General features: G+C 70.6%; 55 protein-coding genes, 1 tRNA gene and 1 pseudogene (1 of these 57 cut by a window edge). 23 read left to right on the top strand and 34 right to left on the bottom strand.

What is annotated here, in order from left to right; all coding sequences use genetic code 11:
• The 5 genes from ubiB to QMK61_RS08515 form a co-directional block, all read left to right on the top strand.
• Nucleotides 1-336: the final stretch of a ubiquinone biosynthesis regulatory protein kinase UbiB gene (gene ubiB / locus QMK61_RS08535; protein WP_302071767.1), read on the top strand. It extends 1,314 nt beyond the left edge of the window; only the last 336 of its 1,650 coding nucleotides appear in the window; its start codon lies off the left edge, out of view; its stop codon occupies nt 334-336.
• A 126-nt stretch (nt 337-462) separates the two neighbouring features.
• Nucleotides 463-1,188, top strand: coding sequence for a pseudouridine synthase (locus QMK61_RS08530; RefSeq protein WP_302071766.1), 726 nt, complete (start codon nt 463-465; stop codon nt 1,186-1,188).
• A 334-nt stretch (nt 1,189-1,522) separates the two neighbouring features.
• The gene (gene arfB, locus QMK61_RS08525) at nt 1,523-1,945 is read left to right on the top strand and encodes an alternative ribosome rescue aminoacyl-tRNA hydrolase ArfB (protein ID WP_302071765.1); all 423 of its coding nucleotides are present in this window, start codon (nt 1,523-1,525) and stop codon (nt 1,943-1,945) included.
• Entirely contained in the window at nt 1,942-2,538 is a 597-nt protein-coding gene (locus QMK61_RS08520; protein ID WP_302071764.1) for a lysophospholipid acyltransferase family protein, read from the top strand. Before arfB ends, QMK61_RS08520 begins: the two co-directional genes overlap by 4 nt.
• Before the next feature lie 3 nt (nt 2,539-2,541).
• Nucleotides 2,542-3,171, top strand: a complete 630-nt coding sequence (locus QMK61_RS08515; RefSeq protein WP_302071763.1) for a LysE family translocator — start codon at nt 2,542-2,544, stop codon at nt 3,169-3,171.
• An 11-nt stretch (nt 3,172-3,182) separates the two neighbouring features.
• Here the strand turns inward: QMK61_RS08515 and QMK61_RS08510 are convergent, their stop codons facing one another.
• A complete protein-coding gene (locus tag QMK61_RS08510) occupies nt 3,183-4,223 on the bottom strand; it encodes a LysR family transcriptional regulator (protein ID WP_302071762.1) in 1,041 nt (346 codons plus the stop codon).
• A gap of 122 nt (nt 4,224-4,345) precedes the next feature.
• Here QMK61_RS08510 and aceB point away from each other — a divergent pair, with 122 nt between their 5' ends.
• Together aceB and aceA are read left to right on the top strand one after the other, a co-directional pair.
• Complete coding sequence (gene aceB / locus QMK61_RS08505; RefSeq protein WP_302071761.1) at nt 4,346-5,971, top strand: malate synthase A; 1,626 nt, start codon at nt 4,346-4,348, stop codon at nt 5,969-5,971.
• A 141-nt stretch (nt 5,972-6,112) separates the two neighbouring features.
• The gene (aceA, locus tag QMK61_RS08500; protein ID WP_302071760.1) at nt 6,113-7,408 is read left to right on the top strand and encodes an isocitrate lyase; all 1,296 of its coding nucleotides are present in this window, start codon (nt 6,113-6,115) and stop codon (nt 7,406-7,408) included.
• A 34-nt stretch (nt 7,409-7,442) separates the two neighbouring features.
• On the opposite strand, the gene QMK61_RS08495 is transcribed toward aceA, so the two are convergent.
• From QMK61_RS08495 to QMK61_RS08485, 3 genes are all read right to left on the bottom strand, one after another.
• Entirely contained in the window at nt 7,443-9,242 is a 1,800-nt protein-coding gene (locus QMK61_RS08495) for a sodium:proton antiporter (protein WP_302071759.1), read from the bottom strand.
• 571 nt (nt 9,243-9,813) lie between these two features.
• A complete protein-coding gene (locus tag QMK61_RS08490; RefSeq protein WP_302071758.1) occupies nt 9,814-11,307 on the bottom strand; it encodes a YifB family Mg chelatase-like AAA ATPase in 1,494 nt (497 codons plus the stop codon).
• Nucleotides 11,308-11,448: 141 nt separating this feature from the next.
• The gene (locus QMK61_RS08485; RefSeq protein ID WP_302071757.1) at nt 11,449-11,706 is read right to left on the bottom strand and encodes an accessory factor UbiK family protein; all 258 of its coding nucleotides are present in this window, start codon (nt 11,704-11,706) and stop codon (nt 11,449-11,451) included.
• 174 nt (nt 11,707-11,880) lie between these two features.
• Between QMK61_RS08485 and glnK the strand changes: the two genes are divergently transcribed.
• On the top strand, nt 11,881-12,219 hold the full coding sequence (gene glnK, locus QMK61_RS08480) for a P-II family nitrogen regulator (protein ID WP_302071756.1): 339 nt from the start codon (nt 11,881-11,883) through the stop codon (nt 12,217-12,219).
• Between the two features lie 193 nt (nt 12,220-12,412).
• Here glnK and QMK61_RS08475 read toward each other — a convergent pair whose 3' ends face one another.
• Nucleotides 12,413-12,988: a DUF1453 domain-containing protein gene (locus QMK61_RS08475; RefSeq protein ID WP_302071755.1), complete on the bottom strand. Its 576-nt coding sequence runs from the start codon at nt 12,986-12,988 to the stop codon at nt 12,413-12,415.
• A 112-nt stretch (nt 12,989-13,100) separates the two neighbouring features.
• The gene (gpmA, locus tag QMK61_RS08470) at nt 13,101-13,844 is read right to left on the bottom strand and encodes a 2,3-diphosphoglycerate-dependent phosphoglycerate mutase (protein WP_302071754.1); all 744 of its coding nucleotides are present in this window, start codon (nt 13,842-13,844) and stop codon (nt 13,101-13,103) included.
• A 147-nt stretch (nt 13,845-13,991) separates the two neighbouring features.
• Here gpmA and QMK61_RS08465 point away from each other — a divergent pair, with 147 nt between their 5' ends.
• Nucleotides 13,992-14,651, top strand: a complete 660-nt coding sequence (locus QMK61_RS08465; protein ID WP_302071753.1) for a hypothetical protein — start codon at nt 13,992-13,994, stop codon at nt 14,649-14,651.
• A gap of 155 nt (nt 14,652-14,806) precedes the next feature.
• Here the strand turns inward: QMK61_RS08465 and hemF are convergent, their stop codons facing one another.
• The gene (gene hemF, locus QMK61_RS08460; protein WP_302071752.1) at nt 14,807-15,730 is read right to left on the bottom strand and encodes an oxygen-dependent coproporphyrinogen oxidase; all 924 of its coding nucleotides are present in this window, start codon (nt 15,728-15,730) and stop codon (nt 14,807-14,809) included.
• A gap of 159 nt (nt 15,731-15,889) precedes the next feature.
• Between hemF and QMK61_RS08455 the strand changes: the two genes are divergently transcribed.
• From QMK61_RS08455 to QMK61_RS08445, 3 genes are read left to right on the top strand one after another with little or no spacing between them, the layout of a single operon-like run.
• Nucleotides 15,890-17,080 (top strand): beta-ketoacyl-[acyl-carrier-protein] synthase family protein, encoded by a 1,191-nt coding sequence (locus QMK61_RS08455; RefSeq protein WP_302071751.1) that lies wholly within the window; start codon nt 15,890-15,892, stop codon nt 17,078-17,080.
• Entirely contained in the window at nt 17,077-17,874 is a 798-nt protein-coding gene (locus QMK61_RS08450; RefSeq protein ID WP_302071750.1) for a beta-ketoacyl synthase chain length factor, read from the top strand. Before QMK61_RS08455 ends, QMK61_RS08450 begins: the two co-directional genes overlap by 4 nt.
• Nucleotides 17,871-18,632, top strand: a complete 762-nt coding sequence (locus QMK61_RS08445) for a glycosyltransferase family 2 protein (protein WP_302071749.1) — start codon at nt 17,871-17,873, stop codon at nt 18,630-18,632. The genes QMK61_RS08450 and QMK61_RS08445 overlap by 4 nt, the downstream gene beginning before the upstream one ends.
• Nucleotides 18,633-18,868: 236 nt before the next feature.
• Here the strand turns inward: QMK61_RS08445 and QMK61_RS08440 are convergent, their stop codons facing one another.
• Nucleotides 18,869-19,792 carry an acyltransferase gene (locus QMK61_RS08440; protein ID WP_302071748.1) on the bottom strand — a complete coding sequence of 308 codons (924 nt, stop codon included), beginning with the start codon at nt 19,790-19,792 and terminating at the stop codon, nt 18,869-18,871.
• Between the two features lie 90 nt (nt 19,793-19,882).
• On the bottom strand, nt 19,883-20,152 hold the full coding sequence (locus QMK61_RS08435; protein WP_302071747.1) for a phosphopantetheine-binding protein: 270 nt from the start codon (nt 20,150-20,152) through the stop codon (nt 19,883-19,885).
• A 91-nt stretch (nt 20,153-20,243) separates the two neighbouring features.
• Between QMK61_RS08435 and QMK61_RS08430 the strand changes: the two genes are divergently transcribed.
• On the top strand, nt 20,244-21,239 hold the full coding sequence (locus QMK61_RS08430; protein WP_302071746.1) for a pteridine-dependent deoxygenase: 996 nt from the start codon (nt 20,244-20,246) through the stop codon (nt 21,237-21,239).
• 12 nt (nt 21,240-21,251) lie between these two features.
• On the opposite strand, the gene glmU is transcribed toward QMK61_RS08430, so the two are convergent.
• From glmU to QMK61_RS08315, 22 genes are all read right to left on the bottom strand, one after another.
• Nucleotides 21,252-22,628: a bifunctional UDP-N-acetylglucosamine diphosphorylase/glucosamine-1-phosphate N-acetyltransferase GlmU gene (gene glmU, locus QMK61_RS08425; RefSeq protein ID WP_302071745.1), complete on the bottom strand. Its 1,377-nt coding sequence runs from the start codon at nt 22,626-22,628 to the stop codon at nt 21,252-21,254.
• A gap of 85 nt (nt 22,629-22,713) precedes the next feature.
• Nucleotides 22,714-23,244, bottom strand: a complete 531-nt coding sequence (locus QMK61_RS08420; protein WP_302071744.1) for a hypothetical protein — start codon at nt 23,242-23,244, stop codon at nt 22,714-22,716.
• 122 nt (nt 23,245-23,366) lie between these two features.
• Nucleotides 23,367-23,792, bottom strand: a complete 426-nt coding sequence (locus QMK61_RS08415) for a F0F1 ATP synthase subunit epsilon (RefSeq protein ID WP_302071743.1) — start codon at nt 23,790-23,792, stop codon at nt 23,367-23,369.
• A gap of 39 nt (nt 23,793-23,831) precedes the next feature.
• Nucleotides 23,832-25,265 (bottom strand): F0F1 ATP synthase subunit beta, encoded by a 1,434-nt coding sequence (atpD, locus tag QMK61_RS08410; RefSeq protein WP_302071742.1) that lies wholly within the window; start codon nt 25,263-25,265, stop codon nt 23,832-23,834.
• A 141-nt stretch (nt 25,266-25,406) separates the two neighbouring features.
• Complete coding sequence (gene atpG / locus QMK61_RS08405; RefSeq protein WP_302071741.1) at nt 25,407-26,324, bottom strand: F0F1 ATP synthase subunit gamma; 918 nt, start codon at nt 26,322-26,324, stop codon at nt 25,407-25,409.
• Between the two features lie 122 nt (nt 26,325-26,446).
• Entirely contained in the window at nt 26,447-27,997 is a 1,551-nt protein-coding gene (gene atpA / locus QMK61_RS08400; protein ID WP_302071740.1) for a F0F1 ATP synthase subunit alpha, read from the bottom strand.
• Nucleotides 27,998-28,126: 129 nt separating this feature from the next.
• Nucleotides 28,127-28,660, bottom strand: a complete 534-nt coding sequence (locus QMK61_RS08395) for a F0F1 ATP synthase subunit delta (RefSeq protein WP_302071739.1) — start codon at nt 28,658-28,660, stop codon at nt 28,127-28,129.
• A 3-nt stretch (nt 28,661-28,663) separates the two neighbouring features.
• Nucleotides 28,664-29,134: a F0F1 ATP synthase subunit B gene (locus QMK61_RS08390; protein WP_302071738.1), complete on the bottom strand. Its 471-nt coding sequence runs from the start codon at nt 29,132-29,134 to the stop codon at nt 28,664-28,666.
• Nucleotides 29,135-29,210: 76 nt separating this feature from the next.
• The gene (atpE, locus tag QMK61_RS08385) at nt 29,211-29,510 is read right to left on the bottom strand and encodes a F0F1 ATP synthase subunit C (protein WP_302071737.1); all 300 of its coding nucleotides are present in this window, start codon (nt 29,508-29,510) and stop codon (nt 29,211-29,213) included.
• Between the two features lie 48 nt (nt 29,511-29,558).
• A complete protein-coding gene (atpB, locus tag QMK61_RS08380; protein ID WP_302071736.1) occupies nt 29,559-30,362 on the bottom strand; it encodes a F0F1 ATP synthase subunit A in 804 nt (267 codons plus the stop codon).
• Nucleotides 30,363-30,365: 3 nt separating this feature from the next.
• The gene (locus tag QMK61_RS08375; protein ID WP_302071735.1) at nt 30,366-30,731 is read right to left on the bottom strand and encodes a hypothetical protein; all 366 of its coding nucleotides are present in this window, start codon (nt 30,729-30,731) and stop codon (nt 30,366-30,368) included.
• Nucleotides 30,732-30,943: 212 nt separating this feature from the next.
• Nucleotides 30,944-31,333 (bottom strand): phasin family protein, encoded by a 390-nt coding sequence (locus QMK61_RS08370; protein WP_302071734.1) that lies wholly within the window; start codon nt 31,331-31,333, stop codon nt 30,944-30,946.
• Between the two features lie 155 nt (nt 31,334-31,488).
• Entirely contained in the window at nt 31,489-31,851 is a 363-nt protein-coding gene (queD, locus tag QMK61_RS08365; RefSeq protein ID WP_302071733.1) for a 6-carboxytetrahydropterin synthase QueD, read from the bottom strand.
• 34 nt (nt 31,852-31,885) lie between these two features.
• Nucleotides 31,886-33,130, bottom strand: a complete 1,245-nt coding sequence (locus tag QMK61_RS08360) for a glycoside hydrolase family 57 protein (protein ID WP_302071732.1) — start codon at nt 33,128-33,130, stop codon at nt 31,886-31,888.
• On the bottom strand, nt 33,127-34,416 hold the full coding sequence (locus QMK61_RS08355; RefSeq protein ID WP_302071731.1) for a glycosyltransferase family 4 protein: 1,290 nt from the start codon (nt 34,414-34,416) through the stop codon (nt 33,127-33,129). Before QMK61_RS08355 ends, QMK61_RS08360 begins: the two co-directional genes overlap by 4 nt.
• A gap of 262 nt (nt 34,417-34,678) precedes the next feature.
• Entirely contained in the window at nt 34,679-35,431 is a 753-nt protein-coding gene (gene pgl / locus QMK61_RS08350; protein WP_302071730.1) for a 6-phosphogluconolactonase, read from the bottom strand.
• A gap of 33 nt (nt 35,432-35,464) precedes the next feature.
• Complete coding sequence (locus QMK61_RS08345; protein WP_302071729.1) at nt 35,465-37,780, bottom strand: glycoside hydrolase family 15 protein; 2,316 nt, start codon at nt 37,778-37,780, stop codon at nt 35,465-35,467.
• Nucleotides 37,777-39,222 (bottom strand): glucose-6-phosphate dehydrogenase, encoded by a 1,446-nt coding sequence (gene zwf / locus QMK61_RS08340; protein ID WP_302071728.1) that lies wholly within the window; start codon nt 39,220-39,222, stop codon nt 37,777-37,779. Before zwf ends, QMK61_RS08345 begins: the two co-directional genes overlap by 4 nt.
• 122 nt (nt 39,223-39,344) lie before the next feature.
• Nucleotides 39,345-40,367, bottom strand: a complete 1,023-nt coding sequence (gnd, locus tag QMK61_RS08335; RefSeq protein WP_302071912.1) for a phosphogluconate dehydrogenase (NAD(+)-dependent, decarboxylating) — start codon at nt 40,365-40,367, stop codon at nt 39,345-39,347.
• Nucleotides 40,368-40,384: 17 nt separating this feature from the next.
• Nucleotides 40,385-42,688 (bottom strand): glucose-6-phosphate isomerase, encoded by a 2,304-nt coding sequence (gene pgi / locus QMK61_RS08325; protein WP_345783625.1) that lies wholly within the window; start codon nt 42,686-42,688, stop codon nt 40,385-40,387.
• Nucleotides 42,685-43,758, bottom strand: a complete 1,074-nt coding sequence (gene tal, locus QMK61_RS08320) for a transaldolase (RefSeq protein WP_302071727.1) — start codon at nt 43,756-43,758, stop codon at nt 42,685-42,687. Before tal ends, pgi begins: the two co-directional genes overlap by 4 nt.
• A gap of 398 nt (nt 43,759-44,156) precedes the next feature.
• Nucleotides 44,157-44,233: transfer RNA gene (locus QMK61_RS08315), tRNA-Met, on the bottom strand.
• Nucleotides 44,234-44,440: 207 nt separating this feature from the next.
• Here QMK61_RS08315 and QMK61_RS08310 point away from each other — a divergent pair.
• The 9 genes from QMK61_RS08310 (at nt 44,441) to QMK61_RS08270 (ending at nt 50,414) form a co-directional block, all read left to right on the top strand.
• Nucleotides 44,441-44,983: an RNA pyrophosphohydrolase gene (locus QMK61_RS08310; protein WP_302071910.1), complete on the top strand. Its 543-nt coding sequence runs from the start codon at nt 44,441-44,443 to the stop codon at nt 44,981-44,983.
• Between the two features lie 68 nt (nt 44,984-45,051).
• Complete coding sequence (locus QMK61_RS08305; RefSeq protein ID WP_302071726.1) at nt 45,052-45,261, top strand: (2Fe-2S)-binding protein; 210 nt, start codon at nt 45,052-45,054, stop codon at nt 45,259-45,261.
• A 122-nt stretch (nt 45,262-45,383) separates the two neighbouring features.
• On the top strand, nt 45,384-45,854 hold the full coding sequence (bfr, locus tag QMK61_RS08300; RefSeq protein WP_302071725.1) for a bacterioferritin: 471 nt from the start codon (nt 45,384-45,386) through the stop codon (nt 45,852-45,854).
• A 122-nt stretch (nt 45,855-45,976) separates the two neighbouring features.
• Nucleotides 45,977-46,732, top strand: a complete 756-nt coding sequence (locus tag QMK61_RS08295) for a DUF6776 family protein (protein ID WP_302071724.1) — start codon at nt 45,977-45,979, stop codon at nt 46,730-46,732.
• Nucleotides 46,719-47,162 (top strand): polymer-forming cytoskeletal protein, encoded by a 444-nt coding sequence (locus tag QMK61_RS08290; protein ID WP_302071723.1) that lies wholly within the window; start codon nt 46,719-46,721, stop codon nt 47,160-47,162. Before QMK61_RS08295 ends, QMK61_RS08290 begins: the two co-directional genes overlap by 14 nt.
• 92 nt (nt 47,163-47,254) lie before the next feature.
• Entirely contained in the window at nt 47,255-47,623 is a 369-nt protein-coding gene (gene erpA / locus QMK61_RS08285; RefSeq protein WP_302071722.1) for an iron-sulfur cluster insertion protein ErpA, read from the top strand.
• Between the two features lie 3 nt (nt 47,624-47,626).
• Nucleotides 47,627-48,595, top strand: a complete 969-nt coding sequence (gene nudC / locus QMK61_RS08280; protein ID WP_302071721.1) for an NAD(+) diphosphatase — start codon at nt 47,627-47,629, stop codon at nt 48,593-48,595.
• A 124-nt stretch (nt 48,596-48,719) separates the two neighbouring features.
• Nucleotides 48,720-49,466, top strand: coding sequence for a hypothetical protein (locus QMK61_RS08275; RefSeq protein ID WP_302071720.1), 747 nt, complete (start codon nt 48,720-48,722; stop codon nt 49,464-49,466).
• A gap of 78 nt (nt 49,467-49,544) precedes the next feature.
• Complete coding sequence (locus QMK61_RS08270) at nt 49,545-50,414, top strand: beta-lactamase induction protein (protein ID WP_302071909.1); 870 nt, start codon at nt 49,545-49,547, stop codon at nt 50,412-50,414.
• Between the two features lie 15 nt (nt 50,415-50,429).
• Here QMK61_RS08270 and QMK61_RS08265 read toward each other — a convergent pair whose 3' ends face one another.
• The 3 genes from QMK61_RS08265 to QMK61_RS08255 are packed head-to-tail and all read right to left on the bottom strand — an operon-like array spanning nt 50,430 to nt 53,924.
• Nucleotides 50,430-52,304, bottom strand: a complete 1,875-nt coding sequence (locus QMK61_RS08265; protein ID WP_302071719.1) for an MFS transporter — start codon at nt 52,302-52,304, stop codon at nt 50,430-50,432.
• Between the two features lie 55 nt (nt 52,305-52,359).
• Complete coding sequence (locus QMK61_RS08260; protein WP_302071908.1) at nt 52,360-53,307, bottom strand: phosphatidate cytidylyltransferase; 948 nt, start codon at nt 53,305-53,307, stop codon at nt 52,360-52,362.
• On the bottom strand, nt 53,307-53,924 hold the full coding sequence (locus QMK61_RS08255) for a lysophospholipid acyltransferase family protein (protein ID WP_302071718.1): 618 nt from the start codon (nt 53,922-53,924) through the stop codon (nt 53,307-53,309). The genes QMK61_RS08260 and QMK61_RS08255 overlap by 1 nt, the downstream gene beginning before the upstream one ends.
• 124 nt (nt 53,925-54,048) lie before the next feature.
• Between QMK61_RS08255 and QMK61_RS08250 the strand changes: the two are divergent.
• Nucleotides 54,049-54,751, top strand: a pseudogene (locus tag QMK61_RS08250) (transposase); the annotation flags it as partial.

Here is a 54,751-nt window from a genome sequence, read left to right as displayed (position 1 = left end):
CGCTACAGCCCGCTGCGCACGCTGGGCGAGGTGCGCAAGCGCCTGCCCGAGTGGTTCCACATCGCACCGCAGTTGCCCGAACTGGTGCACGGCGCGCTGCAGCGCGTGGCGCTGGGCGAGCAACGTCTGCTCGCCGACGCCGACGCGCTGAGCCACCAGACCCGGCTGGTGCGACGCCTGCTGCACATGATGGGCAGCGGCCTGCTCGGCGCCGCGCTGCTGGTCAGCGCCACCCTGCTGTGGGCGCTGGCGCCGCAGCACGGTGCGTGGCCGCCGCTGGGCCTGGGTGCGGCCGGCCTGCTGGCGTTCGCCTGGGGCTGGTCGCGACGCGCCTGACTTCTCTTCTCCTCTCCCTGCTTGCAGGGGAGGCCGGGAGGGGGGCTCTTGCCAGTCGCCCCCAGACAAAAGCCCCCCTCCCCAACCCTCCCCTGCACGCAGGGGAGGGAGCCCATACGGTGACGCATGACGCCCATCGACATCCTCTACCAGGACGATGCCCTCGTTGCGGTGAACAAGCCCGCGGGCCTGCCCGTGCACCGCTCGAAGATGGTGAACGACGCCGAGGCCTACCTCGTGGACGCGCTGCGCGAACAGCTCGGCGGCCACGTCTACCTGGCGCACCGGCTCGACCGCGCCACCAGCGGCGTGCTGCTGGTGGCGCGCTCCAGCGAGGTCGCTGCGGCGCTGGGCGAGCAGTTCATGGGCCGCGACGTGCGCAAGCAGTACCTCGTGGTGGTGCGCGGCTGGCCGGAGCCGGCCGAGGGCGCGGTCGACCATCCGCTGCCCGGCGCGCGCGAGACCGGTCCGCGCCGCGAGGCGCGCACGCGCTACCGGCGCCTCGCCACGGTAGAGGTGCCGATCGCGCTGGGCCGCTATCCGCAGCAACGCTACGCCCTGCTGCTGGCCGAGCCGGAGAGCGGCCGCTTCCGCCAGATCCGCAAGCACCTGGCGCACATCCATCACCCGGTGATCGGCGATTGCCAGCACGGCCGCGGCGACCACAACCGACTGTACAAGCAGCACTTCGGCTGCCACCGCATGCTGCTGCATGCGTGGCGGCTGGATTTCCGCCACCCGCTGAGCGGCGCGGCGATGACGCTGGAGGCGCCGCTGGACCACGCCTACGCAGCCCTGCTGGAACGCTTTGGCTGGATCGAAGCCATGCTCTGCCAAACTCGTTCCTCCTGAGCGTAGCGCCGCAGGCGCGAAGTCGAAGGACAACCGGCCCCGTACGAAAAGCCCCTCTCCCCTCGGGAGAGGGGTTGGGTGAGAGTTCGGCCGCAGGGCGATGGCCACGTTCCCGCCGACGGGCAAGCTTCCGCTTCGCCCGCACCCTCATCCGTCGCTGCGCGCCACCTTCTCCCGGAGGGAGAAGGAAAAGCCACGTCTCGCCGGGCACAGATGCTCGCGCAAGGCTTCGACTCCGCCGCTGCGCGGCTACGCTCAGCCCGAACGGCATCGGGGAATCGAACGGACGTGCGCGCACCTCGCCCGTCGACGCGCTTCCCCCTAAACTTCCCCCATGCTGAGCATCAGCCGCACCCTCTCCCTGCCCGAGTCCGAGCTGGTCGTGCGCTTCCTGCGCGCCGACGGCCCCGGCGGCCAGCACGTCAACCGCACCGAGAGCGCGGTGGAACTGCGCTTCGACGTGGCGCGCTCGCCTTCGTTGCCGGACGCGGTGCGCGAACGGCTGCTGGCGCGGCGCGACCGCCGCCTCACCGACGACGGCGTGCTGGTGATCCAGGCCCGCCGCTTCCGCGACCAGGGCCGCAACCGCGAGGACGCACGCGCGCGACTGGTGGAAATCGTCCGCGCCGTGCTGGTGCCGCCGAAGCAGCGCGTGGCGACGAAGCCCACCCGCGCCTCGAAGGAACGCCGCCTCGCCGGCAAGCAGCAGCGCGGCAAGCTGAAGCAATTGCGCTCGACGAAGCCGGGACTGGAATGAAGGGCGGCGTCCCGACGCCCGCGCAACTGCCTCCGCGCATGCCGCGGCTGCGCGACAACTGGCGCCGCCGGCTGTGCCGCGGCGTGTTGCACCTGTGCGGCTGGAGCCTGGTCGGCGAATTCCCCGACACGCCGAAGCTGGTGCTGATCGCGGTGCCGCACTCCTCGTGGTGGGACGGCGTCTGGGGCCTGCTGATGAAGGCCGCGATCGGCGCCGACGTGAACTTCATGGCCAAGCGCGAGCTGTTCCGCGGCCCGCTGGGCGCGCTGCTGCGCAAGCTCGGCGGCATTCCCATCGACCGCGGCGCGGCGATGGGCGTGGTGGAACAGATGACCGAACGCTTTCGCCGCCAGCAGGCGTTGTGGCTGGGCATCGCGCCGGAAGGCACGCGCCGCCACGTGCCGCAATGGAAGAGCGGTTTCTGGCGCATCGCCCGCGACGCCGGCGTGCCGGTGTTCCCGGTCGCCTTCCACTACCCGGACAAGACCATCCACCTCGGCCCGCCGCTGGACACCACCGGCGACATGGCCGCCGACACCGCACGGCTGCGCGCGTTCTACGCACCGTTCCAGGGCAAATACCACGGCCTGTGACCCATGACCGGCATCCAGCACTACGACGCCTTCCTGCTCGCCTGCATCGCGCTCAACCTCACGCCCGGGCTGGACACGTTCTACATCCTTGCGCGCAGCGGGCGCGAGGGACACGCCGTGGGCCTGGGCGCCGCGCTGGGCATCAACGCCGGCTGCGTGGTGCACACGCTGGCCGCGGTGCTGGGGCTGTCGGCGATCCTGATGACCTCGGCGCTGGCGTTCTCGGTGCTGAAGTACCTGGGCGCGGCCTACCTGGTGTGGATCGGCCTGCGCATGCTGCTCGCGCGGCAAGCGGTGCGCGCGCCCACCGAGACGCGCGGCCGCGGCTTCGCCGCCGCCTTCCGCCAGGGCATGCTCACCAACGTGCTGAACCCCAAGGTGGCGCTGTTCTACCTGGCCTTCCTGCCGCAGTTCATCGTCCCGCATGCCGCCCATCCGCAGCTCGGCCTGTTGCTGCTGGGGCTGAGCTTCATCGCCACCGGCCTCACCTGGTCGCTGGTGCTGGCCATGGCCGGCAGCCGCATCCATCGCCTGCTGCAACGGCGGCCGCGGATCGGCACGTGGATGGACCGGGTGTGCGGCGGCGTGCTGCTGGCGTTCGGGCTGCGCCTGGCCTTGCAGCCGCGCGGCTGATTGGCACCGGCCTACCGCCCGGAGTGCCCCGGCTCGTCGTAGTCGCGATGGGTCAACAGCCCCGGCCGGATCAGGTCGATGAAGGCGCGCGCCTCGGCGCTGAGGAACTTGCCCTTGCGCATCACCACGCCGTAGCTGCGCTGCGGGAAGTACTGCTTCATGTTGTGCACGGCCAGCCGCGCCCGGTCGGCCCCGGTGATGCAGATGCCGGTGACGATGGATATCCCCAGGCCCATCGCCACGTATTCCTTGATCACGTCCCAGCCGCCCACCTCGATCGCCACCTGGTACGGCACCTGGTTCTGCTGGAACACCAGGTCCACCAGCCGGTAGGTGGACAGCCGCTGCGGCGGCAGGATCAGGCCGTAGGGCGACAGGTCGCGCAGCGCCACCGATTCCTTCCCCGCCAGCGGATGATCCAGCGGCGCGATCAGCATGGGATCGTACTGGCGCACCGGCGCCCAGGCGATGTCGTTGGGCACGTCCAGCATCGAGCCGACGGCGAAGTCGGCCTTGTCCTCGCGCAGCATCGCCAGGCCGTCCTTGCCGGTGACGTTGGCCAGCTGCAGTTGCACGGCGGGGAAGCGCTCGCGGTAGCGGCGCACCAGCTCCGGCAGCAGGTACTGGATGGTGGAGGTGCCCGCGGCGATGACCAGCTTGCCGGCCTGCAGGCCCCTGGCGCGGGCCTGGAAGTCGCGGTCGAGGTTGTCCCAGCCCTCCACCAGCGGGCGCGCCAGCTCGTACAGCGCCTCGCCCGCGTCGGTGAGATTGACGCGCCGGCGCCGACGCTCCAGCAGGACGGCGCCCAGTTCCCGCTCCAGCGCCTGCAGCTGCAGGCTGACCGTGGGCTGGGACAGGTACAGCGCCTCGGCGGCGCGGCTCAGCGTGCCCAGCTTCACCGTGGCGACGAAGGCGCGCAGCTGCTTGTGGCGGTTGCCCTTGTAGTAGAAGCGGCTGCCGGAGTCCGGGGAGGCCTCCGGCCGGCCACGCTTTTTCGCCGCCTCGCGGGGCGGCTTCCTCGGCTTGTTCGGCGTCTCGGGCAGCCTTTTCATCGCTTTTATTCAACAACTTGCAATCTGCATTTGCAATGTCAATGCCATGAATTGAAATATTCTCTTTGTCAAATCCTGTCCCGACGTCCTAGCTTCGAGCCACACCCGCAGTGGAGAAGCCCATGGCCGTGCCCCAGGAACGACTCGCCCCCGCCACCGCCCGGCTGGACGCCGGCGCCCGCGGCTACGGGGACATCCTCACTCCCGCGGCGCTGGCCTTCCTCGGTCGCCTGCACCGCCGCTTCGACGCCCGCCGGCGCGAACTGCTGGCCGCCCGCCGCGAGCGCCAGGCCCGCTGGGACGCCGGCGAACTGCCGGATTTCCGCGCCGACACCGCCGCGATCCGCGATTGCGAGTGGACGGTGGCGCCGATCCCGCCCGCGCTGCGGGACCGGCGCGTGGAGATCACCGGCCCGGTCGAGCGCAAGATGGTCATCAATGCGCTGAACTCCGGCGCCAAGGTGTTCATGGCCGACTTCGAGGATTCCTCGGCGCCCAGCTTCGCCAACCAGATGGACGGCCAGGTGAACCTGCGCGACGCGGTGGCCGGCACGCTGGCATACACCTCGCCCGAGGGCAGGCACTACCGCGTGAACCCGGACCCGGCGGTGCTGGTGGTGCGTCCGCGCGGCTGGCACCTGCCCGAGCGTCACCTCGCCGTCGACGGCGAGACCATGGCCGGCGCGCTGGTGGACTTCGGCCTGTTCGCGTTCCACAACGCCCGCGCCCTGCACGCGCGCGACCGCGGCCCCTACTTCTACCTGCCCAAGCTGGAGGCGATGGAGGAAGCCGCGCTTTGGGACGAGGCGATGGCCTTCGCCGAGGACGAACTCGGCCTGCCCACCGGCTGCATGAAGGCCACCGTGCTGATCGAGACCCTGCCCGCCGCGTTCCAGATGGACGAGATCCTGCACGCGCTGCGCGGGCGCGCGGTCGGCCTCAACTGCGGGCGCTGGGACTACATCTTCTCCTACCTCAAGACCCTGCGCGGCCACCGCGACCGCCTGCTGCCCGAGCGCGGCCAGGTGCAGATGACGGTGCCGTTCCTGAAGGCCTATTCGGAACTGCTGATCCAGACCTGCCACAAGCGCGGCGCCTTCGCCATGGGCGGCATGGCGGCGCAGATCCCGATCAAGGGCGACGAGGCCGCCAACGAAGCCGCGCTGGCCAAGGTGCGCGCCGACAAGCTGCGCGAGGTGAAGGCCGGCCACGACGGCACCTGGGTGGCGCACCCCGCGCTGGTGCCGGTGGCGCGGGCCGTCTTCGACGAATACATGCCCGAGCCCAACCAGCGCGACGTGGAACGCGAGGACGTGCGCGTCACCCGCGAGCAGTTGCTGGCGCCCTGCGCCGGCACCATCACCCGCGCCGGCTTCGACAACAACGTGGAGGTGGCGCTGCGCTACACCGCCGCGTGGCTGGACGGGCTGGGCTGCGTGCCGATCCACCACCTGATGGAGGACGCCGCCACCGCCGAGATCGCCCGCGCACAGTTGTGGCAATGGCTGCACCACGCCGACGCTTCGGCCGGCGGGGCGCCGGCCGGGGGCGGGCTGGCCTTCTCCGACGGCGCGCCGATCGACTTCGCGCTGTTCGACCAGACGCTGGCCGCGCACGTCCATCGCCTGCGCGACAGCGACGTGCCCGGCGCCGGCCGCGTGGACGAGGCCGCCAAACTGCTCGCCACGCTGACCCACGCCGACACGCTCGGCGATTTCCTCACCCTGCCGGCCTACGACCGGCTTTGACGCCATTCCTTCCCCTCCGGGGAAGGTGCCCGAAGGGCGGATGAGGGTTCGGCCAGCACCGAGCATTTCGCTTGAACCGCGCCCTCTCCCCAACCCCTTTCCCGCAAGCGGGAAAGGGGCTCGAAACCACGGAGCCATGCCATGAAGACCTCGCTGCCGACTGCCGAACAGATCACCCTGGACTGGGCCAACAACCCGCGCTGGACCGGCATCCGCCGCCATTACACCGCCGAGGACGTGGTGCGCCTGCGCGGCACCGTCGCGGTGGAGCACTCGCTGGCCCGCCGCGGCGCCGAGCGGCTGTGGAAGTCGCTGCACACGGAAGACTTCGTCAACGCGCTGGGCGCGCTCACCGGCAACCAGGCCATGCAACAGGTGAAGGCCGGCCTGCAGGCGATCTACCTCAGCGGCTGGCAGGTCGCCGCCGACGCCAACCTGGCCGGCGAGATGTATCCCGACCAGTCGCTCTACCCCGCCAACTCGGTGCCGCAGGTGGTCAGGCGCATCAACAACACCCTGCTGCGCGCCGACCAGCTGCACCACGCCGAGGGCGACGACGCGATCGACTGGCTGGTGCCGATCGTGGCCGACGCCGAGGCCGGCTTCGGCGGCGTGCTCAACGCCTTCGAGCTGATGAAGGCGATGATCGAGGCCGGCGCCGCCGGCGTGCACTTCGAGGACCAGCTCGCCAGCGTGAAGAAGTGCGGCCACATGGGCGGCAAGGTGCTGGTGCCCACCCGCGAGGCGGTCGACAAGCTCAACGCCGCGCGCCTGGCCGCCGACGTGGCCGGCGTGCCCACCCTGATCGTGGCGCGCACTGATGCTGACGCGGCCGACCTACTCACTTCCGACATCGACGCCAACGACCGGCCCTTCCTCACCGGCGAGCGCACCGTCGAAGGCTTCTTCCGGGTCAAGGCCGGCCTCGACCAGGCGATCAGCCGCGGCCTGGCCTACGCGCCCTACGCCGACCTGGTGTGGTGCGAGACCAGCAAGCCGAACCTGGACGACGCGCGCCGTTTCGCCGAGGCGATCCACGCCAGGTTCCCGGGCAAGCTGCTGGCCTACAACTGCTCGCCCAGCTTCAACTGGAAGAAGCACCTGGACGACGCCACCATCGCCCGCTTCCAGCGCGAACTGGGTGCGATGGGCTACAAGTTCCAGTTCATCACCCTGGCAGGCTTCCACAGCCTGAACTACGGCATGTTCGAGCTGGCGCACGGCTACGCGCGCCGCCAGATGAGCGCCTTCGTGGAACTGCAGGAAAAGGAATTCGCCGCCGCCGGACGCGGCTTCACCGCGGTGAAGCACCAGCGCGAGGTGGGCACCGGCTATTTTGACGCGGTGACGCAGGCGATCCAGCAGGGCCAGTCCTCGACCACCGCGCTGAAGGGCTCGACCGAGGAGGCGCAGTTCCAGCGCATCGCCGCGGCGTGACCACTGCCCCTCCCCCTGCGCGCAGGGGGAGGGGTCATGCCTGGCCGCCGGAGCGGGCCGGCGGCACCAGCACAATCACCGTCCAGCCCGGCCGCGGCTCCAGCTCGCGCTTGGCCAGGGCCACCCGCAGCGCGCCCTTCTCCTCCACGCCAAACAGCAGCACGCTGTCCGAGCCGTACTGCTCCACGAAGTGCGGCCAGTCGAAGGTGGCGCTGAGCCGGGTGGACTTGATCCGCCAGCCTCGCGCCAGTAGCTCGGCGAAGCGCGCGTGGGTCATCGCCTCGTCGAACAGCGGCGGCGCCAGCAGGTTGTCGGCCAGCGCGGCGCGCTCGGTACTCTCCTGCGGCGCGAGGTTGCGCAGGCGGTACACCTTCTCGCGGCCGAACTCCTGCCGGTAGTGCACACAGGCCAGGGTATTGCGCTCGCGGTGGGTGGACATCGCCAGCAGACGCCCGATGCCGGCCAGGTCCAGGTGGCGCTCCGCATGCGGCGAGGCCGGGTTGCCGAAGAAAGTGGCCAGCCCTTCCATGCGCGCACGGCGGATGCCGTCCCAGTCGTCGTCGGCCAGCACCACCCGAACGCCCTCGTCCTTCAGCGCGCGGCCCACCGCGCGCGCCACCGCGTCGGAGCCGAAGATCAGCACGCCGCGCGGCTCCGGCTCGGCCACCTTCAGCCACTTCGCCAGCGGCCGCGCGGTGGCGCTTTGCAGCACCACCGTGCCGATGATCAGGATGAACACCAGCGGCACCAGCGCATCGGCGCCTTCCACGCCCAGCTTGCCGAGGCGCAGCGCGAACAGCGCCGACACCGAGGCCGCCACGATGCCGCGCGGCGCCACCCAGGCGATCAGCGCGCGCTCGCGCCAGTTCAGCCCGCCGCCGATCGTGGCCAGCACCGCGGTCAGCGGCCGCACCACGAACTGCGCTGCGAGGAACACCGCGATGCCGGCCCACAGCATGCCGTCGGGCAGCGGCCAGTGCAGCCGCGCCGCCAGCAGGATGAACAGCAGCGACACCAGCAGCGTGGTGAGGCTTTCCTTGAAATCCAGGATGTCGTCGATGTGCACGCTGCGCATGTTGCCCAGCGCGATGCCCATCACCGTCACCGCGAGCAGGCCGGACTCGTGGGCCAGCGCGTTCGACGCGCCGAACGCCAGCAGCACCCCCGCCAGCGTGGCGTAGTTCTGCAAGTACTCGGGCACCAGTTGGCGGCGCAGCAGGAAGCCCAGCAGCAGCGCGCCCAGCGCCCCGATCAGCGCGCCGCAGGCCACCGTGCCCAGGAACACGCCGATGGTATGGCCCTGTTGGCGCGACACGATCGCCTCGAAGATCAGCACCGCGAACAGCGCGCCCAGCGGATCGATCACGATGCCTTCCCAGCGCAGCGTGTTGGCGATGCGCGCCGCCGGGCGCAGCGTGCGCAGCAGCGGGGCGATCACCGTGGGGCCGGTGACGCAGGTCAGCGCGCCGAACAGCCAGGCGATCTCCCAGCGCACCCCGGCGATCCAGTGCGCGCAGGCCGCCAGCAGCAGCAGCGCCGCGACGGCGCCGTAGCTGACCAGCCCGCGCACCGCGCCGCCGATGCCGCGCAGCTCGTGGAAGCGCAGCGTGAGGCTGCCCTCGAACAGGATCACCGCCACCGCCAGCGAGACCAGCGGGAACAGCAGATCGCCCAGCAGCTTGTCCGGCCGCAGCAGGCCGGTGACCGGACCCAGCACGATGCCGGCCAGCAGCAGGAACAGGATCGCCGGCAGCTTCACCCGCCAGGCCAGCCACTGGCACAGGAAGCCCACCACCAGCATGCCGGTCAGCACCAGGCCGGTTTCCAGAGTCATGCGCGATCCTTGTCGATGGCCGACGGAGGTCTATCGGAGCATGCGCGACACGGCGCGTCCAGCCATCGAAGAGGGAGCCGGTCCATGTTCCGGCGCCATGCGGGGGGCGCGAGGAACATGGCCGGCTCCAGGGCCATGTCCGGTATCGACACGGGGGGGAGGGGATCCGATACCGGGTGGCAGGGCGGGTTCATAAAATGAACTGGCCGGTGCAGATAATACCGGGTGCGACGCCGCTGTCAATACTCCACGGTTCAATAATGTGGCATGGCCTGCGCGGGGCTCAGAGCCTGTTCAAGATCTCCCCGTGGCCCGCGCCGGGAGCTGTTTGCGCGCAGACCAAGGAAGAGCGAAGGAGTGGACGTCCACGACGGAGCGATGATGCAGGAATGTGGGCCAACAGACCCGGCCCTCCGGGTTGCCTTGCCTTGGCCGCCATGCGGCAGCGCGCGACTGGACCCCTGCCTTCGCAGGGGCAGGCTCTGCCCGCCAGGCAGGCGCTGCGCCACGCACTCCCACCGGGCGGCCAGGGCAAGGCAACGCGAGCTACGGGGAGATCTTGAACAGGCTCTCAGAAACGGCGGTACTGCAGCGCCTCGGCCAGGTGTGCCCGGTCCAGCACGGCTGCGCCGCCATCGAGGTCGGCGATGGTGCGCGCCACGCGCAGCACGCGGTGGTAGGCGCGGGCGGACAGGCCCAGGCGCTCCAGCGCGGCGTCGAACCAGCGCCGTTCGGCCTGGCCCAGCGCGCAGTCGCGTTCCAGCTCGCGCGTGCTGATCTCGGCGTTCGGGCGGCCCGCGCGCATCAGCGCATGCTGACGCGCCCGCACCACCCGGGCGCGCACGGTAGCCGAGTCCTCGTCGTAGACGCTGCGCGGGGCACCCAGTTCGGCCAGCGGCACGCGCGGCACTTCCACGCACAGGTCGATGCGGTCCAGCAGTGGACCGGAGATGCGCCCGCGGTAGCGCGCGAGCTGGTCCGGCGAGCACCGGCAGCGCGGTTCGCCGGCATAGCCGCAGGGGCACGGGTTCATCGCCGCCACCAGCTGGAACTGGGCCGGGAAGGTGCATTGCCGCGCCGCGCGCGAGATCACGATGCTGCCGGACTCCAGCGGCTCGCGCAGCACGTCCAGCACGTGCCGGCTGAACTCCGGCAGTTCGTCCAGGAACAGCACGCCGTTGTGCGCGAGCGAGATTTCGCCCGGTCGCGGCTGCGAACCGCCGCCGACCAGGGCCACCGCCGAGGCGGTGTGGTGCGGCGCGCGGAACGGGCGCCGGCGCCAGTGCGCCGGGTCGACCGCCTGCCCCGCCACCGACAGCACGGCGCAGGTCTCCAGCGCCTCCGGCTCGCTCAGCGGCGGCAGGATGCCGGGCAGGCGCTCGGCCAGCATGGTCTTGCCGGTGCCGGGCGGGCCGGACATCAGCATGTGGTGGCCGCCGGTGGCGGCGATCTCGAGCGCGCGCCGCGCCTGCAGTTGGCCGCGCACGTCGATCAGGTCGGGACCGGCGCCGGCGGCGTCGCCAGAGGTGGCGGCGGCCGGCGTGGCCAGATCCTGTGCGCCGCGCAGCCAGCCGCAGACCTCGGCCAGGGTGTCGGCCACGCGCACGTCGGCATCGGACACCAGCGCGGCCTCGGCCGCGTTGGCGCGCGGCACCACCACCCGCCGCCGGCGCGCGCGCGCGCGCAGCAGCGCCGGCAGCACGCCGGACACGCCGCGCAGGTCGCCGGACAGCGCCAGCTCGCCGAGGAATTCGCAGTCGTCCAGCCGCTCGCGCGGCACCTGGTGGCCGGCGGCCAGGATGCCCAGCGCGATGGCCAGGTCGAAGCGGCCGCCGTCCTTGGGCAGCTCGGCCGGCGCCAGGTTCACGGTGACCTTGCGGTTGGGGTATTCGAACGCGGTGTTCTGGATCGCCACGCGCACGCGGTCGCGCGCCTCGCGCACGGCCGCCTCGGGCAGGCCGACAATGTTGGTGCCCGGCAGGCCGCCGGACAGGTGCACCTCGACCATGACCTGTGGCGCGGCCACGCCCTCCTGGGCGCGGCTGAGGGTGACGGCAAGGCTCATGCCGGGAGCGGGGCAATACCGGAGGCGTCGCCGATCATGGTATCCATCGAGCGACTCCATCGGACTGCTGAGGAAAACAACCGCCCCCGATCGCTCTCGGGGTGAGGGTGACGGATCGGGGGCGGCTCCCGGGAACTGGCCTTACGACCCGCGGGCGGCCGCTATGGCCTCGAGTTCGGCCACGCGTCGTTCCAGTTCCTCCACCCGGGCACGCGTGCGCGCCAGCAGCTGGCTCTGGACCTCGAATTCCTCGCGGGTAACCAGTTCGAGGCGGCGCAATCCCTGTGCCAGGACATCACGAAAATTGGCGCGCAGATCCTTTTGCGCGTCTGCCAATCCTGGCGGTACCAACGAAGCAAGTCGCAGGGCAATTTGGTCGATGTCCAGCCTTTCCATCATGGAAGGCGCCTCGAACTCGTCATGGAAGAGTTTAGGGACCGGGGGTTCGCGCTCGCCATCGGCTGGCTCCACTGGGATATGTAGGCATTCTCCTACATCACGCGACAGCACGTCGTGCGGCAGGCACAATGCATGGGTGGCGTCGCCCGCGGCGCCGGTTGACGAGGACGATGCATGAAACTGGTGGTGGCGATCATCAAGCCGTTCAAGCTGGACGATGTGCGCGAGGCGCTGGCCGAGGTCGGCGTGCAGGGCATCACGGTGACCGAGGTGAAGGGCTTCGGCCGCCAGAAGGGCCATACCGAGCTGTATCGCGGTGCCGAGTACGTGGTCGACTTCCTGCCCAAGATCAAGCTGGAGGTGGCGGTGGCGGACGAACAGCTCGACCGCGTGGTGGAAGCCATCTCGCAATCCGCCCGTACCGGCAAGATCGGCGACGGCAAGATCTTCGTCAGCGCGCTGGAGCAGGTGATCCGGATTCGTACCGGGGAGCTGGACGGGGACGCGCTGTAGGCTGTTCCTCCCTCTCCCCTCCGGGGAGAGGTCGGGGTGAGGGACCAACCCCGCGGGACTTTGTGTGCAGGGCACGCTTTGGATGGGGCGTTGCCGCGAGCACCCGCCCCTCACCTCAATCCTCTCCCCGGAGGGGAGAGGAGGGAACGCGGTGGGCGGGGCCGCTTTTTTACGCGCAGCGGTGTACGCAGCCTTACCGCACGGCCGGGGCTTCTTCTTTTGTTTTCAGCGCGCTTGCGCGCTGAAAACGGCGATGGTGCACCAGCAGGCCGCTGTAGTAGGCGATGTAGTAGCCCACCAGCAGGCCGATCACCAGCATCGTCAGCGGGCTGGACTGGTAGCCCATCGGCACCATCGAGCCCGCCGGCGCGCCGGCGGCCAGCGCCTGCGCCTGCTGCATCTGCGGCCACAGCACCAGGAAACGCCAGGCCAGCCGGCCCAGCAGCAGCGCGGTGAGCAATGCGCCGATCCAGGGATTGGGCAGGTAGCAATCACCCTTCGCCGGATCGGTCTCGAAGCGGGTCAGGCGCAGGCCGAGCAGGCCGAGCGGCGCGCCGGCGACCGCGCCGCCCAGCACGCCCTCGGCCAGCCGGATGTCGTGCAGGCCGCCGAGCATCAGCAGGCAGCCGATCGCCGCGAAGATCGCGATGCGCGCGATCATCCGCTTGCGCCGGATCGGCTGGCGGCCGAACTGGCGGCTGACCCGGCGCCAGACCATCAGGGCCACCAGCGGCACCATGATCGCGTAGCTCATCAGATGGGAAGGCATGTCCGGGCGTCCGGCAGGGAGATTGCGCACAGCCTAGCCCGGGCGTGCGCGGCGCGCGACTGAAACTCCACAGCCGACGCGCATGACGCCTGTCATGCGCGCGTGGGCGCCGTTACTTCGCCTTGCCCTGGTTGGCCACCGCGGCGGTCTTGGCGGCGATCGCCTCGGCGTCGCCCAGGTAGTAGCGGCGCAGCGGCTTCAGCTGGTCGTCGAACTCGTACACCAGCGGCACGCCGTTGGGGATGTTGAGCTCCACGATGTCGGCGTCGGAAATGTTGTCGAGGTACTTCACCAGCGCGCGCAGCGAATTGCCGTGCGCGGCCACCACCACGCGCCGGCCGGCCCTGATCGCCGGCGCCAGCACCTCGTGCCAGTACGGCAGCACGCGCGCCACGGTGTCCTTGAGGCATTCGGTGTCGGGGATCTGCGCCGGCGCCAGCGCGGCGTAGCGCGGGTCGTGCACCGATTCGTTCGCGCCGCGCTCGAGCGGCGGCGGCGGGATGTCGTAGCTGCGGCGCCAGATCTTGACCTGCTCGTCGCCGTACTTCGCCGCGGTCTCGGCCTTGTTGAGGCCGGTGAGTGCCCCGTAGTGGCGCTCGTTGAGGCGCCAGTCGGTGTGCACCGGCAGCCACATCTGCTCCATCGCGTCGAGCACGCCCCACAGCGTGCGCACCGCGCGCCTGAGCACCGAGGTGTGCGCCACGTCGAATTCGAAACCCTCCCGCTTCAGCAGCTCGCCCGCCTCGCGCGCCTCGGCGATGCCCTGGGCGGTGAGGTCGACGTCGGCCCAGCCGCTGAAGCGGTTGTCGAGGTTCCACTGCGACTGGCCGTGGCGGATCAGGACGAGCTTGTGCATGGCGTCGGGATTCTTGGCGGGTGAAGCCCGGAATGGTGAGGCCGCGGCCGGCGGCGCGTCAAATCCGTCCCTGCCGAAGGTCACGCTAAACCCGGCGTCCCGCGGGTGCATCCTATAGCCGATTCCCTACACGAATGGAGCCTTGTCATGCGCCGTATCCTGCTTTCCCTCGCCCTGCTGCTGCCGCTGGCCGCGGTCGCCTCCGACAACGACCTTCACAAGGTCAACGGCGACGTGCGCGTCGAGGCTGGCCAGCACGCCGGCACCGCCAAGAGCGTCAACGGTGACGTGGACGTGGGCGACCACGCCGTGGTGGAACTGGCCAGCAGCGTGAACGGCTCGGTATCGCTGGGTACGCAGGCCGAGGCCGGCGAGCTGCATACCGTCAACGGTTCGATCACGGTCGCCGCCGGCGGCAAGGTCGGCGGCCTGGTCAAGGCGGTCAATGGCGACATCACCCTGGCGCAGGGCGCCCAGGTGGACGGCCATCTCTCCAACGTCAACGGCGCCATCCGGCTGGATGACGCCCACGTGGCCGGCGGCATCGGCACCGTGGCCGGCAACATCACGGTGGGCGCGAACTCGCGCGTGGAAGGCGGCATCCTGGTCGACAAGCCGAACAACGGCGGCTGGTTCCACTGGGGCAACGGCGACGGGCGCAAGCCGGTGATCGTGATCGGCCCGCACGCCGTGGTGCAGGGCACGCTGGAATTCCGCCGCCCGGTGGTGCTGAAGGTCAGCGACAGCGCCCAGATCGGCCCGGTGCAGGGCGCCACGGCGGAGAAGTTCAGCGGCGCCACGCCGTAAGAACCTGTTCAAGATCTCCCCGTGGCCCGCGCCGGGAGCTGTTTGCGCGCAGGTCAAGGAAGAGCGAAGGCGTGGACGTCCATCCACGACTGAGCGATGACGCAGGGATGCGAGCCAACAGACCCGGCCCGAAGGGTTGCCTTCGCGCCGCGCGGCTAGACCCAGTCGCGCGGCTTGAGGTAGTCCGCCAGCCGCGCCTCCGGCGAGCCCGGCTCGGGCTGGTAGCCGTATTCGAAGCGCACCCGCGGCGGCAGGCTCATCAGGATCGACTCGGTGCGGCCGCCGGACTGCAGCCCGAACAGCGTGCCGCGGTCGTAGACCAGGTTGAACTCCACGTAGCGGCCGCGGCGGTACAGCTGGAACTCGCGCTCGCGTTCGCCGTATGCCGTGTCGCGGCGGCGTTCCGCGATGGGCAGGTAGGCGTCGAGGAAGCCCTGCCCCACCGCGCGGGTGAAGTCGAAGCAGCGCTTGAAGCCGCCTTCGTCGAGGTCGTCGTAGAACAGCCCGCCCACGCCACGGGTCTCGCCGCGGTGCTTCAGGTAGAAGTAGTCGTCGCACCATTTCTTGTAGCGCGGGTAGACGTCCGCGCCGAACGGCGCGCACAGGTCGCGCGCCACCGCGTGCCAGTGCGCCACGTCCTCGTCGAAGGGGTAGAACGGGGTCAGGTCGAAGCCGCCGCCGAACCACCACGCCGGCGGCATGCCTTCCTTGCCGGCCTCGAAGTAGCGCACGTTGGCGTGCGTGGTGGGCACGTAGGGGTTCTTCGGGTGCAGCACCAGCGACACGCCGGTGGCGACGAAGCCGCCGCCGGCCAGTTCCGGCCGGTGCGCGGTGGCGCTGGGCGGCAGCGTGCTGCCGTGCACGCGCGAGAAGTTCACCCCCGCCTGCTCGAACAGCGCGCCGCCGCGCAGCACGCGGGTGCGGCCGCCGCCGCCGGCGGGGCGGGTCCAGGCGTCCTCGACGAAGCGCGCACTGCCGTCGAGCTGCTCGACGGCGGCGCAGATGCGGTCCTGCAGTTCGCGCAGGAAGGTTTCGACCCGGTCGGCCTGGGGATGGGCGGTGGCGTGGTTCGCGTTCATCGCCGACCAGCTTAGCAAGAGCGCACCGGCCGCGGCTGCGACGCCGCGCCGCGGCGGCCTGACCGCGGTCAACCGCCGCCTGAACGCCGCCGCCCGGCGCCGCGGCCACGCCTTGGCAAGCCGGGAACGGCTGGCTAGGCTGGACCGATGGCAGCACCGATGTCCCCGATCGCCGTCCGCGCCGTTACCGTCACGTCGGCGCTGGGCCGCGGGCTGGAGGCCCATCGCGACGCGCTTGAACGCGAACGCGGCGGACTGCGCCCGAACGATGCCAGCAGCGCCCCGCTGCCTTGCTGGATCGGTCGCGTGGATGGAGTGGACGACACCCCCCTGCCCGCCACGCTGGCCGGCTGGGATTCCCGCAACAACCGCCTGGCCTGGCTGGGCCTGGCCCAGGACGGCTTCCTGGGCCAGGTGGACGCGGCGCGCCGGCGGTATGGCGCAGGCCGCGTCGCGCTGCTGCTGGGCACCTCCACCGCCAGCATCGGCGCCACCGAGGAAGGGTACCGCCGGCTCGGCGCCGACGGCCGCCTGCCGCCCGACCTGTATCGCCCCGCCCTGCACACGCCGCATTCGCTGGCCGGTTTCGTGGCCGCGGCGCTGGAACTGGCCGGGCCCTGCCTCACCCTCTCCACCGCCTGCTCGTCCAGCGCCAAGGTGTTCGCCAGCGCCGAGCGGCTGATGCGGCTGGGCCTGGCCGATGCCGCCGTGGTCGGCGGGGTGGATTCGCTGTGCGACCACGTGCTGTTCGGCTTCAACGCGCTGGAACTGGTCTCGCCCGAGCCGTGCCGGCCGTTCGACGCGGCGCGGCGCGGCATTTCCATCGGCGAGGCGGCCGGCTTCGCCCTGCTCGAACGCGCCGAAGCCGCCCCGGAAGCGCCGCGGCTGGTCGGCTGGGGCGAATCCAGCGACGCCTTCCACATGTCCACGCCGCACCCGGACGGGCTGGGTGCCGAACTGGCGATCCGCGACGCGCTGGCGCGCGCGGGGCGGGAGGCGGCGCAGGTCGGCTACATCAACCTGCACGGCACCGCCAGCCGCAAGAACGACGCGATGGAGGCGGCGCTGCTGGCGCGGCTGTTCCCGCCCGGCGTGCGCGCCAGCTCGACCAAGGGCTACACCGGCCACACCCTGGGCGCCGCCGGCATCGTCGAGGCGGCGTTCGCGCTGCTGGCGATCCGCGATGGCCTGGTGCCCGGCAACCTCGGCGCCGACACGCCCGACCCCGCCTGCGGCGCGCAGTTCGCCTGGCGCACCGAGCGGCGGCCGGTGGACGTGGCGATGAGCAATTCCTTCGGCTTCGGCGGCAACAACGCCTGCCTGCTGTTCGCCTCCGCGGAGGCGGCGTGAGCGGGCTGGCTGTCCACGTCGAGGGCGTCGGCCTGTGGTCGCCCGCGCTGGCCGGATTCGATGCGCTGCGCACGCGCCTGGCCGGCGCCGCGGTGCCGCCACCGGCCGCGACGCCACCCGCGCAGGCCCTGCCCGCCACCGAGCGCCGGCGCGCCTCGGCCAGCGTGCGCATCGCGGTGGAAGCCGCGGCGCAGGCCGTGGCGATGAGCGGCCGCGACGCCGCCGCGCTGGCCTGCGTGTTCGCCTCCGCCTTCGGTGACCTGGCCACCACCGACGAACTCTGCGCCACCCTGGCGCGCGCGCCGGCCGAGCTTTCGCCCACCCGCTTCCACCTGTCGGTGCACAACGCGCCGGCCGGCTACTGGACCATCGCCGGCGGCTGCCGCGCGTCGTCCAGCGCAGTATGCGCCGGCGCGGCCAGCGCCGGCGCCGGCCTGCTGGAGGCGGCCGTGCTGGCCTGCGCCGAGGCGCGCCCGGTGCTGCTGGTGTGCAGCGACATCGCCGGTCGCGGCCCGCTGGGCGAGATCGTCGGCTGCCGCCACGACTTCGGCGCCGCGCTGGTGCTGGCCCCCACCCCCGGCGCACGCACGCTGGCCCGGCTGCAGCTGGCGCTGGCGGACCCCTCCTGCACCGCGCCTTCACCCGCGATCGATTGCACTGGCGACATGCCCGACAACCCTTCCGCCGCCATCCTGCCGCTGTTGACACTGCTGGCTGCCGGTCGCGCCGGCGTCATCGCGATGGCGGCGGCGGGCGGCCTCGCCCTGCACGTGCGCGTGGAGCCGCCGGCATGAACGGCCTGCCGCGCTGGTGCGTGCTGATTCCCTGCCTCAACGAGGCGGGCGCGATCGACGGCCTGCTGCGCTCGGTGCTGGCGCTGGGCGCCCCGGTGATCGTGGTGGACGACGGTTCCGACGATGGCACGCCGGACATCGTCGCCCGGCTGCCGGTGACGCTGCTGCGCCATGGCCGGCGGCGCGGCAAGGGCGAGGCGTTGCGCAGCGGTTTCCGCGAGGCGCTGCGCCAGGGCTTCGAGGCGGTGCTGACGATGGATGGCGACGGCCAGCACCTGGCCGCCGACGTGCCGCGCATCGTGGCCGCGGCGCAGCGTTGGCCGGGACGCATGGTGATCGGTGCGCGCCTGCTCGATCGCGAGCAGCAGCCGAAGGCGCGCCGTTTCGCCAACGCCTTCGCCGACTGGGGCATCTCCTGGGCCTGCGCCCAGCCGGTGGCCGACACGCAGAGCGGCCAACGCTGGTACCCGCGCGCGGCGCTGGCGCTGGTGGATCTGCCCGCGGAAGGCTTCGTGTTCGAGGCCGCGCTGCTGATCGCCGCCTCGCGCGAGCTGGGCATGCGCGTGGTCTCGGTGCCGATCGCCTCGCGCTACCACGGCGACTTCCGGCTCAGCCATTTCCGCCCGGTGCGCGACGTCAGCCGCATTACCGCCTACACCATCGGCCGGGTGATCCACTACGGCAACGTCCAGGCCAGCTACCGCCGCTCGCGCGGCGCGCCGCAACTGTCCGACGCGCCTGCCGCACAGGCGTTCTGAGAACCTGTTCAAAATCTCCCCGTGGCCCGCGCCGGGAGCTGTTTGCGCGCAGGTCAAGAAAGAGCGAAGGAGTGGACGCCCGTCCATGACTGAGCAATGACGCGGGGATGCGGGCCAACAGACCCGGCCCTTCGGGTTGCCTTGCCCTGGCCGCCAGGTGGGAGCGCGCGGCTTGACCTGGCGGCCAGGGCAAGGCAACGCGAGCTACGGGGAGATCTTGAACAGGCTCTGAGCATTCAGCCCGGGGCGCCGCCGCCCTCGTCCGGCACGCGCCAGAAGTCGTGGAAGTTGAACCAGTTGTACGGATAGGCGCGCGCATAGTGCTCCAGCCGCGCGGCGTAGCGGGCGACCAGCGCGTCCAGCGCGGCGCCGCGCGCCCGGCGCGGCAGTTCGATCCAGGCCGCGAACGGCTCGAACACCAGCCGGTAGCGGTTCCCGCCCAGGTAAAGCCCGAAGCACAGCAGCACCGGCACGCGCAGCGCGGCGGCCAGAAGCCACGGCCCGGCCGGGAAGGGCGCCGGCCGGCCCAGGAAATCCGCCATGTGCAGGGCCTCGTGCTCGCGGGCGCGGTCGGCCAGCAGCGCCACCATGGCGCCGGCGCGGCAGGCCTCGCCGACGGCCAGGGTGACCGCCGCACCGCCCCGGGCGGTGTCGATCACGCCGGCGCCGACGTCGGGCGCCAGCGCCTCCAGCATCGCGGTCATCGTCGGCGTCTTCTGCTTGTCCAGCAGCACGCGCAGCGGCACATCCGGCCGGCGCGCGCTGAGCGCGCGCAACGCCTCGAAGCTGCCCTGGTGCGACCCCACCAGCAGCACGCCACGACCCTGGTCGATGGCCGCCTCCAACGCGGCCAGGCCTTCCACCTCGATGTCGAAGCCCCGCTCGCCGTGCGCGAGCAGGAAGATCCGGTCCAGCGAGGTGGCGGCATAGGCGTGCAGGTTGCGGAACACCTGCGGCCACGTCGGCGGCTTGCCCAGCACGCGCCGCAGGTACCGGCGCGAGGCGCGGCGTTCCTCGCCCCGCCGCAGCATGTAGTACAGCGTCACCGGATACAGGCACAGGCGGCCCAGGCGGCGCCCGCCACGCAGCGCGATGACGCGGATCAGCCAGAACGCGAAACGCCCGCCGCCCTCCGGCTGCTGCCGCCAGTGGCCGCTCATGCCGGCGCGTCCACGTCGGAAAGAAGATGGATGGCCGGCGATCGGCCGGCTGGAGCGTGCCGGGGTGCGCCGCTCATGCCGCCGTCGCGCTCAAGCGGCGCGCTGCTGCCCGATGTGGTCGCACAGGCTGCGCAGGCTGGCGAACACGCGCTGGTTGTCCGGGCTGTCGGAACGCAGCGCGAAGCCATAATGCTTCGAGACCGCCAGCGCGATCTCCAGCGCGTCGATCGAGTCCAGCCCCAGCTCGCCGCCGAACAGCGGCGCATCCGGATCGATCTTCGCCGGGTCGACGTCCTCCAGGTTGAGGCTGGCCACGATCAGGGCGGCCAGTTCGTGCTGCTCGGCGGTCTGCTCGGCCATGCGCGTCTCGATGCTCCGGGTCCATGCAACGCCCCGTCGGGAACGGCCGCGGAGTGTAACATAGAGGTCTTGTGGTTCCCGGTTGCACGCAATGGTCCAGCTGTGTGAAGAGCCGCAGTCCGTTCCCGGCCTGCCCCGCGCCCCGCGCGTTTCCTACCGCACGAACGACGACGTCGCCACCGCGCTGGCCGAACCCGGCGCCCTGGCGGCGTTCGGCTTCGGCGCCGGTGCGCCGGCATGCGCCGACCCGCGCTGGCTGCGCGTGGCGCTGGAACCGTTCGACGCTCCCGCGCCGCTGGAGCTGTGGCAGGTGGACGGCGACGTCGCGCACGGCCGCGACGGGGCGCTGCGCTGGTCCGCCGGCGGCGGCTGGCTGTTCGTGGCGCTGGAAGTCGACGAGCGCGAGCACGGCGGCCCCGCCGGCGGTGCCCGCCATGCCTACGCTCGTCTGCGCGACTTCCTCGCCGCGCGCCCCGAGCGCCGGGCGTTGCGCATCTGGAACTATATCGGCGCGATCAACCAGGGCGATGGCGACCAGGAACGCTACAAGCAGTTCTGCGACGGCCGCGCCGCGGGCCAGGGCGACTGCTTCGCCGACGGCTATCCCGCCGCCACCGCGATCGGCCACCACGGCGACCCGCACCTGCTGCAGGTCTACCTGCTGGCCTGCGCGCAGGCCGGCACGCGGGTGGAGAACCCGCGCCAGGTCAGCGCCTGGCGCTACCCGCGCCAGTACGGCCGCACCTCGCCCGGCTTCGCCCGCGCGATGACGCTGCCGGCGCAGGACGTGCTGGCGATCTCCGGCACCGCCGCGGTGGTGGGCCACGCCTCGGCCCACGAAGGCGACCTGGACGCCCAGTTCGGCGAGACCCTGGCCAATCTGGAGGCGCTGCTGGCCAACGCCGACATGCCGGCCGGCTTCGACACGCATTCGCCGCTGAAGGCCTACGTTCGCCACGCCGCCGACGCGACGCGCGTGCGTGACCTCCTGCAGCAGCGCCTGCCCGGCGTGCCGGTGCTGCTGCTGCAGGGCGACGTCTGTCGTCGCGAACTGCTGGTGGAACTGGACGGCTGGCGCTACGCCTGAGGCATGGCGTGACTACGGCTTCGGCAGCTTCTTCGGCCGCTGCCAGCCCGGCAGGGTGAGCTGGCGGCCGCGCGCCACGGTGAGTTCGTCCGCCGGGGCGTCCCTGGTGATCACCGAGCCGGCGCCGATGGTGGCCCGGGCCCCGATCGTCACCGGCGCCACCAGCGCGCTGTTGGAGCCGATGAAGGCGCCGTCCCCGATGCGGGTGACGAACTTGTTCACGCCGTCGTAGTTGCAGGTGATGGTGCCGGCGCCCACGTTGACGCCGCCGCCGATCTCGGCGTCGCCCAGGTAGCTGAGGTGGTTGGCCTTGCTGCCCTCGCCGAGGCGGGCCTTCTTGGTTTCCACGAAGTTGCCCACGTGCACGCCCGCGGCCAGCTCGGTGCCCGGGCGCAGGCGCGCGAACGGGCCGATCATGCAGGGGCCGCGGGTGACCACGCCTTCCAGCTCGCAGTGGCCGAGCACGCGCGTGCCGGCGGCGAGGTCCACGTCCTTCAGGCGCACGAACGGGCCGATGGCGACATCCTCGCCCAGCTTCACCGTGCCTTCCAGGATCACGTCCACGTCCAGCTCGACGTCGCAGCCGGCCTCGACCGCGCCGCGCACGTCCACCCGCGCCGGGTCGGCCATGCGCACGCCGGCCTGCAGCAGCGCGCGTGCGGCGCGCTGGCGATGGCAGGCCTCCAGTTCGGCCAGCTGCAACGGGTTGTTGGCGCCGGCGGCCTCGTCCGGATCGTCGCCTTCCACGCAGGCCGCCGGCTGTCCTTCGGCGGCGGCCATGCCGAACACGTCGGTGAGGTAGTACTCGCCCTGCGCGTTGTCGCGGCCCAGCCCGGCCACCCAGCGCTTCAGCGCCGCGGCCCCGGCGGCCACGATGCCGGTGTTGACCAGGTCCACCGCGCGCTGCGCGTCGTCGGCGTCCTTCTCTTCCACCACCGCACGCACGCGGCCCGCGTCATCGAGCAACACGCGGCCGTAGCCGTGCGGATCGGCCACGCGGATGGCCAGCAGGGCCAGCGCGCCGGGCGACTGCGCCAGGCGTCGCAGCGTGTCGGGGCGGATCAGCGGCACGTCGCCGTACAGCACCAGCACGCGGGCGTCGTCGGGCACGCCGGGCACTACCTGCGCCACCGCGTGGCCGGTGCCCAGCCGCTCGGCCTGCAGCACCCAACGCAGGTCGGCCTGGCCGTCGAACGCGGCCAGCACCTGTTCGCCGCCATGGCCATGGACCACGTGGATCGCCGCCGGGCGCAGCGCGCGCGCCGCCTCCAGCACGTGCGCCAGCAGCGGCCGACCGGCCAGCGGCATCAGCACTTTGGGTTTCTTCGAGCGCATCCGCTTGCCTTCGCCGGCGGCCAGGACGATGACGTGCAGCGGGGTGTTTTCCATGGACTCCTGCCTCGGCGATGGAACGGTGCGGCCGCCGAGGATAACAGGCCCGTCCGTTGCGGAGCCCGCCGCCGCCCCGCGGCGTTTACGGTCCGGGCAGGTCGGCGCTGCTGCCGGTCTGCGGCTTGCCGTCGTGGCAGGCGAAATGGAATTCGTAGGGCAGGCTGAACGGCTTGGCCACCGTCTCCACCGCGTGCGTTCCGCCGTTCGCGTCGGCGGCCCAGCGGCTGATCTGCAGCGGCTCGAAGCGCCACTGCAAGGCCGCGGCGCGCACAGCGTCGGCGAAGGCCCCGGCCACGCCGGGCGCCGGCTGGACGCGCACCTCGTCCACCTTGCCGCCGGTGCCCACGATCAGCAGCGCCCGCAGGCTCACCGGCGGCGGGCAGCGGGCCAGCAGCGCGGACGGGTAGGCCGGCGCCGGATGCTCGATCGGCGCGGCGCCGCTGGAGGTGGAGCCCAGCGCCAGCTGGTAGTGCGCCATCTGCGTGTCATCCAGCGCGCGGTACGAGGCTTCGCCCTGGTGCGCCGCTGATGGCTGGACGACCTGCTGGCGGGCGCAGGCGGCCAGCAGCAGGCCGAACGTGAGTGCCGTCGTCGCGCGTGCGTGTCGATGCATCGGATGCCTCCACGGGGTACCACGGAGGTTAATTGGATTACAGTTGTAATTCAATATCCGCCGGCCGGATACGAAAACGCCGGCATGGCGCCGGCGCTTCGCGGGTGCGGCCTGCGCCGCGCCTAGTGCTTGAGGTTGCGGCGCAGCCGCTCCAGCGCCTGCAGCTGGGCCAGCGCCTGGGCCAGCTTGGCCTGGGCCTCGGCCACGTCCTCGGCATCGGTGCGGCTGGCCAGCGCGTCCTCGGCTTCCTTCTTCGCGCGCTGGGCGGCGGCCTCGTCCAGGTCGGCCGCGCGCGTGGCGGTATCGGCCAGCACGGTGACCACCTGCGGCTGCACCTCGAGGATGCCGCCGGAGACGTAGAACTGCTGGCGCTCGCCGCCGGCCTGCACCACGTCGATGTGGCCGGGCTTGAGGCGGGTGATCAGCGGCGCGTGGCGGGGCGTGATGCCCAGTTCGCCCACTTCGCCAGTGGCGATCACCATCGAGGCCTCGCCGTGGAAGATCTCGGCCTCGGCACTGACGATATCGACGCGGATGGTGTGGTCCATGGTTCTCTCTCTCGGGCTCGGCGGGGTGCGGGAGACGGCTTAGGCCGCCTTCTTCGCGCCCATCTCCTCGCCCTTCTTGATCGCCTCGTCGATGCCGCCGACCATGTAGAACGCCTGCTCGGGCAGGTGGTCGACGTCGCCGTCCACGATCATCTTGAAGCCGCGGATGGTTTCCTTCAGCGACACGTACTTGCCCGGCGCGCCGGTGAACACCTCGGCCACGTGGAACGGCTGGCTGAAGAAGCGCTCGCACTTGCGGGCGCGCGCCACCACCTGCTTGTCCTCCTCGGACAGCTCGTCCATGCCGAGGATGGCGATGATGTCCTTCAGCTCCTTGTAGCGCTGCAGCATGCCCTGCACGCGGCGGGCCACGTCGTAGTGCTCCTGGCCCACCACCTGCGGATCGAGCTGGCGGCTGGTGGAGTCCAGCGGGTCCACCGCCGGGTAGATGCCCAGCGAGGCGATCTGGCGCGACAGCGTCACGGTGGAATCCAGGTGCGCGAAGGTGGTGGCCGGCGACGGGTCGGTCAGGTCGTCCGCGGGCACGTACACGGCCTGGATCGAGGTGATCGAGCCGGTCTTGGTGGAGGTGATGCGCTCCTGCAGCACGCCCATTTCCTCGGCCAGGGTCGGCTGGTAGCCCACCGCCGACGGCATGCGGCCCAGCAGCGCGGACACCTCGGTGCCGGCCAGGGTGTAGCGGTAGATGTTGTCCACGAAGAACAGCACGTCCTTGCCCTTGCCGGACGCGTCCTTCTGGTCGCGGAAGTACTCGGCCATGGTCAGGCCGGTCAGCGCCACGCGCAGGCGGTTGCCCGGCGGCTCGTTCATCTGGCCGTAGACCATCGCCACCTTCGACTCGGGCAGGTTGTCGAGCTTGACCACGCCCGCGTCCTGCATCTCGTGGTAGAAGTCGTTGCCTTCGCGGGTGCGCTCGCCCACGCCGGCGAACACCGACAGGCCCGAGTGCTGGGTCGCGATGTTGTTGATCAGTTCGAGCATGTTCACGGTCTTGCCCACGCCGGCGCCGCCGAACAGGCCGACCTTGCCGCCCTTGGCGAACGGGCAGACCAGATCGATCACCTTGATGCCGGTTTCCAGCAGCTCGTTGGCGAGCGCCTGCTCGTCGTAGCTGGGCGCCTCGCGGTGGATCACCCACTGCTCCTCGGCGGCGATCGGGCCGACCTCGTCGATCGGGTTGCCCAGCACGTCCATGATGCGGCCCAGGGTGGCATTGCCCACCGGCACCTTGATGCCTTCGCCGGTGTTGCGGGCGACCAGGCCGCGCTTCAGGCCCTCGGTGGAGCCCAGCGCGATGGTGCGCACCACGCCGTCGCCCAGCACCTGCTGCACTTCCAGCGTGATCTCGGTGCCGTCGATCTTCAGCGCGTCGTACACCTGCGGCACCTGATCGCGCGCGAACTCGACGTCGATGACCGCGCCGATGATCTGAACAACTTTGCCCTGGCTCATGGATGTGCTCCGGATGGATCTTTGTGATTTCGTATCAGCGCCGACGAAGCGTCGCTCTATTTAAAAGTGCAACCATGGATGGTTGCTTTTTGATCTTGCTCTGCGAGCACGGATGCTCGCACTAGATAAACATCGCGACCTTCAAACCGCCGCCGCGCCACCGACGATCTCCGAGATTTCCTGCGTGATCGCCGCCTGGCGCGCCTTGTTGTAGCTCAACGTCAGGGTGTCGATCACCTTGCTGGCATTGTCCGAGGCGGCCTTCATCGCCACCATGCGCGCCGCGTGCTCGCTGGCGAGGTTCTCCAGCACGCCCTGGTACACCACCGATTCGATGTAGCGGCCGAGCACGTGCTCCAGCACGGTCTGCGCGTCGGGCTCGTACAGGTAGTCCCAGTCGTGCGCCTGCTCCAGCTTCACGCCGGCGTAGGCCGATTCGCCGGCCGCCTGGTGTGCCTCCAGCTCCGCCGCCACCAGCGGCAGCGGCAGCAGCGCGTCGACCGACGGCTTCTGCGTCATCGTGTTGACGAAGTCGTTGTAGGCCAGGAACACGCGGTCCAGGCCGTTGGCGCTGTAGGCGTCCAGCACCACCTTGATCACGCCGACCAGCTGCTCCAGCTTCGGCCGGTCGCCCAGGTGGGTGACGCTGCCGACCAGGTTCACGCCCCGGAGGCGGCGGAAGAACTGCACGGCCTTCTGGCCGACCGCCACCACGTCGACCTGCACGCCCTTGTCCTGCCACTCGCGGATCTGCACCAGCAGGCGGCGGAACAGGTTGGAGTTGAGGCCGCCGCACAGGCCGCGGTCGGTGGAGACCACGATGTAGCCGACCCGCGCCACGTTCCCGCGCTCGACCAGGAACGGATGGCTGAAGTCGGTGCTGGCCTGGGCCACGTGCGCGATCACCTTGCGCATGGCGCGCGCGTACGGGCGCGAGGCGCGCATCAGCTCCTGCGCCTTGCGGATCTTCGAGGCCGAGACCATTTCGAGCGCGCGCGTCACCTTGCGCATGTTCTGCGTGCTCTTGATCTTGGTTTTGATTTCGCGTCCGCTTGCCATGGGTCTCGCTCGCTATGCTCGCTCGGGGGAACGGGGACTGGGGAACGGGGATCGTGAAGGCCGGGCCGGGCTTGCCGCTACCCGCATGCTCCCTGTTTCCCGTTCCCTGCTCCCGGGCTGGTTCACCAGCTCCCGGTCTTCTTGTACTCGTCCAGGCCGGCCTTGAAGCTGGCCTCGATGTCGGCGTTCCAGTCGCCGGTGGCGACGATCTTCTTCATCAGCTCGGCGTGGTTCTGGTGGAAGAAGGCATGCATGCCCTTCTCGAACGCCAGCACCTTGGCCACCGGCAGGTCGTCCAGGTAGCCCTTCTCGGCCGCGTACACCGACAGCGCGAGTTCCGCGATCGACAGCGGCGCGTACTGCGCCTGCTTCATCAGCTCGGTGACGCGCTGGCCGCGGTCGAGCTGGGCGCGCGTGGCCGGGTCGAGGTCGGAGGCGAACTGCGCGAACGCGGCCAGCTCGCGGTACTGCGCCAGCGCCAGCTTCACGCCGCCGGACAGCTTCTTCACGATCTTGGTCTGCGCCGAACCGCCCACGCGCGACACCGAGATGCCGGCGTTCACGGCCGGGCGGATGCCGGCGTTGAACAGGTCGGTCTCGAGGAAGATCTGGCCGTCGGTGATCGAGATCACGTTGGTCGGCACGAACGCGGACACGTCGCCGGCCTGGGTCTCGATGATCGGCAGCGCGGTCAGCGAGCCGGTCTTGCCCTTCACCTCGCCGTGGGTGAACTTCTCGACGTACTCCTCGGACACGCGCGAGGCGCGCTCGAGCAGGCGCGAGTGCAGGTAGAACACGTCACCCGGGTAGGCTTCACGGCCCGGCGGACGCTTCAGCAGCAGCGAGATCTGGCGGTAGGCCACGGCCTGCTTGCTGAGGTCGTCATAGATGATCAGCGCGTCCTGGCCGCGGTCGCGGAAGTACTCGCCCATGGCGCAGCCGGCGTACGGCGCGATGTACTGCAGTGCGGCCGACTCGGAGGCGGAGGCGACCACCACGATGGTGTTGGCCAGCGCGCCGTTCTCTTCCAGCTTGCGCACCACGTTGGCGATGGACGAGCGCTTCTGGCCGATCGCCACGTAGATCGAGAAGATGCCCGAATCCTTCTGGTTGATGATCGCGTCGATCGCCAGCGCGGTCTTGCCGGTCTGGCGGTCGCCGATGATCAGCTCGCGCTGGCCGCGGCCGATCGGGATCATCGAGTCGACCGACTTGTAGCCGGTCTGCACCGGCTGGTCGACGCTCTTGCGCCAGATCACGCCCGGCGCGACTTTCTCCACCGGCGCCAGCAGCTTGGCGTTGATCGGGCCCTTGCCGTCGATCGGGTTGCCCAGCGCGTCGACCACGCGGCCGAGCAGCTCGGGGCCGACCGGCACCTCGAGGATGCGGCCGGTGGTCTTGGCGGTGTCGCCTTCGCGCAGGTGCTGGTATTCACCCAGCACCACGGCGCCGACCGAGTCGCGCTCCAGGTTCAGCGCCAGCGCGTAGGCGTTGCCGGGCAGCTCGATCATTTCGCCCTGCATCACGTCGGCCAGGCCGTGGATGCGCACGATGCCGTCGGACACGCTGATGATCGTGCCCTCGTTGCGGGCCTCCGCGCCGAGCTTGAACTGCTCGATGCGGTGCTTGATCAGTTCGCTGATCTCGGACGGATTCAGGGTGGTGCTGGACATGGTCGTTATCCTGAAATTTGAAAACGCGTCGCTTTCTCTTGGGAGTCCGGCATGGACTTCGCGTATGTCTTTCCGGGCATCCGGCCCCGGGGACCGGCCTTGCTCTCGCGAAACGGGTTTCGCGTCTACTTATGCACTCAATGCCCCGGCCAGGCGCTGCAAGCGCCCGCGCGCGGAGCCGTCGATCACTTCGCTGCCGGTATCGATCACCACGCCGGCGAGCAGCGCCGGATCGACCGCCGTCTGCAGCTCGATCTCGCGCTTGAAGCGGCGCTTCAGCGAGGCCTTGAGCTGTTCGGCCTGGGCCGCATCCAGCGCCATCGCGCTGGTCACCTTGACCAGCAGCTGCGACTCGGACTCCCGGCGGTACTGCTCGTACAGTCCGGCCACCTCCGGCAGCAGCGCCATGCGGCGATGCTCGGCCAGCTCGCCCAGGAAGCGGGCGAACGGCGCGTCGGCAGTCATGCCCTCGGGCAGGTGCAGCGCCACCAGCTGCGCCGGCAGCACGCGCGGGTCGTTGCCGAGCACGGCCACGCGCGGATCCTTCGCCACCGCGGCGGCGAAGGCCAGCGCCTGCGACCAGGCCGCCAGCGCGCCGCCGTCGCGCGCCGCCTCGAAGGCGGCGCGTGCGTACGGACGTGCGAGAGTGATCGATTGCGCCATGGATCAGACCTCGGCGGCGAGCTGGTCGAGCAGCGCCTTGTGCGCCGCCGGATCGATCTCGCGCTGCACGATCTTGCTGGCGCCCTGCACGGCCAGCGCGCCCACGCGCTCACGCAGTTCCTCGCGGGCGCGCTGCGCCATCGAGGCGATCTCGTCCTGCGCCATCGCCTTCTGGCGATCGACTTCGGCCACCGCGTCGACGCGGGCCTTGTCGAGAATCTGGTTGGCCTGCTGCTGCGCCTTGTCGATGATCTCGGACGCCTGCTGGCGCGCCTTGCGGATCTCGTCCGCCACCTTGGCGTCGGCGTCCTTCAGCTCGGCATGCGCGCGCTCGGCGGCGCCCAGGCCCTCGGCGATCTTCAGCTGACGCTCTTCGATGGCCTTGTTGATGTGCGGCCAGATGAACTGGACACAGATCCAGATCAGGATGGCGAACGAGATCATTTCGCCAATCAGGGTCGCGTTGAATTCCATCGCTGCGTTACCTGTGCATGCGGATTACGGATGGCGTGGGCGCGATCGCCCACGCCGGGTGTGTTGCAGCGACCGGTCAATGACCGGCCGCGGCCTTGGCGGCGTTGGTGATCGCCGTGGCCAGCGGGTTGCCCACCGCGAAGTACATGGCCAGCGCCACGCCGATCAGGAACGCCGCGTCGATCAGGCCGGCCAGCAGGAACATGCGGCCCTGCAGCAGCGGCATCAGCTCGGGCTGGCGGGCGGCGGCTTCCAGGAACTTGGAACCCATGATGCCGATGCCGATACAGGCACCCAGCGCACCCAGGCCGATGATCAGGCCGATGCCGATGGCGGTGAGGCTCTCAACCTGAGCAAGATGAGCGATAAGTTCCACGGTGGTCTCCTCGAGAAGAAAAAAACGGTAGTGCGTTGTGGGTTGGAATCAGTGGTGCTCGTGCGCCATGGCGATGTACACGACGGTCAGCACCATGAAGATGAAGGCCTGGATCGAGATGATCAGGATGTGGAAGATGCCCCACACGGTGTAGCCGATGAGCCCCAGGCTGTACAGCGCCACGCCGCCGGCGCTGAACAGGCCCGCGATCAGGATGAACACCAGCTCGCCGGCGTACATGTTGCCGAACAGTCGCATCGCCAGGCTCACCGGCTTGGACAGCAGCTCGACGATGTTCAGCGCGAAATTGGGGATCCACAGCACCGGGTGCTTGCCGAACGGCGCGGTGAACAGCTCGTGCATGTAGCCACCGAAGCCCTTCGCCTTGAAGCTGTAGAAGATCATCAGCGCCAGCACCGTGATCGACATCGCGAAGGTCATGTTGAGGTCGGCGGTGGGCACGGCGCGGAAATGGCCGAGGCCGAACTTGGACGCGATCCACGGGATCAAGTCCACCGGCAACAGGTCCATGAAGTTCATCAGGAACACCCAGACGAACACGGTCAGCGCCAGCGGCCCGAGGATGCGGCGGTCGCCGTGGAACACGTCCTTGACCTGGCCGTCGACGAACTCCAGCACCAGTTCCACGAACGCCTGTCCCTTGGACGGCACGCCCGCGGTGGCCTTGCGCGCCTTCAGCCAGAACCACAGGCAGAAGATCGCGCCCAGCACCAGCGACACGCCGATGGAATCCAGGTGCACGGCCCAGAAACCGTCCGGGCTCGCGTGCGGCTTCAGGAAGGTCAGGTGGTGCTGGATGTATTCGGTGAAGCCGCCCGGCTCGCTTGCCATCTCTCAACCCTTGAATCTGAGTGCCGCCAGATTGACCGCGTAGGCTGCCACCAGCCCCGTGATGGCGGCCAGCGGCGGCAATTTGCATTGAACCAGGATCGCGACCAACCCTCCGAGGATCACGATCCACTTGAGAATCATCCCGGTGAGCAGATGCGCAAGCGCGATGCTGCCCCCGGCCAGTCCGCTGAAGGCCCGCGCCGACATCAGCGCGGTACCCGCCGCCACGATCGCCGCGCCCGCAGCGGCGGCCAGCGCCTCGCGGCGCCCCCACGCCAGAAAGGCCAGGCCAGCCAGCAACGCCACGGCCAGCTGCCAGAGCAGCATGCGCAGCGCGAGACGACGACCGGAAGCTAGACTGTTGAGCACGTAGAGGTTTCCGCGCGGTTCGCACCAGGCAGTTTCAACCAGGCCACGGGCTACGATTCAATCTGCGGAAGTATATCAGTGCGCCTTTTCTTGCGGCAAGCTGGCCGCACTGCGGCACGTATCCCATCGCCCATAAAAAACGGGCCGGACAAGGCGTCCGGCCCGGGGGATATCGCGCAAGGGGAGAGTCGCGATCGATGAAGATGAAGTGCTTACTTGGCGGCGGCCTTCTTGGCGGTGGCCGCCGGCGCGGCCACGGCGTCGCTGGCCGCCTGCTGCTGCGCCTGCGCCAGCGCGCCCAGCGACTCGGCGGTCTTCTGGGTCACCGCGAAGATCTCGCGGCCCACGCTCACCGCCTGCTCGGCATGGTCGCGGCTCAGGTTGGCGCCCTTTTCCCACAGGCCGCGCAGGGCCTCCAGGTCGCGCACCTCGGCCGCCTGGGCGACGAAGTCGGCGGCGCTGCGCGCCTGCTGCTCGAAGGCCTTGAACTGCAGGCCGGCCACTTCCTCGAAGCCCTTCAGGGCCACCGCCTGCGCCTTGAAGGCGTGGTCGGCGAACTGGCGGGCGTAGGCAAAGGCCTGGGTGTTCAGTTGCTGTGTCATGGCTTGGGTCCCCCGCGAGGGATGTCTAGGAGTAGGACAAAGCCTAGCAAGGGTTTTTGTGCGATGCAATATATTTTTTCTGAACGAGGCAAGACAGGCTTGTTACAGGCCGTGTTTCAACAAGTTATGAAAAGCACCCAGGCTGATGCGCCGCGTCAAAAGCTGTCGCGCGAGCAGCGGGCGCCCGAGGTGCAGGTCTCGTGCACCACCACCTCGTCCAGCGCCGGCAGGACGGGGGCCAGGCGCTGCCAGATCCAGCGCGCCAGCATCTCGCTGGTGGGGTTCTCCAGGCCTTCGATGTCGTTGAGGTAGTGGTGGTCGAGCCGTTCGAACAGCGGCGCAAAGGCGGCTTTCACGTCGCCGAAGTCCATCACCCAGCCCAATTGCGGATCGGGTTCGCCGGCGAGATGGATCTCGATGCGGAACGAGTGGCCGTGCAACCGGGCGCATTTGTGCCCCGGCGGCACGTTGGGCAGGCGGTGCGCCGCCTCGATCTGGAAAACCTTGAAGATGTGCATGACCGCATTGTAAGCGCTCGCGGCAGGCCGGCGCCTACACCGGTCGCGGCGCCGGCGCGCCCACCCGCTGCGCCAGGTCGGCCAGTACGTTCATGTAGTTGATGCAGGCGTCGTAGGGCGACTCGAACGGGCTGAAGTACTGGTGCACGTCGCCGTCGGACCAGTGCTTGGTGGACATGTAGTAGGCGTGATCGCTGGTGAGCAGGCGGCGCCAGTCCTCCAGCACCTGCGCGGCTTCGTTCGCGTGGCGCGCGTGGTGGTGGCGCACGTACGGCTCCAGCGCGAACGCCTCGGCCAGCGCCGCGCGCTGGATCGCGTTGCCGTCCCAGGCCGAGGTGTCGCGTTCCAGGTCGGCCCATGATACCGGTGTGGGCAACGCCAGGGTGGCGGCGTCCGGCGGCACGCGCGCCAGCGCTTCCGACGGCGTGACGAAGCGGAAGCCGCCGCGCTTCAGCAATTCTCCCGGCAGCGCGCGCATGAAATCGAAGATGCCGGTGTCGGCCCACTGGTGCTCGCCGAAGGTCTCGTAGTCCATGAACAGGCCGAGGAAGCCGCGGCCATTCGCCTCCGGCGGCAGCGCGACCGCTTCGCCCTGCAGCCAGTCGGCGTAGCGTTCCACGCCGAGCGGCCACGCGGCCCAGCGCCGGTCGGAGAAGCGGAACGCGATGTCGTCGCTGAGCCGGTAATGCCGCGGCAGGGCGACCAGCGACGGCGCCGCGGCGTAGCGGTACGGCGCGGCCACGTTGCGCCAATCGAACAGGCGGTCGGCGCCTTCCAGGCACAGGCCGCCGTAGCCCAGCGCCGCCACCTGCGCGGCCACCGCGTCGCTGACGATCAGCTCGGTATTGCGGAACACCCGCCCCGGCTCGCCCAGCAGGCGCCGGCACACCGCGCGGTGGTGGCGCACCTGTGCGGCGAACTCGCGCGGGCTGTACAGCGCGGCAAGGCTGTGGTGCGAGGTCTCCGCCAGCAGTTCCACCGCGCCGGTGGCGAGCAGGCGGCGGAACGAGGCCAGCACTTCCGGCGCGAACGCGGCCATCTGTTCCAGCGCGGTGGCGGTGATCGAGAAGCTCACGCGGAAGTGCGGGCGGTGCCGCTGGATCAGCTCCAGCAGCAACGCGTTCATCGGCAGGTAGCACTTCCCGGCCACGCGGCGCAGGATGCGCGCGTTTTCCTCCCGGTCGAAGTAGTCGTGGCGATGGCCCACGTCGCGGAACGGATAGCGCCGCAGCCGCCACGGCTGGTGCACCTGGAAGTAGAAGCAGACATCCAGGCTCATGCGCGTGCGGCCACGTCGAGGCCGGCCGCCTGCCGGTAGGCCTCGGCGATGCGCTGCGCCGACTCGTCCCACGACAGCCGCGCCAGCTGCGCCCGGCCCTCCTCCACCAGCTGCCGCGCCAGCACCGGCAGGCGCAGCACGGCGAGGATCTGGTCGGCCAGCTTCCCGTGGTCCCAGAAATCCACCTGCAGGCTGTGCCCCAGCACCTCGCGCACGCCGGACTGCCGCGACAGCACCACTGGCGTGCCCGCGCGCAGCGCCTCCAGCGCCACCAGCCCGAACGGCTCGGACACGCTGGGCATCACCAGCAGGCTCGAGCGCGCCAGCAGCCGGTCCACCGCGCCAGGCGCGAGGAAGCCGCGGAAGTCCACCTTGCCGGCGATGCCCAGGTCATGCGCCTGCGCCTTCAGCGCGTCGAGCATGTCGCCGCTGCCGCAGACCAGGAAGCGCGCGGCCGGATCCAGCCGCGCCACCCCGGCCGCCGCGCGCAGGAAATGGTCCGGCCCCTTCTGGAAGGTGAGCCGGCCCAGGAACACCACCCACGGCTGGCGCGGACCGGCGTCGAACGGCAGCGCCGGCGGCAGGTCGTCGGCATCCGGCGCGTTGTAGACCACGCCGACCTTGGCCGGGTCGACGCCATAGCGCGAGACCAGCACGCCGCGCGTGTAGTCGCTCACCGCGAACACGCGGTCGGCGCGTTCGCAGGCCATGCGCTCGATCGCCGCGATGCCCGGGTCGGCGCCCTCGCCGCTGCGGTCGTATTCGGTGGAATGCACGTGCAGGAACAGCGGCAGGCCATGCCGGTCGGCGGCGGCGATAGCGGCGGGAAAGGTCATCCAGTCGTGCGCATGGACCAGGTCGGCGCGCGTGCGTCCGGCGATTGCCGCCACGCGGGCGGCGAAACGCATCACCTCGCGGCCGAGGTCGCTGCCATACAGCGCGGAAGCGTCGCCATGCGCATCGGCGCCGCCACCGCGCACAGGCTCCGGTGCCGGCCGCGCGTACGGCCGCAGCGACGACGCCACGTCGAGCCAGCGCGGCGATCGCCGGATGGTTTCCACCGGCGCCGACACCCGATGCTCGAGCAGCCACTCGCGCGCGCCGCTGACGCGCAGCCGCGTCTCGCCCTGCGCCGCGCGGAACCGCGGCAGCACGAACAGCACCTCCGCGCCGAGGTCGGCCAGCCCGCGCGCGATGCCCTGGCTGGCCTTGCCCAGGCCGCCGACGAAGCGCGGCGGGTATTCCCAGCCGAGCATCAGCACGCGCAGGGGAGCGTGGCGGGTCAATGCCGGTCTCCGCGGTACGGCGCAAATGATGCGAAAGCGCTGCCGGACGAATCCCCCTCCCTCCGGGAGAGGGTGCCGGCAGGCGGGTGAGGGTTCGCGCGGAGCGAGGCGTCATGGCGTTGCCGAACCCTCACCCCAACCCCTCTCCCGACGGGAGAGGGGCTGTGCGCGGCGGCGGAATGGAGGCAACCGCAAGAGCGGCCCCTCACCCCGGCCCTCTCCCCGGAGGGGAGAGGGGGAAAAGCGCGCATGCCGGGCATGGTCACGCGTCCGACAAGCGTGCAGCCGCCGCCCGGTCGAGCCACCATACGTACTCGCCCTGCGCGGGCGCCACGTACTGCATCGGCAGCACGTCGGGCTGCCAGGGCCCGTCGAGCACCTGCGCCAGCACGTCCGCCTTGCCGGCGCCGTCGGCCAGCAGCCAGACCGCGGCCGCCGCATCGAGCACCGGCAGGGTGAGCGTGAGACGCCATTCGTGCTGGCTTTCCACGTACTGCGCGCAGACCGCGCGTTCGCGCTCGCGCAGGCAGGCGCAGCCGGGAAACAGCGAGGCGGTGTGGCCGTTGTCGCCGATGCCCAGCAGGACCAGGTCGAAGCGCGGCCAGTCGCGGCGGAACGCGTGGCGCAGGTCCTGCTCGCCGGCCAACGCGGCCAGCGCGGGTTCGTCCTCGCCGCGCAGGCGGTGCACGTTCGCCGGTGGCAGCGGCACTTTCGACAGCAATGCCTCGTGCGCCATGCGGTAGTTGCTGCGCGGCGAGTCCGGCGGCACGCAGCGCTCGTCGCCGAAGAACACCTCGACGCGCGACCAGTCGAGCCGGTCGCGGTACGGCGCGGCGGCCAGCAGTTCGTACAGCGGCTTCGGCGTGCCGCCGCCGGCCAGCGCCACGCCGAAGCGGCCGTGCGCGGCCAGCGCCGCCTGCGCCGTTGCCACGAAGGCGTCGGCCGCGGCGCGGGTCATCGCGTCGGCATCGGCGTGGACCCGCAGCTGCGGGCGGGGAGAAAGCCGGGAAATCATGCGTGCATGTTCCATTCGTCCATGTGATGGCCTTCAGGCATCCCGGGGCGCGGCCAGCGGCGTCAGCAGCAGCGACCAGTCGCGCCCTTCCCAGCCGCGCGCATCGAGGAAGCGGCGGGTGAATTCCAGCGTGCGCTGCGCGCCCAGCGCCGCCACCGGCAGCCGCACCCCGTGCAGGCCGAAGCCGAGCGGCTGGCTGGCGTGGTCGTCCACGCGCTTCCAGCCGTCGCAGCCCAGGTGCAGCACGAACGGGGTATCGGCCTCGACCAGCAGGACGCCGGCGCGCTCCACCGTGCGGCACGGCGCCTGCTCGCGCCAATGCGTTGCTGCCGGCGCGCGCGGCGCGGCGTAGCGGTCGGCCACCGCACGCAGGCGGTCCACCGGCCGGCCGAGGCGGATCGCGGCAATCAGCTTGACCAGCTCGGCATGCGCCCACGCCAGCGGCATCGCGCTGCCGCTGGGGCGGCCGGGGACCAGGTTGCGCTCGGGGATCGGCGCGGCGTCCCACACCTGCTCGGGCAACATGCCGCCCGCGCTGGCGGAGGCGAGGATCGCGTCGAGATAGGGCTTCGGGTCCTTGCCGGCGAGCAGCGCGTAGAGGCCGCGCTCGCCGCTGAGCAGCGGCCAGGCGCGGCCGGTGCCGGTGCCGTCGAAGGCGCTGCCGTCGTCGTGCTCGCCGTAGCCGTCCTCGTTGTAGCGGCGGTAGTACGGGCCGGCGGGCAGGTCCATGCGCAGCACGGCGTCGACCAGGCGGGTGGTGTCGCGGATGCGCGGGTCGTCCGGCGCGCGCAGGCCCATCCGCACCAGGTAGAGGTATTCCAGGCCGAGCAGGTCGCTGGCCGCGATGCATTCGCGGCCGCGGTTGCGCAGCGCCACGTCACCGTCCTGCGCGGTCTGCCCCGGCGGGGCGATGCGCACGTAGTGGCCGCGCGTGCCGTGCCGGCGGTCCAGTTCGGTGTCGCGTGCCCAGGTCCACGATTCGACCCGCGCATTCCAGTCGTCGGCCAGCGACAGCGCGTGGGCGGTGTCGGCCTCGTCCAGGAAGCCGTGCGCGGCGCCGGCGACCAGCGCCGCGATGGCGACGGCGAGGGTGAACGGGTTGATGCCGGGGTTTTCCTCCCAGCGGTCCTGCGCGCTGAACGGGCCGGTGCGCGCCACGAAGCGCAGCGCGCGGCGCACCATCGTGGTGGCCTCGGGGCGCAGGTCGCCCAGTTCGCCCAGCTCATCCAGCCGCGCGGCCAGCAATACCGGCAGCGCGGCCTCGTCCAGCTGCACGCCGCCCCAGTACGGGCGGCCGTCGGCGTAGAAGTTCTGCAGCCAGTGGCCGTCGGGCTGCTGGGTGGCGATCAGGTAGGCGAGCAGCGCGCGCGCCTCGGGGTGATGGCCGCAGGCGAGCATGGCGAAGCCGGACTCGACCGCGTCGCGCGGCCACACCAGGTGGTAGCCGCCCGGGTCGTCGCGGGTGTTGCCCCAGGGCACGCTGAGGCTGGCCACCATCGCGCCGGGGAAGTCGCGGTCGCCGTGGCACTTCAGCACCATCGCGGCGCGGCGCACGGCCTGCTCCAGGACCGGGTCGAGCCCGCCGCAGTCGACGTGCCCGGCCCAGCGCCGCCAGCCGGCGACGAAGGCCTCGCGCGCGGCCTCGAAGCCGCAGGCCAGCGAGGACAGCGCCAGCGTGCGCGCGCCTTCCACGGTATCGGCGAAGCCCAGCGCCAGCACGCCCTCGCCGCTCGCCAGCTCGCCCAGCAGGGCCACGTTGCCGTTGGGCGCGGCATCGTAGTGCCAGCTCATCTCGCCGTTCTGGTGGAAGTCCTGCCAGCCGTCGGAAACGCCCACGTAGCCGGCGCTGGCGCGGCTGAAGCCGCGGTCGGCGGCGAGCAGCAGCGCGGCGCCGGGCTTGGTCGCGGCCAGCCCGTGCGGCTGCACCTCGGCGCTGTTGCCGTGGCCGGAGCCGTCCAGGTGCGGCGCCAGCAGGGCGTAGAGCCTGAGGCCCTTGCCTTCCAGCCGGTAGCGGACCAGCACCACGTCGCGCAGCGGATCGGCCAGCACGTCCAGTTCCAGCCGGTAGCGTTCGTGGCGATGCACGATGGTCGGCAACGGCACGTCGGGCGCGGGCGTGGACAACGCATACTCGCCCACGCGCTTCACCTCGGCCCAGAAGCCGTCGCCGGCGACGATGAAGCCGAGGTCGCGGATCTGCGGCGTGCTGCACGAGGGCCAGTACACCTCGTCGAGGACGCCGTGGCCCACGGTGTACCAGACGCGGCCGGGGCCGAGCGCGGTGCCGACGGCGTCCTTGTCGCTGCTCGCCCAGGTGGGCGACAGCCCCGGCCAGCCGGGCGCGTTCACGCCGTGCCCCCATCCGGCAGGGCGATCGAGCGCCAGTGCTGGCCGCGGTCGAGCAGGCGATTCTGCGTGGATGGGCCCTCGGAGCCGGCGGCGTAGAAGTCCGGCGTGCCGCCCTGCCACGCGCGCAGCACCGGATCGAGCAGGCGCCAGGCCCACTCCACCTCGTCGAAGCGCAGGAAGTGCGAGCGGTCGCCCTCGATCGCGTCCATCAGCAGCTGCTCGTAGGCGGAGAACTCGTGCTCGCCGTCGCGCACATAGGGTGCGCTGAGCGTGACCTGGTGACCATCGAGCTCCAGTCCCGGCAGCTTGGCGTTGGCCAGCAGGTGCATGCCCTGCTCGGGCTTCATGCGGAACACCATCCAGTTGTTGTCCGCCTTCACGCCGCCGGGCAGCGCGCCGGGCACCTCGCGGAACTGCACCGCGATCTCCGAGCAGTCGCTGGCCAGCCGCTTGCCGCTGCGCAGGTAGAACGGCACGCCCTGCCAGCGCCAGTTGTCGATCTCCAGCCGCAGCGCGGCGAAGGTCTCGGTGTTGGAACCGCGCGGGATGCCCGGCTCGCTGCGGTAGCCCGCCAGCTTTTTCCGGCCCAGCGTGCCGGCGCGGTACTGGCCGCGCACGGCGTGCTTGTCCACGTTGCGCGCGTTGATCGGCTTCACCGAGCGCAGCACTTCCACCTTGTGGTCGCGCAGCACGTCGGCATCCCAGCACGACAGCGGCTCGATCGCGGCGAGGCTGAACAGCTGCATCAGGTGGTTCTGCAGCATGTCGCGCAGCGCGCCGGCATGGTCGTAGTAGCCGGCGCGCTTCTCCACGCCCAGCGTCTCGGCGTAGGTGATCTGCACCTGCGCGATGTGCTGCGCGTTCCACACCGGTTCGAGGAAGCGGTTGGCGAAGCGGAACACCATCAGGTTCTGGGTGGCCTCCTTGCCGAGGAAGTGGTCGATGCGCAGGATCTGGCTTTCTTCCCAGTGCGTGTGCATCGCGGCGCGCAGCTTCTCGGCGGAGGCGAGGTCGGTGCCGAACGGCTTCTCCACCACCAGTCGGCGCCAGCCGCCGCGCGGCGCGGCGGCGAAGCCGGCCTCGCCCAGCGCCTGCGAGGCCGGGCCGAACAGCGACGGCGGCAACGCCATGTAGAACAGCGTGGCGGGCGCAAGCTTGTCCTTGATCTTCGCAAGGTCGTTCGGATCGAGCTGGCCGCCCGCGTAGTCGAGCCGCTGGCTGAAGCGCTTCCAGGCCGCCGCGGTGTAGTCCGGCGCGAACGCCTTCAGCGCCTTGTGGATGTGGTCCTCGAAGCGCTGCCGGCTCCAGCCCTCCATCGCATAGCCGAGGATGCGCAGGTCCTTGGTGAGGCCGAGCCGGTGCAGCCGGTACAGCGCCGGCATCAAGAGGCGCTGGGTGAGGTCGCCGGTGGCGCCGAGGATGACCAGGGTGGTGTCGCTCATCGCATGCTCCTTGGTGGGAGCCCGGCCGCGCGTCGGCCGGGCCGGCGGGCCAGCACGGGCCCGCCTCCGCGAGCGGGCCGGCGCGGCCCGTGCGACGGGCGGCGGCCCGCGGTGGAGGTCGTCTAGCTGTCCTTGGCCGCCTTCTCGGCGTGGCCGCCGAAGGCGTGGCGCATCGCCGACATCACCTTGTTCGCGAACAGGTCGTTGCCGCGCGAGGTGAAGCGGCCGAACAGCGCCGAGGTGAGCACCGGCGCGGGGACGCCTTCCTCGATCGCCGCCAGCGCGGTCCAGCGCCCCTCGCCCGAATCGGAGACGCGGCCGGCGTAGTTCGCCAGCGTCGGGTCCTTGCCCATCTCGATCGCGGTGAGGTCGAGCAGCCACGAACCGACCACGCTGCCGCGGCGCCACAGTTCCACCACGTCGTGCAGGGGGAAGTCGTACTGGTAGCGTTCGGGATGCTCCAGCGGCGTGGTCTCGGCGTCGACCACCTGCGCCTGCCGGCCCACGTTGGCGCCGTGCAGGATGTTGAGGCCCTCGGCATAGGCCGCCATCAGGCCGTATTCGATGCCGTTGTGGACCATCTTCACGAAATGGCCGGCGCCGTTCGGGCCGCAGTAGAGGTAGCCGCGCTCGGCGGGCGACGGCTCGCCCTCGCGTCCGGGCGAGCGCGGCGCGGCGTCCACGCCGGGCGCCAGCGCCGCGAAGGCGGGTTCGAGGTGCCGGTAGGCCTCCTCGGGGCCGCCGATCATCTGGCAGTAACCGCGCTCGCGGCCCCATACGCCACCGCTGACGCCGACGTCCACGTACATGATCTGCTTCCCGCCGAGCGCCCTGGCGCGGCGCAGGTCCTCGACGTAGTGCGAGTTGCCGCCGTCGATCACCATGTCGCCGGCGCCGAGCAGCGGCACCAGCGCGTCGAGCACCTTGTCCACCACCGCGGTGGGCAGCATCAGCCACACCGCGCGCGGACCGTCGAGCTGGCCGACCATCGCTTCGAGCGACTCCACCGCCCGCGCGCCCGCCTTGGCCGCCGCTGCGCGGGCGTCGGCGTTGGTGTCGAACACCACGCAATCGACGCCGGCGTCCTGCATCCGGTGCACCATGTTCAGGCCCATGCGACCCAGGCCGACGAAACCCAGCTGCAGCTTCTTGCCGGTGACGCTCATGCGACGTTCTCCCACAGTCGGAATCCGCCGGCGAAGGCGTTGGCGTTGTCGCCGCGGCGCACGCCCTCGGGCAGCTTGTCCAGGTGCTCCACGTTGCCGCCGCCGAGCACCACGTAATCGGGCTCCAGCGCCGCGCGCAGCGCCTCGACCTCCTCGAACACGTGCGCCTGCCACTTCTTCTTGCCGTGGCGCTCGCGCGCGGCCTCGCTGACGTAGTGCTCGTAGTCGTGCTTCTTGTACGGCATGTGCGCCAGCTCCATCGGCTCGACCAGACCGTCCACGATCATCGCCGAGCCCAGCCCGGTGCCCAGGCCGAGGAACAGCATGCGCCCGCCCTGGTAGCTGCCCAGCGCCTGCATCGCGGCGTCGTTGACCAGCTTCACCGGGCAGCCGAAGGCGGCGGTGAAGTCGAAGCCCACCCAGCCCGCGCCGAGGTTGTGCGGCTCGTGCACGATGCGCCCGTGCACCACCGGCGCGGGGAAGCCGATGCTCACCACGTCGTACTGCCAGCCGCGCAGGCGCTTGCGCAGCGCATCCATCATCTGCTGCGGGCCCATCGCCGGACCGGAGTCGATTTTCACTTCCTGCCGCTTGCCGCTGAGCATCGCCTTGACGTGGCTGCCGCCCACGTCCAGCACCAGCACGCGGCGCGCTTCCGGCGCGGGTTTCGCCGCGGCGCGGTGGCGCGCCTTGCGGTACCAGCGGATCGCCGCGTTGGTGGAGGCGTCGTGCGCCAGCGGCTTGCGCGGCGATTCGATCTCCGCCGCCACGCGCTGCGCCAGCTGCTTGCCCAGCTCCACGCCCCACTGGTCGAATGGGTTGATGTCCCAGATCGCCGCCTGCACGAACACGCTGTGCTCGTACAGCGCCACCAGCGCGCCCAGCGCGCTGGGCGTGAGCCGTTCGGCCAGCAGCAGGCTGGACGGCCGGTTGCCCTCGAACACCTTATGCGGGGCCAGCTTCGCCGGCACGCCCTCGGCGCGCACTTCCTTCAGCGTCTTGCCCATCGCCAGCGCCTCGGCCTGGGCGATCACGTTGGCCAGCAGTAGGTCGTGGTGCCGGCCCAGCGGGTTCAGCGTCTCGCCAAAGGCGATGAAGTCGCAGGGGATCAGCCGCGTGCCCTGGTGGATCAGCTGGTAGAACGAGTGCTGCCCGTTGGTGCCCGGCTCGCCCCAGTAGACCGGCCCGGTGGCGCAGTCCACCGCCTTGCCCTCCAGCGTGACGCTCTTGCCGTTGGACTCCATGGTGAGCTGTTGCAGGTAGGCCGGGAAGCGCTTGAGGTATTGCTCGTACGGCAGCACCGCCACCGTGGCGGCGTCGAAGAAGTCGTTGTACCAGACACCGAGCAGGCCCATGATCGCCGGCAGGTTGCGCTCCAGCGGGGTGCCGCGGAAATGCGCGTCCATCGCGTGGAAGCCGGCCAGCATCTCGCCGAAGGCCTCGGCGCCGATCGCGATCATGGTGGACAGGCCGATGGCCGAATCCATCGAGTAGCGCCCGCCGACCCAGTCCCAGAAGCCGAACATCTGCTCGGTGGGGATGCCGAAGGCGTTGACCGCCTCCTCGTTGGTGGACAGCGCCAGGAAGTGCCGGCCCACCGCCCTGGTGTCCTTGCCCGCCGCGGCCAGCAGCCAGTCGCGCGCGGTGTGCGCGTTGGTCATCGTCTCCAGCGTGGTGAAGGTCTTGGAGGCGACGATGAACAGCGTCTCGTCCGGGCGCAGGTCGTGCACCGCCTCGGCGAAGTCGGTGCCGTCCACGTTGGAGACGAAGCGCAGCCGCAGGCTGCGGTCGCTGTAGTGGCGCAGCGCCTCGTAGGCCATCACCGGGCCGAGGTCCGAGCCGCCGATGCCGATGTTGACGATATTTCGGATGGGCCGCCCGCTGTAGCCCTTCCAGTCGCCGGCGCGGATCGTCGCGGCGCAGTCGGCCATGCGCTTCAGCACCGCCTGCACCTCCGGCACCACGTTCTCGCCGTCGACCAGGACGGTGCTGCCGGCCGGCGCCCGCAGCGCCACGTGCAGCGCGGCGCGCCGCTCGGTGGCGTTGATCTTGTCGCCGGCGAACATCGCGTCGCGCTTCGCCTCCAGCCCGCGCTCGCGGGCCAGCGCGAACAGGCGCTTCAGCGTCTCGTCGGTGATGCGGTGCTTGGAATAGTCCAGCCGCCAGCCGGCGGCCTCGGCGGTGTAGCGCTCGGCGCGCCCCTCGTCCCTGGCGAACAGTTCGCGCAAGTGCAGCCTCGACACCGACCTGTGATGCGTTTCCAGCGCCTTCCAGGCCGGGCTTTCGCGCAATGCGCTCATGCCGCCTTCTCCATCCGCTGGCGGATCGTGTCGAGCAGGTCGTTCCAGGACTTCACGAAGGCGGCCGCACCCTCGTCCTGCAGCGTCCCTGCCAGCTCGTCCACGTGCAGGCCCCGCTCCGCGAAGCGCGCCTGCACGGCGCGGGCGGCGGTGTCGTCGGCGTCCATTGGCGCGCCCGGCCTGCCGTGGTCGGCCACCGCCAGCAGGGTCTTCTCGGGCAGCGTGTTGACGGTGAGCGGGGCGACCAGCTGGTCCACGTACAGCGTGTCGCTGGCGTTGGGGTCCTTGGTGCCGGTGCTGGCCCACAGCAGGCGCTGCGGCCGCGCGCCCGCGTTCATCAGGCGCTGCATGCGCGGCGAGGCCAGCATCGCGCGGTAGCGCGCGTACACGCTGCCGGCCACCGCCAGGCCGAGCTGGTTGTGCAGTTCGTCCGGCACCGCCTTGGCCACCTTCGCGTCCCAGCGGCTGATGAAGACCGAGGCCACCGAGGCCACGTCCAGCGACAGTCCTTCCGCCAGGCGCCGCTCCAAGCCTTTCATGTAGGCGTCGGCCACCGCCTGGTACTGCTTCGGCGAGAACAGCAGGGTGACGTTGATCGGCACGCCGCGGTAGATCAGCTCCTCGATCGCCCCCGCGCCGGCGGTGGTGCCCGGCACCTTGATGTAGAGGTTGGGGATGCCGGCGCGCCCGTGCAGCGCCACGGCCTGCTCGACGGTGTGCGCGGTATCGTCGGCCAGCAGCGGCGAAACTTCCAGCGACACCCAACCGTCCACGCCCGCGGTGCGCGCATGCACCGGCTCGAACACCCGGGCCGCCTGGCGCAGGTCGTCGATCGCCAGGTCGAAGAACAGCTGCTCGGGGTCCGTGCCGCCGGCGGCGCGGATCGCGGCGTCATAGTCGCTGCCGCCCTTGATCGCGTGCTCGAAGATGGTGGGGTTGGAGGTGAGGCCGGTGACCACGAGCTCGTCACGGTACTTCTCCAGCGTGCCGGCGCGGAGCATGCCGCGCGTGATGTTGTCCAGCCAGAGGCTCTGGCCGAGCCCGTTCAGCGTGCGGGCCGTGTCTTGCATCGCGATACTCCTTGATTACCCGGAAGGCGCGAAGCGGCGGGCCACGGCTTCACGGGCGCCGGCGGTCTTCGCGGCATGTGGTGGGGACGCACAGGCGAGGCCTGCTCGATCCTAGGGTAGGCCTCCGCGCCGGGCACCCGCAAGGCGAGCCGCACGGGGGCCGGCGCATGCCGCCGAAGAATCTTGCGAAGTGCATCGCGCACCACCTGCCGGCCACACGGCGCCGGACAGCATGACCCGGGTGGCGTCAATGCCGGATGAAGCGGCGGCGGCGCGAAGGCGCGCAGGAGGCAGGCCGTCCCAGGCGGGACGCGGCTTGGGCGGCATTTGGACGTCCAGACGTCCATACGCGAGCCGCGCACCACACGATGCGGGCGGCGCTGAACGGGACGAGGGTATGGTGGCTATGGGTGGACTCGAACCACCGACCCCAGCATTATGAGTGCTGTGCTCTAACCGGCTGAGCTACATAGCCATGGGTGCGCTCCGCCTCGAGGGGCATCGGGCGCGATACCGGGCGGGGCGCGGCAGTGTAATCGCGTCGGCGCCGGCATTCAAGCTTCCCACGCCCTTCGCGGCTTGCCCGCGCTTCGCGCGCTGTGCTTGAATCGGGCCGGAATGTTTCGTGCCGTTCGGCGCCGGGTTCCGGCCCGGCGCGCTGCGAGGAGGCAAGATGGCCGACATCATCGACGCGGATGGCTACCGCCCGAACGTGGGAATCGTGCTGCTGAACGGCGACGGACGGCTGTTCTGGGCCCGTCGCGTGCGCCGCGACGGCTGGCAGTTCCCGCAGGGTGGCATGCGCAGCGACGAGACGCCGCTGGAAGCCATGTACCGCGAGCTGGAAGAGGAAACCGGCCTGGCGCCGCACCACGTGGAAGTGGTCGCGGCCACCCGCGGCTGGCTGCGCTACCGCCTGCCCAGCCGCTACGTGCGCCAGCACCAGCGCCCGCTGTGCATCGGCCAGAAGCAGGTGTGGTTCCTGCTGCGGCTGGTCGGCCAGGAGGATGCGCTGCGCCTGGACGCCAACGAGAAGCCCGAGTTCGACCTGTGGCGCTGGGTCGACTTCTGGTACCCCGCCGCGCACGTGGTGAACTTCAAGCGCGACGTGTACGAGCGCGCGCTGCGCCATTTCGCCCCGGTGGTGGAGGAATTGCTCAGCGTGCGGGTGGGCCACCAGCCCCGGCGCGCGCCGGACCCGGGCGGCGGGCGCGCCGCCGCCTGAACGCCCGTCCGCCCCCGGCACGGGCGATCCAGTTGACAATCATTCGCATTCGCGTTCCAATGCGCGGCATGTACATCTGCCTGTGCAACGCCGTCACCGACCACGACATCCGCCGCCAGGCGGCCGACGGCGTGCGCGGCTTCGCCGAGCTGCAGGCGCGTACCGGCTGCTCGGACTGCTGCGGCTGCTGCGAGTCCGAGGCGCGCGCCTGCCTGCAGCAGGCCGTCGAGCAGCTCGAAGCCGTGCCCGCCCTGCCGGCCTTCGTCGCCGTCGCCTGATTCCCTTCCCGCCGTTGCGCCGCCGGGTGCGGCGCGCGCATGCGCGAACCATTGGCATTTGCGTTCCGTCGCGCCCGCGGCGGAATCCGTATAGTCGCGGCAGGTCATCACGGAGCACGCGCATGAAGGGCGACGCCAAGGTCATCGAATACCTCAACAAGGTGCTCTACAACGAGCTGACCGCGATCAACCAGTATTTCCTGCACTACCGCATGTTCAAGGACTGGGGCTACCAGGAGCTGGCCGAGCACGAGTACAAGGAGTCGATCGAGGAGATGAAGCACGCCGATCGCCTGATCGAGCGCATCCTGTTCCTCGACGGCCTGCCCAACCTGCAGCATCTGGGCAAGCTGCGCATCGGCGAGAACGTGCTGGAGTGCATCCAGGGCGACCTCGACCTGGAGCTGGCCGCCGCCCAGGACCTGCGTGCCGCCATCGCGCACAGCGAGGGCATCGCCGACTACGTCAGCCGCGACCTGTTCAAGGGCATCCTGCACGACGAGGAAGAGCACATCGACTGGCTGGAGACCCAGCAGAGCCTGGTCAAGGACATCGGCGCCGAGCGCTACCTGCAAAGCAAGATGGGCGACTGAGACCGCCCGCCCGGGCCAGGCGGACGGGAACGGCCGCGCGGCGTCCCGATTGCGTGCGGCCGTTCCTTGACGCTGTCGTCCCGGCGCGGCTATACCAACGGTTTTCCACCGGATGGCCGCGCATGCCCTCACGACCGCCGCCGCGCTACGTGGTGCGCCCGCATGACGCCCGCGGGCAACGCCGCCGCCGGCTCTGGCTGGGCGCCGCCTGGCTGGGCAGCCTGGTGGCGGTGGGCGCCGGGGCCACGCTGCTCGGCGGCCACGCCGCGCCGCGCATCATCAGCCACAAGAGCCAGTTGCGAGACCTGACAGCGCAGAATGACGACCTCAAGCAGCAGGTCGCCAACCTGCAGCGTTCGCAGCAGGTCACCGGGATCGCCACCACCGCCTTGCGCAAGACCCTGGCCGATCGCGACGAGGAAATCAGCGGCCTGCGCGCCGACCTGGGCTTCTACTCGCGCCTGCTGGGCGGCAACGCGCCGCGCGAGGGTCTGAAGGTGCAGGAGGTGCGGCTGCAGCCGGTGCCCGGCTCGCGCGCGTGGAACCTCACCATCAGCCTGACCCAGAGCGTGCGCAGCCGCGACGACACCACCGGCGACGCCACGGTGAGCGTGGACGGCCTGCGCGGCGACAAGGTGGAGCAGTTGGCCTGGCCCGCGCTGGGCGACGCCGCGCAGAAGGACGGCCTGCCGTTCCGCTTCAAGTATTTCGAACAATTGCATGCCACGATCGTGCTGCCGGCGGACTTCCGCCCGACCCGGCTGCGCGTCGAGGCCAAACCGGCCGGCGGCGACGCCGTCGCCCGGGCCGTCACATGGAGCGACGCCCTGTCCGGCCACGTCACCATCGCCCAGGGGGGACCCGATGCTCAACCGTAAACGCAACGAACCGGCCCGCGCCGGCCACCAGCCGCACCACACCAGCCTGATCGCCCACGGCACCGTGATCCACGGCGACCTGCGCTTCCGCGGCGCGCTGCACCTGGACGGGCGCATCGAAGGCGCCGTGATCGGCGAGGGCGAGGACGCGGTGTTCACCCTCAGCGAGCAAGGCCAGGTGCAGGGCGAGATCCGCGTGCCGCACGCGGTGATCAACGGCCAGGTGGACGGCGACGTGCACGCCGGCGAACGGCTGGAACTGGCGCCGCAGGCCCGCATCACCGGCGACGTGCGCTACCGCACCCTGGAAATGGCCGCCGGCGCCCAGGTCAACGGCCGCATGACCCATGCCGGCGACGAGGCCCCGCGCGAGCTGCCCGCGCCGGCCGCCCTCACGACCGGATCCGAAACCGAAGCCGCCGCAGCCTGAGCCCGACGCCGGCATCGCGTACGCGCCGGTCGTGGCCGCCGGCGCATCGCGCTATGCTTGCGTCCGCCCCGCCGCGACCGCATATCCCTCCGATGGAAACCATCGTCCCCATCCCCGACTACCGCCAGGCCGGCGCTCCGCTGGTGTTCACCGAGGCCGCCGCGCACAAGGTGCACGAGCTGATCGAGGAAGAAGGCAACCCCGCGCTGAAGCTGCGCGTGTACATCAGCGGGGGCGGCTGCTCCGGCTTCCAGTACGGCTTCACCTTCGACGAGGCGCAGGCCGAGGACGACTTCGCGCTGCAGCGCGAGGGCGTCACCCTGCTGGTCGACCCGCTCTCGCTGCAATACCTGACCGGCGCCGAGATCGACTACAGCGAAAACCTCAGCGGCGCGCAGTTCGTGATCCGCAACCCGAACGCCAAGACCACCTGCGGCTGCGGTTCCTCGTTCTCCGTCTGACGCATGGCCGCGACGACGCCCAACACCTTCGCCGGACTAAGCCTGGTGCTGGACCGCATGGCCGAACGCCGCGACGACGCCGGCTGGCTGGCCACGCAGGCCGCCTCGCCGGACGCCCGCTACCTGTTGCTGGACGGCGCGGGTGCCGCGCTCCTGCACGGCGACCGCGAGGCCCTGCGCTGGCTGACCGTCGCCGAACGGGCACGCCTGCTCGATGGCCAGCCGGCCAGCCTGCTCGGCCTGGCCGACGACCGCCCGCACTTCCTGCTGGCGCTGGACGACGACGCCCGCGCGGCCGAACTGGAAACCGCCCTGGGCGCGCGCCGCATCGGCCTGCGCGAAGCCGGCCTGCTGCTGCCCGCCGACGAGGCCGGCCTGTTCGCCTATGCCAAGGGCCTGGCGCACTGGCATCGCGAGACGCGCCACTGCACACGCTGCGGCGCGCCGCTCGCGGTCGTCTCCGCCGGCCATCGCCTGCAATGCACCGACCCCGCCTGCGGCCGCCTGCACTTCCCGCGCACCGACGCGGCGATCATCGTGATCGTGGAACACGGCGGCGCCTGCCTGCTCGGCCGCCAGGCCGGCTGGCCGCCCGGCCGCTACTCCACCCTGGCCGGCTTCGTCGAACCCGGCGAGGCGCTGGAAGACGCGGTGCGCCGCGAAGTGTGGGAAGAAGCCGGCGTCGCCGTGGGCGAGGTGCACTACCACTCCTCGCAGCCGTGGCCGATGCCCGCCTCGCTGATGGTGGGCTTCACCGCCTTCGCCACCTCGCCCGCCATCGCCCCGCGCGACGGCGAGCTGGAGGACGCGCGCTGGTTCACCCCGCGGCAGATCGTCGACGGCCTCGCCGACGGCAGCCTGCGCACGCCGACCCGGCTGTCCGTCTCCTACCACCTGCTCGCCGACTGGCTGCGCGAGCGCGCCGGGCTCGATCTCGACCGGCTGGTGGCCGCCGCGCCGGCCGGGCGCTGAACCCAAGGCGCACGGCGTGAAAGGCGGGCGCCCCTTCCGCACGCAGGGCCCGGACGTGACGACAACGCCATGAACTTCGCCATGCACGGCCGGTCCCAGCTCCACGCCCGCCACGCAGGGATCGATGCCGGTGCACGACCCCGACCAGTCGGACCATGGCACGTCACCGCGACATCCCGCCTCCGGCAAGAGCCGGCCGCCTTGGCGCGACATCGTGCGCCAGGGCACGGCACTCGGCCTCGCGCTGGCGCTGCACCTGGCCCTGCTGGCCCGGGTACTGAGCCTGGCGCCGGCCCCCTGGTCGGAAACGGCACGCCAAGTGGACGAACCGGCCCGCGATGACGCCTTGCAGCTCACATTCCTGCGCAGGCCGGCCATGGCTTCCGCCGCGCAGGCCATCACGCCGCCCCACCTGCCGCCACAGCGGCGCGTAGCGGCAACGCATCCGCAACCTGCGCCACCGCGGCCGGCAACGCCTGTACCACCCGGCCAACCGCCGCATATCAGCCTGCCACCCGTACCCGATGGCGCCGATGCCGCCTACCACCCGGGAAGCTTCCGCGACGCGCTTGAAGAAGCCCGCCATCCCAGACCCGCCTTCCGCCTGCCCGGATCGGCCGCCGTATCGCGCGTGCCGGGTATCCGCCTGCGCGCGCCACCGCCCAGCCTGAAGCAGGTCGTGCGCATGATCGGGCAAAGCCAGGCCTGCTACGCCATGCGGACGGATCTGACGCACGGCATGGCCCGCTTCCTCACGCCCGGCCAGGTAGACCGCAGGCTGGAGGCCGAAGGCTGCGGCCCGCAGGCCAGCAAGGAAGACGACGACCCCGGCCTCAACGCGGCGGCCGAGCGCTTCATCTCCGGCCACTGACGCACCCGCATCCCGGTGGCCGTCGCGGCGCGGCGCATGCCATACAATGCGCATCGTCCCAGCAAGCCCGTCGTCGCCATGGCCATCCGCCTGCTCGCCGCCCTCATCGCCCTCGGCCTGCTGCACCTGCAGCCACGGCTCGCCTGCTGGCGCGGCGACGGCGGCTTCCGCCGCTGGGTGGCGCAACTGGCCGACACCAGCGGCAGCGGGCGCGTCGTGCTGGCGCTGATTCCGCCGCTGGCCTTGTGCCTGCTGGTCGTCTGGCTGCTCGGCCTGTTGCCGCTGGCGAACCTGTGGCAGCTGGCATTCGCGCTGGCGGTGCTGCTGTACGGCTTCGGCCCGCACGCCTACGAAGCGGACCTGGAAGCGGTGCTGCAGGCGCCCGACGGCGCCCGCCGCGTGGCGGCCGCACAGGCACTGGGCGAGGATGGCGAGCCGGTGGCCTGGCGCGCGGAGACGCTGGGCGAGGCGGCCATCTACGCCGCGCTGCGCCGGCGCTTCGGCGTGCTGCTGTGGTTCTTCCTGCTCGGGCCGTTCGGCGCGCTGCTGTACCGGCTGGCGCGCACGCTGGGCCGCGACGACACGCTGGGCCTGGACGCCGGCGCCCGCGCCACCGCACGGCACCTGGCCAATGTGCTGGACTGGCTGCCGGCGCAGTTGCTGGTGTTCGCGCTGGCCCTGGTCGGCCATTGGGAAGCGGTGATCGGCGCGTGGCGCCGCTGGCACCAGCAGGCCCGGCCGGAAGACTGGTACCGCGTCGGCCCCGGCTTCCTGGGCGCCGCCGCGCGCGCCGACATCCTCACCGACATCGAGGGCGGCGACGGCTACGTCGAGGAACGCAGCGACCCGCTGCTGGAACTGCGCCGCCTGCGCTCGGCCCTGCTGCGCGCCCTGCTGGCGTGGCTGAGCGTGGTGGCGCTGATCGTCATCGCCGGCTGGTGGCGCTGAGAATCGCGCCCGGACCTACGCCTTCTCCCCGCGCAACTCGCGCACCCGCGCCTCCAGCGCCGCGGCGCTGGCCTGCTCCGGCGGCCGCGGCGCATCCACCACCAGTTCCACCCGGGCGCGGAAGCGCCGCGGCAGGCGCGCCCGGCCCAGCGCGGAATCGCGCCGGCTCCACATGCTGCCCCACAGCCCGCGCAACGCCATCGGCACCACCGGCACCGGGCGGCGCGCGAGGATCTTCTCCACCCCCGGGCGGAACGGCGCAATCGCACCGTCACGGGTCAACGCACCCTCGGGGAAGATGCACACCAGCTCGCCATCGGCCAATGCCGCGTCGATGTCGTCGTACGCCTGCTGCAACACGGCGGGATCCTCCTTCTGCCCGGCGATGGGGATGGCCTTCGCCGTCCGGAACAGGAACCGCAGCAGCGGGATGTTGAAGATCCGGTAGTACATGACGAAGCGCGCCGGGCGGCGCAGGTTTGCCATCAGCAGCAGCGGGTCCACGTAGCTGACGTGGTTGCACACCAGCAGCGCCGGCCCTTCCTCGGGAACGTGCCGCAGGCCGTCCGCGCGCACCCGGTACAACGTGCGGGTGAGCAGCCAGGTGACGAAGCGCAGGATGAATTCCGGCACCAGGGTGAAGATGTACGCCGCCACCAGCACGTTGAGCAGCGCCGCGGCGAGGAAGATCTGCACCGCGTCCAGCCCCAGCATGCCCAGGCCCAGCCCGAAGCCCGCCGCGGCCACGATCAGCACCGCGTTCATGATGTTGTTGCCGGCGATGATGCGCGACAGCTTCTCGCGCGGCGCGCGCGCCTGCACGTAGGCGAACAGCGGCACCACGTAGAGACCGGCGAAGGCGCCGATCAGGGTGAGGTCGAGCACGATGCGCGCGCTGCCCGGGCCACGCAGGAAGGCCAGCCAGTCCAGCCCGCGCACCGGCGCCACGCCATGCCGCGCGAAGTACAGGTCCACCCCGAACACGGTGAGCCCGAACGCTCCCAGCGGCACCAGGCCGATCTCCACCCGCTTGCCGGAAAGCTTCTCGCAGGCCAGCGCGCCCAGGCCGCTGCCGATCGAGAACAGCGTCAGCACCAGGGTGTAGACCGTGTTGTCGCCGCCCAGCGTCTCGCGCGTGTAGATCGGCAGCTGCGCCACCAGCACGGTGCCGAAGAACCAGAACCAGGAAATGCCCAGCACCGCGTTCCACACCGCGCGGTCGGCATGGGTGATGCGCAGCACGCGGGCGGTCTCGCCGAACGGGTTCCAGTTGATCTTCAGCGCCGGCGCGGTGGCCGGCGCCGGCGGGATCGCGCGGCAAACCAGGTAGCCCACCACCGCCACGCCGATGGTGACGCCGGCCGACAGCCACGCCCCGATCCCGGCCACGCCCATCAAGGTAGTGCCCGCGATCATGCCCAGCAGGATCGCCAGCTGCGTGCCCATCTCCACCAGCCCGTTGCCGCCGACCAGCTCGGCCGGCTTCAGCGCCTGCGGCAGGATCGCGTACTTGATCGGCCCGAACACGGTGGAGTGCAAGCCCATCATGAACAGCACCACCAGCAGCAGCGACACGTGGTGGGTGATGAAGCCCGCCGCGGCCACCGCCATCGCCAGGATCTCGAACAGCTTCACGAAGCGGATGATGCGCGTCTTCTCGAACTTCTCCGCCAGCTGCCCCGCGCTGGCCGAGAACAGGAAGAACGGCAGGATGAACAGCGCCGGCGCGAAGTTGGTGTAGATTGAGGCCGCGCGGTCGTCCAGCCCCAGCTGGAACGCCACCAGCACCAGCAATGCATTGCGGAACGCGTTGTCGTTGAACGCCGCCAGCGCCTGCGTCCAGAAGAACGGCGCGAAGCGGCGCTGGCCGAACAGGGCGAACTGGCTCATGCGGGGTCCGTGCTTCGATGGTGGCGCCAAGAGTAGCCGGAAAGGCGCTTCCGCCTCACGCCCAGAAATACCTCGTCAGATGGAAGAAGACCGGCGCGGCGAAGCAAACCGAGTCCAGCCGGTCCAGCACGCCGCCATGGCCTTCGATCATATGACCCCAGTCCTTGATGCCGCGATCGCGCTTGATCGCCGACATCACCAACCCGCCCAGAAAACCCATCAGATTGATCACCAGCGCCATGCCCAGCGCGCCGAAGAACGAAAAGGGCGTTATCCACCACAACAGGCCACCCAGCAGACTGGCTGAGGCGACGCCGCCGATGAAACCCTCCCAGGTCTTGGACGGCGACAGTACCGGCGCGATCGGCCGCCTTCCGCACAACTTGCCCCATACGTACTGCAGCACGTCAGAGGACTGCACCACGATCACCAGGAACGCGATCAGCAACAACTGCCGGTGCTCGTAGTTGGGAATGTTCAGCGTCAGCAGTGCAGGTACGTGCGAAATGCAGAACACGCTGATCATCAGCCCCCACTGCACCTTGGCCGCGCGTTCCAGGAAGCCCGTGGTGTCACCGCCGGAGGCAGCCAGGATCGGCAGCAGCAGGAACGCATAGACCGGGATGAAGATGGCGAACATGCCGTACCACGCAATGCCCACCAGGACATACTGGATCGGCAGCACCAGATAGAACGCGGCCACCAGCGCCCAGTAATCGCCGCTGCGCGTGGGCAGCAGGGTGATGAATTCCCTTAGTGCCAGCAGCGAGACCAGGAAGAACAGCACCAGCACACCGGGCTTGCCGAATACGAAGGCCGCGCCGACCAGGGCCGCCATGACCCACCAGGCATTGACGCGCGCATTGAGGTTGTCGATCGTGGCTCGCTTGCCGGGCGGCGCCCGGTGCGCCAACACACGCCCTACCAAGGTGGCGATCAGCAGTACCACACCGATGCCCAGGAACAGCAGCACGGCCTGTGCATGCGAACTCATGTGCGACATCATGCATTCTCCGGTGCCAACGCGAGCAGGGCTCTGCGTGCGCGTTCCAGGAACTGCTGCTTGTCCTCGCCCTCCTCCAAGCCGAATGGGGCGCCGAAGCGTGCCGTGCATAGCAGCGGCAACGGGATAAGCCGCCCCTTGGGCATCACCCGGTTGAGGTTCTCCAGCCACACCGGCACCAGTTCCAGCCCTGTGCAGCGCGCCGCGAGGCGATACAGGCCGCTCTTGAACGGCAGCACGCCTTCGCCTGGATTGCGCGTACCCTCGGGAAACAGGATCAGCGCATCACCTGCCTCGATCGCTGCAGCCATCTGGGCGATCGGATCCTCCGTGCGCTGCGCGCCGTCGCGCTCGACCAGCACGCCTTTGAACACCCGCCCGATCAGGTAACGACGCAGTGCGCCACGACGCCAGTACTCCGCCGCTGCGACCGGGCGTGCCTGCGCACGCAACGTCGGCGGCAACGCCGACCAGATCAGCACGAAATCGCCATGGCTGCTGTGGTTGCCGTAGTACACCCGGCGCCCCGGCGCGAGCCTTCCACTCCAGAACACGCGGCTGCCGGTGAGCAGACGGATGAACCCGGTCAGCGACCGGGCGACCAGGGGTTCGAGCATGCAGCCTCCATGAGCAACCTCACGACCAGTACAACGCGTAGATGACGATCCAGGCCCGACGTCCCCCCGGTTTTGAGTAGCACGGCCGTTTGGAGTCCAATCCCCCAACCGAAGGAGATTGGACGTGAAGAAGCGCTTTTCCGAAGAACAGATCATCGGCTTCCTGCGTGAGGCGGATGCCGGCCTGCCGATCAAGGAGCTGTGCCGCAAGCACGGCTTCAGCGAGGCCTCCTACTACCTGTGGCGCAGCAAGTTCGGCGGCATGAGCGTGCCGGACGCCAAACGCCTGAAGGAGCTGGAGACGGAGAACATGCGGCTGAAGAAGCTGCTGGCTGAGCAGATGCTTGAGAACGAGGTGATCAAGGACGTTCTGCGAAAAAAACCGTAGGCGCACCGGCCCGGCGAGCGTTGGTGCGCCAGATGATCGACAAGGGGTTGAGCGAGCGGTGCGCGTTGCGCGTGGCTGGCATGAGCGCCAGCGCGTACCGGTATCAGGCGCAGCCGGACCGCAACGTGGCGCTGCGACGGCGGATCGTGGAGCTGGCGCAGCGGCACAAGCGCTACGGCGTGGGGATGATCCACCTGAAGCTTCGGCAGGAAGGCGGCGAGCCGGTGAACTACAAGCGCGTGGAACGGCTGTATCGGGAGGAACGGTTGCAGGTACGCCGACGCAAGCGGAAGAAGGTGCCGGTGAGCGAGCGGCAGCCACTGTGTCGTCCATCGGCGCGCAACGAGGTGTGGTCGATGGATTTCGTGTTCGATCGCACCGCCGACGCCCGCGTCCTCAAGTGCCTGACCATCGTCGACGACGCCACCCATGAGTCGGT

The sequence above is a fragment of the Fulvimonas sp. R45 genome, assembly GCF_030504985.1.
In the GTDB taxonomy this organism is placed as follows: Bacteria; Pseudomonadota; Gammaproteobacteria; order Xanthomonadales; family Rhodanobacteraceae; genus Rhodanobacter_A.
The sequence above is the reverse complement of the archived record's forward strand: the minus strand, read 5'-3'. Positions and strand labels throughout refer to the sequence as shown.

What these genes read in the sequence shown, in the direction of transcription:
- QMK61_RS08290 (WP_302071723.1), top strand. Translation starts at nt 46,719, where the DNA reads ATGCTCAACCGTAAACGCAACGAACCGGCCCGCGCCGGCCACCAGCCG.
- QMK61_RS08445 (WP_302071749.1), top strand. Translation starts at nt 17,871, where the DNA reads ATGAACGGCCTGCCGCGCTGGTGCGTGCTGATTCCCTGCCTCAACGAG.
- QMK61_RS08275 (WP_302071720.1), top strand. Translation starts at nt 48,720, where the DNA reads ATGCCGGTGCACGACCCCGACCAGTCGGACCATGGCACGTCACCGCGA.
- pgl (WP_302071730.1), bottom strand. Translation starts at nt 35,431, where the DNA reads ATGATTTCCCGGCTTTCTCCCCGCCCGCAGCTGCGGGTCCACGCCGAT.
- bfr (WP_302071725.1), top strand. Translation starts at nt 45,384, where the DNA reads ATGAAGGGCGACGCCAAGGTCATCGAATACCTCAACAAGGTGCTCTAC.
- glnK (WP_302071756.1), top strand. Translation starts at nt 11,881, where the DNA reads ATGAAACTGGTGGTGGCGATCATCAAGCCGTTCAAGCTGGACGATGTG.
- QMK61_RS08475 (WP_302071755.1), bottom strand. Translation starts at nt 12,988, where the DNA reads ATGCCTTCCCATCTGATGAGCTACGCGATCATGGTGCCGCTGGTGGCC.
- QMK61_RS08360 (WP_302071732.1), bottom strand. Translation starts at nt 33,130, where the DNA reads ATGAGCCTGGATGTCTGCTTCTACTTCCAGGTGCACCAGCCGTGGCGG.
- QMK61_RS08395 (WP_302071739.1), bottom strand. Translation starts at nt 28,660, where the DNA reads ATGGCGCAATCGATCACTCTCGCACGTCCGTACGCACGCGCCGCCTTC.
- zwf (WP_302071728.1), bottom strand. Translation starts at nt 39,222, where the DNA reads ATGAGCGACACCACCCTGGTCATCCTCGGCGCCACCGGCGACCTCACC.
- tal (WP_302071727.1), bottom strand. Translation starts at nt 43,758, where the DNA reads ATGCAAGACACGGCCCGCACGCTGAACGGGCTCGGCCAGAGCCTCTGG.
- erpA (WP_302071722.1), top strand. Translation starts at nt 47,255, where the DNA reads ATGGAAACCATCGTCCCCATCCCCGACTACCGCCAGGCCGGCGCTCCG.
- QMK61_RS08305 (WP_302071726.1), top strand. Translation starts at nt 45,052, where the DNA reads ATGTACATCTGCCTGTGCAACGCCGTCACCGACCACGACATCCGCCGC.
- QMK61_RS08370 (WP_302071734.1), bottom strand. Translation starts at nt 31,333, where the DNA reads ATGACACAGCAACTGAACACCCAGGCCTTTGCCTACGCCCGCCAGTTC.
- QMK61_RS08260 (WP_302071908.1), bottom strand. Translation starts at nt 53,307, where the DNA reads ATGTCGCACATGAGTTCGCATGCACAGGCCGTGCTGCTGTTCCTGGGC.
- QMK61_RS08415 (WP_302071743.1), bottom strand. Translation starts at nt 23,792, where the DNA reads ATGGACCACACCATCCGCGTCGATATCGTCAGTGCCGAGGCCGAGATC.
- glmU (WP_302071745.1), bottom strand. Translation starts at nt 22,628, where the DNA reads ATGGAAAACACCCCGCTGCACGTCATCGTCCTGGCCGCCGGCGAAGGC.
- QMK61_RS08520 (WP_302071764.1), top strand. Translation starts at nt 1,942, where the DNA reads ATGAAGGGCGGCGTCCCGACGCCCGCGCAACTGCCTCCGCGCATGCCG.
- QMK61_RS08255 (WP_302071718.1), bottom strand. Translation starts at nt 53,924, where the DNA reads ATGCTCGAACCCCTGGTCGCCCGGTCGCTGACCGGGTTCATCCGTCTG.
- QMK61_RS08515 (WP_302071763.1), top strand. Translation starts at nt 2,542, where the DNA reads ATGACCGGCATCCAGCACTACGACGCCTTCCTGCTCGCCTGCATCGCG.
- QMK61_RS08510 (WP_302071762.1), bottom strand. Translation starts at nt 4,223, where the DNA reads ATGAAAAGGCTGCCCGAGACGCCGAACAAGCCGAGGAAGCCGCCCCGC.
- QMK61_RS08440 (WP_302071748.1), bottom strand. Translation starts at nt 19,792, where the DNA reads ATGAGCGGCCACTGGCGGCAGCAGCCGGAGGGCGGCGGGCGTTTCGCG.
- QMK61_RS08455 (WP_302071751.1), top strand. Translation starts at nt 15,890, where the DNA reads ATGTCCCCGATCGCCGTCCGCGCCGTTACCGTCACGTCGGCGCTGGGC.
- QMK61_RS08265 (WP_302071719.1), bottom strand. Translation starts at nt 52,304, where the DNA reads ATGAGCCAGTTCGCCCTGTTCGGCCAGCGCCGCTTCGCGCCGTTCTTC.
- QMK61_RS08430 (WP_302071746.1), top strand. Translation starts at nt 20,244, where the DNA reads ATGGTCCAGCTGTGTGAAGAGCCGCAGTCCGTTCCCGGCCTGCCCCGC.
- QMK61_RS08420 (WP_302071744.1), bottom strand. Translation starts at nt 23,244, where the DNA reads ATGCATCGACACGCACGCGCGACGACGGCACTCACGTTCGGCCTGCTG.
- QMK61_RS08490 (WP_302071758.1), bottom strand. Translation starts at nt 11,307, where the DNA reads ATGAGCCTTGCCGTCACCCTCAGCCGCGCCCAGGAGGGCGTGGCCGCG.
- gpmA (WP_302071754.1), bottom strand. Translation starts at nt 13,844, where the DNA reads ATGCACAAGCTCGTCCTGATCCGCCACGGCCAGTCGCAGTGGAACCTC.
- QMK61_RS08485 (WP_302071757.1), bottom strand. Translation starts at nt 11,706, where the DNA reads ATGATGGAAAGGCTGGACATCGACCAAATTGCCCTGCGACTTGCTTCG.
- QMK61_RS08495 (WP_302071759.1), bottom strand. Translation starts at nt 9,242, where the DNA reads ATGACTCTGGAAACCGGCCTGGTGCTGACCGGCATGCTGGTGGTGGGC.
- queD (WP_302071733.1), bottom strand. Translation starts at nt 31,851, where the DNA reads ATGCACATCTTCAAGGTTTTCCAGATCGAGGCGGCGCACCGCCTGCCC.
- QMK61_RS08465 (WP_302071753.1), top strand. Translation starts at nt 13,992, where the DNA reads ATGCGCCGTATCCTGCTTTCCCTCGCCCTGCTGCTGCCGCTGGCCGCG.
- QMK61_RS08390 (WP_302071738.1), bottom strand. Translation starts at nt 29,134, where the DNA reads ATGGAATTCAACGCGACCCTGATTGGCGAAATGATCTCGTTCGCCATC.
- QMK61_RS08435 (WP_302071747.1), bottom strand. Translation starts at nt 20,152, where the DNA reads ATGGCCGAGCAGACCGCCGAGCAGCACGAACTGGCCGCCCTGATCGTG.
- QMK61_RS08295 (WP_302071724.1), top strand. Translation starts at nt 45,977, where the DNA reads ATGCCCTCACGACCGCCGCCGCGCTACGTGGTGCGCCCGCATGACGCC.
- aceB (WP_302071761.1), top strand. Translation starts at nt 4,346, where the DNA reads ATGGCCGTGCCCCAGGAACGACTCGCCCCCGCCACCGCCCGGCTGGAC.
- atpD (WP_302071742.1), bottom strand. Translation starts at nt 25,265, where the DNA reads ATGAGCCAGGGCAAAGTTGTTCAGATCATCGGCGCGGTCATCGACGTC.
- hemF (WP_302071752.1), bottom strand. Translation starts at nt 15,730, where the DNA reads ATGAACGCGAACCACGCCACCGCCCATCCCCAGGCCGACCGGGTCGAA.
- QMK61_RS08270 (WP_302071909.1), top strand. Translation starts at nt 49,545, where the DNA reads ATGGCCATCCGCCTGCTCGCCGCCCTCATCGCCCTCGGCCTGCTGCAC.
- atpB (WP_302071736.1), bottom strand. Translation starts at nt 30,362, where the DNA reads ATGGCAAGCGAGCCGGGCGGCTTCACCGAATACATCCAGCACCACCTG.
- aceA (WP_302071760.1), top strand. Translation starts at nt 6,113, where the DNA reads ATGAAGACCTCGCTGCCGACTGCCGAACAGATCACCCTGGACTGGGCC.
- arfB (WP_302071765.1), top strand. Translation starts at nt 1,523, where the DNA reads ATGCTGAGCATCAGCCGCACCCTCTCCCTGCCCGAGTCCGAGCTGGTC.
- QMK61_RS08530 (WP_302071766.1), top strand. Translation starts at nt 463, where the DNA reads ATGACGCCCATCGACATCCTCTACCAGGACGATGCCCTCGTTGCGGTG.
- atpA (WP_302071740.1), bottom strand. Translation starts at nt 27,997, where the DNA reads ATGTCCAGCACCACCCTGAATCCGTCCGAGATCAGCGAACTGATCAAG.
- pgi (WP_345783625.1), bottom strand. Translation starts at nt 42,688, where the DNA reads ATGAGCGCATTGCGCGAAAGCCCGGCCTGGAAGGCGCTGGAAACGCAT.
- nudC (WP_302071721.1), top strand. Translation starts at nt 47,627, where the DNA reads ATGGCCGCGACGACGCCCAACACCTTCGCCGGACTAAGCCTGGTGCTG.
- atpG (WP_302071741.1), bottom strand. Translation starts at nt 26,324, where the DNA reads ATGGCAAGCGGACGCGAAATCAAAACCAAGATCAAGAGCACGCAGAAC.